Annotated in this window: 52 protein-coding genes (2 of these 52 cut by a window edge); 27 read left to right on the top strand and 25 right to left on the bottom strand. The window is 63.6% G+C overall.

The window, feature by feature from the left end:
• On the top strand, nt 1–658 hold the 3' portion of the coding sequence (mgrA, locus tag M3484_RS17885; RefSeq protein ID WP_249498609.1) for an L-glyceraldehyde 3-phosphate reductase. It extends 392 nt beyond the left edge of the window; only the last 658 of its 1050 coding nucleotides appear in the window; its start codon lies beyond the left edge, outside the window; it ends in the stop codon at nt 656–658.
• A gap of 234 nt (nt 659–892) precedes the next feature.
• A complete protein-coding gene (locus M3484_RS17880) occupies nt 893–2161 on the top strand; it encodes an SfnB family sulfur acquisition oxidoreductase (RefSeq protein ID WP_249498608.1) in 1269 nt (422 codons plus the stop codon).
• A 73-nt stretch (nt 2162–2234) separates the two neighbouring features.
• Here the strand turns inward: M3484_RS17880 and M3484_RS17875 are convergent, their stop codons facing one another.
• Together M3484_RS17875 and ssuD (M3484_RS17870) are read right to left on the bottom strand one after the other, a co-directional pair.
• On the bottom strand, nt 2235–3647 hold the full coding sequence (locus tag M3484_RS17875) for an FAD/NAD(P)-binding protein (protein WP_249498607.1): 1413 nt from the start codon (nt 3645–3647) through the stop codon (nt 2235–2237).
• A gap of 13 nt (nt 3648–3660) precedes the next feature.
• Nucleotides 3661–4836 (bottom strand): FMNH2-dependent alkanesulfonate monooxygenase, encoded by a 1176-nt coding sequence (gene ssuD / locus M3484_RS17870; protein ID WP_092902594.1) that lies wholly within the window; start codon nt 4834–4836, stop codon nt 3661–3663.
• A gap of 498 nt (nt 4837–5334) precedes the next feature.
• On the opposite strand from ssuD (M3484_RS17870), the gene M3484_RS17865 reads away from it, so the two are divergent.
• The 14 genes from M3484_RS17865 (at nt 5335) to M3484_RS17800 (ending at nt 19679) form a co-directional block, all read left to right on the top strand.
• Nucleotides 5335–6738, top strand: a complete 1404-nt coding sequence (locus M3484_RS17865; protein WP_249498606.1) for an LLM class flavin-dependent oxidoreductase — start codon at nt 5335–5337, stop codon at nt 6736–6738.
• On the top strand, nt 6735–7787 hold the full coding sequence (locus M3484_RS17860; RefSeq protein ID WP_249498605.1) for a methionine ABC transporter ATP-binding protein: 1053 nt from the start codon (nt 6735–6737) through the stop codon (nt 7785–7787). The genes M3484_RS17865 and M3484_RS17860 overlap by 4 nt, the downstream gene beginning before the upstream one ends.
• The gene (locus M3484_RS17855; protein ID WP_249498604.1) at nt 7777–8436 is read left to right on the top strand and encodes a methionine ABC transporter permease; all 660 of its coding nucleotides are present in this window, start codon (nt 7777–7779) and stop codon (nt 8434–8436) included. Before M3484_RS17860 ends, M3484_RS17855 begins: the two co-directional genes overlap by 11 nt.
• Nucleotides 8437–8462: 26 nt before the next feature.
• Entirely contained in the window at nt 8463–9275 is an 813-nt protein-coding gene (locus tag M3484_RS17850; RefSeq protein ID WP_249498603.1) for a MetQ/NlpA family ABC transporter substrate-binding protein, read from the top strand.
• A gap of 156 nt (nt 9276–9431) precedes the next feature.
• Nucleotides 9432–10598, top strand: coding sequence for an FMNH2-dependent alkanesulfonate monooxygenase (gene ssuD / locus M3484_RS17845; protein WP_502942479.1), 1167 nt, complete (start codon nt 9432–9434; stop codon nt 10596–10598).
• Complete coding sequence (locus tag M3484_RS17840; RefSeq protein WP_249498602.1) at nt 10595–11809, top strand: SfnB family sulfur acquisition oxidoreductase; 1215 nt, start codon at nt 10595–10597, stop codon at nt 11807–11809. Before ssuD (M3484_RS17845) ends, M3484_RS17840 begins: the two co-directional genes overlap by 4 nt.
• Before the next feature lie 227 nt (nt 11810–12036).
• Nucleotides 12037–12696 carry a carboxymuconolactone decarboxylase family protein gene (locus tag M3484_RS17835; protein WP_249498601.1) on the top strand — a complete coding sequence of 220 codons (660 nt, stop codon included), beginning with the start codon at nt 12037–12039 and terminating at the stop codon, nt 12694–12696.
• A complete protein-coding gene (locus M3484_RS17830) occupies nt 12689–13387 on the top strand; it encodes a carboxymuconolactone decarboxylase family protein (protein WP_249498600.1) in 699 nt (232 codons plus the stop codon). The genes M3484_RS17835 and M3484_RS17830 overlap by 8 nt, the downstream gene beginning before the upstream one ends.
• On the top strand, nt 13384–14058 hold the full coding sequence (locus tag M3484_RS17825) for a hypothetical protein (RefSeq protein ID WP_249498599.1): 675 nt from the start codon (nt 13384–13386) through the stop codon (nt 14056–14058). Before M3484_RS17830 ends, M3484_RS17825 begins: the two co-directional genes overlap by 4 nt.
• Before the next feature lie 42 nt (nt 14059–14100).
• On the top strand, nt 14101–15036 hold the full coding sequence (locus tag M3484_RS17820) for a serine O-acetyltransferase (RefSeq protein ID WP_249498598.1): 936 nt from the start codon (nt 14101–14103) through the stop codon (nt 15034–15036).
• Between the two features lie 303 nt (nt 15037–15339).
• Nucleotides 15340–15783 (top strand): rhodanese-like domain-containing protein, encoded by a 444-nt coding sequence (locus M3484_RS17815; protein WP_249498597.1) that lies wholly within the window; start codon nt 15340–15342, stop codon nt 15781–15783.
• Nucleotides 15784–15838: 55 nt separating this feature from the next.
• Nucleotides 15839–16795: a serine O-acetyltransferase EpsC gene (gene epsC / locus M3484_RS17810; RefSeq protein WP_249498596.1), complete on the top strand. Its 957-nt coding sequence runs from the start codon at nt 15839–15841 to the stop codon at nt 16793–16795.
• Between the two features lie 132 nt (nt 16796–16927).
• Entirely contained in the window at nt 16928–17857 is a 930-nt protein-coding gene (locus tag M3484_RS17805) for a family 2A encapsulin nanocompartment shell protein (RefSeq protein WP_249498595.1), read from the top strand.
• Nucleotides 17832–19679 (top strand): family 2A encapsulin nanocompartment cargo protein cysteine desulfurase, encoded by a 1848-nt coding sequence (locus tag M3484_RS17800; protein ID WP_249498594.1) that lies wholly within the window; start codon nt 17832–17834, stop codon nt 19677–19679. Before M3484_RS17805 ends, M3484_RS17800 begins: the two co-directional genes overlap by 26 nt.
• Before the next feature lie 30 nt (nt 19680–19709).
• Here M3484_RS17800 and M3484_RS17795 read toward each other — a convergent pair whose 3' ends face one another.
• The 9 genes from M3484_RS17795 to M3484_RS17755 all read right to left on the bottom strand — a co-directional run bounded on the left by M3484_RS17795 (nt 19710) and on the right by M3484_RS17755 (nt 30470).
• Nucleotides 19710–20282, bottom strand: a complete 573-nt coding sequence (locus tag M3484_RS17795; protein ID WP_249498593.1) for a cysteine hydrolase family protein — start codon at nt 20280–20282, stop codon at nt 19710–19712.
• Between the two features lies 1 nt (nt 20283).
• Complete coding sequence (locus M3484_RS17790) at nt 20284–21318, bottom strand: ABC transporter ATP-binding protein (protein ID WP_249498592.1); 1035 nt, start codon at nt 21316–21318, stop codon at nt 20284–20286.
• The gene (locus tag M3484_RS17785) at nt 21305–22084 is read right to left on the bottom strand and encodes an ABC transporter permease (RefSeq protein ID WP_092902625.1); all 780 of its coding nucleotides are present in this window, start codon (nt 22082–22084) and stop codon (nt 21305–21307) included. The genes M3484_RS17790 and M3484_RS17785 overlap by 14 nt, the downstream gene beginning before the upstream one ends.
• Nucleotides 22085–22088: 4 nt before the next feature.
• A complete protein-coding gene (locus M3484_RS17780; RefSeq protein ID WP_249498591.1) occupies nt 22089–22952 on the bottom strand; it encodes an ABC transporter permease in 864 nt (287 codons plus the stop codon).
• Between the two features lie 35 nt (nt 22953–22987).
• Nucleotides 22988–24058 carry an ABC transporter substrate-binding protein gene (locus M3484_RS17775; protein ID WP_249498590.1) on the bottom strand — a complete coding sequence of 357 codons (1071 nt, stop codon included), beginning with the start codon at nt 24056–24058 and terminating at the stop codon, nt 22988–22990.
• 101 nt (nt 24059–24159) lie between these two features.
• On the bottom strand, nt 24160–26388 hold the full coding sequence (locus M3484_RS17770) for an MGH1-like glycoside hydrolase domain-containing protein (RefSeq protein WP_249498589.1): 2229 nt from the start codon (nt 26386–26388) through the stop codon (nt 24160–24162).
• A gap of 7 nt (nt 26389–26395) precedes the next feature.
• Entirely contained in the window at nt 26396–28903 is a 2508-nt protein-coding gene (locus M3484_RS17765) for a hypothetical protein (RefSeq protein WP_249498588.1), read from the bottom strand.
• Nucleotides 28869–29855: a fatty acid desaturase gene (locus M3484_RS17760; RefSeq protein ID WP_249498587.1), complete on the bottom strand. Its 987-nt coding sequence runs from the start codon at nt 29853–29855 to the stop codon at nt 28869–28871. The genes M3484_RS17765 and M3484_RS17760 overlap by 35 nt, the downstream gene beginning before the upstream one ends.
• A gap of 15 nt (nt 29856–29870) precedes the next feature.
• Entirely contained in the window at nt 29871–30470 is a 600-nt protein-coding gene (locus M3484_RS17755; RefSeq protein WP_249498586.1) for a dimethylsulfonioproprionate lyase family protein, read from the bottom strand.
• A 156-nt stretch (nt 30471–30626) separates the two neighbouring features.
• Between M3484_RS17755 and M3484_RS17750 the strand changes: the two genes are divergently transcribed.
• Together M3484_RS17750 and M3484_RS17745 are read left to right on the top strand one after the other, a co-directional pair.
• Nucleotides 30627–30875 (top strand): type II toxin-antitoxin system Phd/YefM family antitoxin, encoded by a 249-nt coding sequence (locus M3484_RS17750; protein WP_249498585.1) that lies wholly within the window; start codon nt 30627–30629, stop codon nt 30873–30875.
• Nucleotides 30872–31258, top strand: coding sequence for a type II toxin-antitoxin system VapC family toxin (locus M3484_RS17745; protein ID WP_249498584.1), 387 nt, complete (start codon nt 30872–30874; stop codon nt 31256–31258). The genes M3484_RS17750 and M3484_RS17745 overlap by 4 nt, the downstream gene beginning before the upstream one ends.
• Nucleotides 31259–31264: 6 nt before the next feature.
• Here the strand turns inward: M3484_RS17745 and M3484_RS17740 are convergent, their stop codons facing one another.
• Together M3484_RS17740 and M3484_RS17735 are read right to left on the bottom strand one after the other, a co-directional pair.
• Complete coding sequence (locus tag M3484_RS17740; protein ID WP_249498583.1) at nt 31265–31576, bottom strand: hypothetical protein; 312 nt, start codon at nt 31574–31576, stop codon at nt 31265–31267.
• Nucleotides 31573–33855, bottom strand: coding sequence for an FdhF/YdeP family oxidoreductase (locus M3484_RS17735; protein WP_249498582.1), 2283 nt, complete (start codon nt 33853–33855; stop codon nt 31573–31575). Before M3484_RS17735 ends, M3484_RS17740 begins: the two co-directional genes overlap by 4 nt.
• A 330-nt stretch (nt 33856–34185) precedes the next feature.
• Here M3484_RS17735 and M3484_RS17730 point away from each other — a divergent pair, with 330 nt between their 5' ends.
• The 7 genes from M3484_RS17730 to M3484_RS17700 all read left to right on the top strand — a co-directional run bounded on the left by M3484_RS17730 (nt 34186) and on the right by M3484_RS17700 (nt 42870).
• A complete protein-coding gene (locus M3484_RS17730; protein ID WP_249498581.1) occupies nt 34186–36903 on the top strand; it encodes a winged helix-turn-helix domain-containing protein in 2718 nt (905 codons plus the stop codon).
• A gap of 104 nt (nt 36904–37007) precedes the next feature.
• Complete coding sequence (locus M3484_RS17725) at nt 37008–38105, top strand: histone deacetylase-like amidohydrolase (protein ID WP_249498580.1); 1098 nt, start codon at nt 37008–37010, stop codon at nt 38103–38105.
• Nucleotides 38106–38136: 31 nt separating this feature from the next.
• Nucleotides 38137–39465: an ABC transporter substrate-binding protein gene (locus M3484_RS17720; protein ID WP_249498579.1), complete on the top strand. Its 1329-nt coding sequence runs from the start codon at nt 38137–38139 to the stop codon at nt 39463–39465.
• A complete protein-coding gene (locus tag M3484_RS17715; protein ID WP_249498578.1) occupies nt 39462–40253 on the top strand; it encodes an ABC transporter ATP-binding protein in 792 nt (263 codons plus the stop codon). The genes M3484_RS17720 and M3484_RS17715 overlap by 4 nt, the downstream gene beginning before the upstream one ends.
• A complete protein-coding gene (locus M3484_RS17710) occupies nt 40250–40960 on the top strand; it encodes an ABC transporter ATP-binding protein (RefSeq protein WP_249498577.1) in 711 nt (236 codons plus the stop codon). The genes M3484_RS17715 and M3484_RS17710 overlap by 4 nt, the downstream gene beginning before the upstream one ends.
• 3 nt (nt 40961–40963) lie before the next feature.
• Nucleotides 40964–41842: a branched-chain amino acid ABC transporter permease gene (locus M3484_RS17705; RefSeq protein ID WP_249498576.1), complete on the top strand. Its 879-nt coding sequence runs from the start codon at nt 40964–40966 to the stop codon at nt 41840–41842.
• Nucleotides 41839–42870 (top strand): branched-chain amino acid ABC transporter permease, encoded by a 1032-nt coding sequence (locus M3484_RS17700; protein WP_249498575.1) that lies wholly within the window; start codon nt 41839–41841, stop codon nt 42868–42870. Before M3484_RS17705 ends, M3484_RS17700 begins: the two co-directional genes overlap by 4 nt.
• Before the next feature lie 144 nt (nt 42871–43014).
• Here M3484_RS17700 and M3484_RS17695 read toward each other — a convergent pair whose 3' ends face one another.
• The 6 genes from M3484_RS17695 to M3484_RS17670 all read right to left on the bottom strand — a co-directional run bounded on the left by M3484_RS17695 (nt 43015) and on the right by M3484_RS17670 (nt 48865).
• Entirely contained in the window at nt 43015–43974 is a 960-nt protein-coding gene (locus M3484_RS17695) for a sugar phosphate isomerase/epimerase family protein (RefSeq protein ID WP_249498574.1), read from the bottom strand.
• A gap of 2 nt (nt 43975–43976) precedes the next feature.
• Nucleotides 43977–44990: a Gfo/Idh/MocA family oxidoreductase gene (locus tag M3484_RS17690; RefSeq protein ID WP_249498573.1), complete on the bottom strand. Its 1014-nt coding sequence runs from the start codon at nt 44988–44990 to the stop codon at nt 43977–43979.
• Between the two features lie 11 nt (nt 44991–45001).
• Complete coding sequence (locus M3484_RS17685; protein ID WP_249498572.1) at nt 45002–45976, bottom strand: ABC transporter permease; 975 nt, start codon at nt 45974–45976, stop codon at nt 45002–45004.
• On the bottom strand, nt 45976–46749 hold the full coding sequence (locus M3484_RS17680) for an ATP-binding cassette domain-containing protein (RefSeq protein WP_249498571.1): 774 nt from the start codon (nt 46747–46749) through the stop codon (nt 45976–45978). Before M3484_RS17680 ends, M3484_RS17685 begins: the two co-directional genes overlap by 1 nt.
• 17 nt (nt 46750–46766) lie before the next feature.
• Nucleotides 46767–47735 (bottom strand): ABC transporter permease, encoded by a 969-nt coding sequence (locus M3484_RS17675; protein ID WP_249498570.1) that lies wholly within the window; start codon nt 47733–47735, stop codon nt 46767–46769.
• 86 nt (nt 47736–47821) lie between these two features.
• Nucleotides 47822–48865, bottom strand: coding sequence for a sugar ABC transporter substrate-binding protein (locus M3484_RS17670; RefSeq protein WP_249498569.1), 1044 nt, complete (start codon nt 48863–48865; stop codon nt 47822–47824).
• A gap of 144 nt (nt 48866–49009) precedes the next feature.
• Here M3484_RS17670 and M3484_RS17665 point away from each other — a divergent pair, with 144 nt between their 5' ends.
• The gene (locus tag M3484_RS17665) at nt 49010–50035 is read left to right on the top strand and encodes a LacI family DNA-binding transcriptional regulator (RefSeq protein WP_249498568.1); all 1026 of its coding nucleotides are present in this window, start codon (nt 49010–49012) and stop codon (nt 50033–50035) included.
• On the opposite strand, the gene M3484_RS17660 is transcribed toward M3484_RS17665, so the two are convergent.
• The 5 genes from M3484_RS17660 to cyoA are packed head-to-tail and all read right to left on the bottom strand — an operon-like array spanning nt 50030 to nt 55021.
• Nucleotides 50030–50752 (bottom strand): SURF1 family protein, encoded by a 723-nt coding sequence (locus tag M3484_RS17660; protein WP_249498567.1) that lies wholly within the window; start codon nt 50750–50752, stop codon nt 50030–50032. The two genes, M3484_RS17665 and M3484_RS17660, sit on opposite strands and share 6 nt — an antisense overlap.
• A complete protein-coding gene (gene cyoD / locus M3484_RS17655; RefSeq protein WP_249498566.1) occupies nt 50749–51132 on the bottom strand; it encodes a cytochrome o ubiquinol oxidase subunit IV in 384 nt (127 codons plus the stop codon). The genes M3484_RS17660 and cyoD overlap by 4 nt, the downstream gene beginning before the upstream one ends.
• Entirely contained in the window at nt 51132–51785 is a 654-nt protein-coding gene (cyoC, locus tag M3484_RS17650; RefSeq protein ID WP_092902668.1) for a cytochrome o ubiquinol oxidase subunit III, read from the bottom strand. Before cyoC ends, cyoD begins: the two co-directional genes overlap by 1 nt.
• 3 nt (nt 51786–51788) lie before the next feature.
• Entirely contained in the window at nt 51789–53807 is a 2019-nt protein-coding gene (cyoB, locus tag M3484_RS17645) for a cytochrome o ubiquinol oxidase subunit I (protein WP_249498565.1), read from the bottom strand.
• A 14-nt stretch (nt 53808–53821) separates the two neighbouring features.
• A complete protein-coding gene (cyoA, locus tag M3484_RS17640) occupies nt 53822–55021 on the bottom strand; it encodes a ubiquinol oxidase subunit II (protein WP_249498564.1) in 1200 nt (399 codons plus the stop codon).
• Nucleotides 55022–55264: 243 nt separating this feature from the next.
• Here cyoA and M3484_RS17635 point away from each other — a divergent pair, with 243 nt between their 5' ends.
• Entirely contained in the window at nt 55265–56578 is a 1314-nt protein-coding gene (locus M3484_RS17635) for an MFS transporter (protein ID WP_249498563.1), read from the top strand.
• A 312-nt stretch (nt 56579–56890) separates the two neighbouring features.
• Here the strand turns inward: M3484_RS17635 and M3484_RS17630 are convergent, their stop codons facing one another.
• Nucleotides 56891–57671: the 3' portion of an MFS transporter gene (locus tag M3484_RS17630; RefSeq protein WP_249498562.1), read on the bottom strand. Its footprint extends 734 nt past the window's final position; the window shows 781 of its 1515 coding nt (coding positions 735–1515); its start codon lies off the right edge, out of view; it ends in the stop codon at nt 56891–56893.

Below are 57671 nucleotides of genomic sequence, written 5' to 3'. Positions count from 1 at the left end.
CGTTGATTATGTCGACATCTTCTATTCGCACCGCTTTGACGCCAGAACGCCGCTGGAAGAGACGGCGGATGCGCTGGCGACGGCGGTGAAACAGGGCAAGGCGCTTTATGTCGGCGTCTCGTCCTATTCCGGTGCTAAAACCCGCGAGATGGCGGCGCTTCTGCGCGACCGCCAGGTGCCGCTTCTGATCAATCAGCCCTCTTACAACCTGTTCAACCGCTGGATTGAAAAGGATCTTCTCGACACTGTTGAAGAGACCGGGACCGGGATCATCGCCTTCACCGCCCTGGCGCAGGGGCTTTTGACCGGCAAATATCTGAACGGCATCCCGGAAGATGCGCGGGTGAACCGAGCGGGCGGCGGCTCACTGCGCCCCGAACATCTGAGCGACGAAAACCTCGCCCGCGCCCGCGCGTTGAATGAAATCGCGAAACGGCGTGGCCAGAGCCTTGCGCAGCTGGCGCTGGCCTGGGTCCTGCGCGATCCGCGTGTGACCTCGACCCTGATCGGGGCCTCGACGGCGGCACAGGTTGCGGAAAATGTCGCGGCGCTGGACAACCTGGATTTCAGCCCGGAAGAGCTGGCGGAAATCGACCTCCATGCGGTCGATGGCGGCGTCAATCTCTGGGATAAGCCATCCCATGACCAGGAGATCTGAGCCCGCGCGCGCAGACTGATTCACCATCGGACGCTGCGAGGGAAACAACTCTCTCGCAGCGGGCCGGAGCAAAGAAGAAACCGCGCGCGCAGGCGCGCGGAAGAGAACGGGCCTGGCTTGCCCGACACCCGGATTACGGGCAAGTTTCAACAGCAAATTATTGATATATCAATGTCTTGGCCATTTGCCCTTATCTGGCATCGGGTCCGGACCCTGCTGTGAAAAGGAACCGCCATGGGCTCTCTGACCGGGAACCAGATCGACTATACCCTGCATCCGCGTGTCAATTCCGATGACCCGGTGCCCGCCCGCCCGCGCCCGTCCGAGCCGGCATATGTGCTGAAAGACGAGGCCGATGCGATCCGTGTCGCGACAGAGCTGGCGGCAGAGCTTGCGAAGGATGCTGCGCTGCGCGACCGTGAGGGGCTTTTGCCGCTGCGCGAGCTGGATCTCTATTCGCAAAGTGGCATCTGGTCGATCATCGTGCCGAAGGAATATGGCGGACCAGGCCTGTCCTATGCCACGCTTGCGAAGGTGATCGCGATTGTCGCCTCGGGTGATCCGTCGGTGGCGCAGATCGCGCAGAACCATATCGCCATTCTCGGGCTGATCGATATTGACGCAACCGATGCCGAAAAACGCGAGATCTTTGGCTGGGCGTTGCAGGGGCTGCGCTTTGGAAATGCCTTCTCGGAATTCGGCGGCAAGACCGTGGTCGATTTCAAGACCCGCGTCACCTTCGAGGGCGATGAGGCCGTGGTGAATGGCGAGAAATTCTACACAACCGGCGCGCTCCTGTCGCATATCGTGCCAATTGTCTCGATCGGGGATGACGGCGCTTATCTCGTCTTTGCCGACCGCGAGACCGAAGGGCTGACCATCACCAATAACTGGTCAAGCTTTGGCCAGCGCACCACCGGATCCGGTTCGGTCCGGCTGGAGAATGTGCGGGTCCCGAAGGCGCGCGCGGTCAAACTCCAGGATGTTTCGGTGGTGCCGACCGTGCAGGGGCCGATCTCGCAGATCATCCAGGCTGCGATTGATGCCGGTATCGCGCGCAATGCGATTGACGAGACGATCCGTTTTGTGACGACCCAAAGCCGGCCCTGGATCGACAGCGGCAAAGAGACTGCGGGCGAGGATCCCTATACGATTCAGGCCATTGGCACGCTGAAGATCCACCTTCACGCCGCCGATGCGCTGCTTGAGATTGCCGGGCGCGCCATCGACCGGGGCCTTGCCGATCCGTCTGAGGCCAATGTGACCGACGCGACCATCAAGACCGCCGAGGCCAAGGTGCTGACCACCCAGGTCGCAATTGACGCGACCAACAAGCTGTTTGAATTGGGCGGCACCCGCTCGACACTGGCGCAGCATGCGCTGGACCGGCATTGGCGCAATGCCCGTACCCATACGCTGCATGATCCGGTGCGCTGGAAATTCTACCATGTCGGCAACTACTACCTGAATGGCGTCAACCCGCCGCGCCATCCCTGGAACTGACCCATAGTATACAAAGCGCCCCGGAATTCCGGGGCGCTTTCAGATCTCAGCTGCGTTCAGGCAGGGACCGTTTTCAGGCCGACACCGGCGCCTGTGCCAGTTTTGCCGCAAGCCTTTCGGCCCAGGCGGTAACCTCGGGGACCCCCATAAGTTCGCCCACAGCGGCGCGGGCCAGCGGCCCTGCGATCAGAAGATCGCTTTGCGGCTGGCCTTTTCCATCAATCGCCTCCCCCTCCGTTGTCGCTGAAAGGCCAAGCCCAAGCGGATCGGTCGCGATCAGCCCCTGACGCGCAAGATCGGCGTAAAGCGGGTTGGTTGCGGTGACCGCCCCATGTGCCGGTCCCGTGGCAAGGATCACCCGATCCGCTGTGAAGCGCAGCGTGCCGCCCCGGCGCAGCCGCAGGCTGATGCGCAGCCGCGCGCCGTCACGTTCGAGCCCGGTCACCCGGCCGGCCAGCGCGATCAGCTGGTTTGACTGCTCGGCCGCGAGCAGGCTTGCATGGGTCTGCGGCGCGATGCGGAAGCGGTGGATATCCCATAGCCCGCGCAGATGGCGCAGGAGCCGGCGGCGCTCGGGCAAGGGAAGCGCGGCCCATATCTGCGGGCCCTGGCTCCGCAGACGGTCAAAGACCGGATGCCAGGTCAGCCCGGCCCTGGCGGCAATCGCCAGTTCGGCCCGGATACGGCGCAAAAGCGCCAGTGCCGTGCCCGGCGGATCAAGGGTGAAATCTGCGCTGCTCTCGTCCTGGACCGGTCCATGCGGCTGCGAACGGCGCCCCGAGCGCGATAAAAGCCGGATCCGCCCTTTGTGGTTGCGCCGCATCAGGCTTGCAACAATATCCGCGCCGGTCAGGCCCGAGCCGATGATCAACAGCTCTTCCTCCGGGTCAATCCCGTCCAGCGCAGCGGGCAAATAGGGGTCGGCGATCAGCGCGGGCGTCCCGGCGATGGCTTCAAGCCCGCGCGGCAGGCCGGGGCCGGGATGGGTTGCCGCGAGCACCAGCTCATCGGCCCGGATCACGCGGCCGTCCTCAAGCCCGATCTGCCAGAGACCAGCGGTGCGCGTGGCGCTGACGGCCCGGCTTTGCAGATGCACGATCCGGCCGGCATCGAGGAAGGGTTGCAGATGCGCCAGCACATAGGCACCAAACACCGCGCGCGGTGTGAAAATCGCCCCGTCCGGGCGCAGCGCATCCGCCGCGAAGGCAGGCGCCGCCCCCGATTGCAGCCAATGCGCATAGTGATCCGGCTCAGATGTGTCGAGCGTCATCCGGGTATGCGGCACGTTCAGCCGATGATCGGGGTCTGGTGTGGAATAGGCGAGCCCCCTGCCCGGCTCTGGCCTCGGATCGATCAGACTGATGCGCAGGGGCTTGTCACCGCTCAGCCGGACGAGATGCCAGGCCAGCGCCGATCCGGAAAGCCCGGCCCCCACAATGGCAATATGCCGCCCGCCGGGGGGGATGATCGGGCGCTGTTCGGTCATATCGGGCCTCCTCTCAGCTGGCCGATGCACGCGTGCGGATGTCAAAGGCCCCGCCGGTCTGGGCGCTGCGTTCGGTCACGGCGCTCTTGCCCAGAAGCGGGAAAACCAGTTCGGCAAAGCGGATGGATTCCTCAAGATGGGGATAGCCAGAAAGCACAAATGTATCGACCCCAAGCGCCTGATATTCGCGCAACCGGTCGACAATCTGCTGCGGGTTGCCGACCAGCGCAGTGCCAGCCCCGCCCCGCACCAGGCCAACCCCGGCCCAGAGGTTCGGCCCCACCACCAGCCGGTCGCGCCGCCCGCCATGCAGCGCCTGCATCCGGGCCTGGCCGTGGCTGTCCATCTTCGCCATATTGGCCTGGGACGCGGCGATGTCGTCGTCCGAGAGATGCGAGATCAGCCGGTCAGCATCCGCCCAGGCTTCCTCTTCCGTCTCGCGCGCGATCACATGCAGGCGCACGCCAAACCGGACCTGACGCCCATGCTTTGCGGCCCGCGCCCGCACATCGGCGATCTTTTCCGCAACGGCTTCGGGTGGTTCGCCCCAGGTCAGATAGGCATCGACATGTTTCCCGGCGAGATCATGCGCCGCCGGCGAGGACCCTCCGAAATACAAAGGCGGATAGGGCCGCTGCACCGGAGGGTGAAAATTCCGGGCATTCTCGACGCTCAGATGCTTTCCCTTGAACGAGACCGGCGCATCGGTCGCAAGGATACGGCGCCAGACGGTCAGAAATTCATCCGCCGCCTCGTAACGCTCGTCATGTTTCAGAAAGACGCCATCCGCCGCGAGCTCGGTCGCGTCGCCGCCGGGCACCACATTGAGCAAAAGCCGGCCGCCAAGCGCCTGATCCAGCGTCGCCGCCTGCCGCGCCGAGGCCGTCGGCCCCATGATCGAGGTGCGCAAAGCGACCAGCAGTTTGATCTGCTTTGTCTCGGCAATCAGGCTTGCCGCGGTCACCCAGGGGTCCTGGCAGCTCGCGCCCGTAGGGATCAGCAGCCCGTCATAGCCCAGCCGGTCCGCCGTGATCGCGATCTGGCGGATATAGCCATTTTCGGGTGGGCGGCTGAAATCCGACGTGCCCAGATAGCGCGTATCGCCCGAGGTTGGCAGGAACCAGAAGATCTCAGGGCTGGCGGGAGGGTTGGCCTGACTGGGCGGGGTATCCTGGATCGGCTGGCTCATGTCGCGACTTCCTGGGCGATGTGGGGGCGGTGTGGGTATGGCCTGAGGGGGGCAACCCGTCAGATCTGAGGCTGATTTATAAGGGGGGCTGCGCCCCTCCGGCCATTCCAAAGGCCTTTTCTGCGCAGAAGGCAGCCCCTGTTGCCGCCCTCCGCCGGGGAAAACTATTCTCCTTCCGGGGAATGCCCTTCCCCTTTGCGGGGCAAAACCGGGGGCGAAGCCGCCTGGTGCCGCGAGAATCCGGCCCTGAGTCTCTGACACACCGTTTCAGCGCAACCTTTTGAAAAGCATAAAACATCGCAAAAATAGACCCTTGTGGCAAAGAAAATCCACGCTGCATAAGGCGGCCCTGCCAGGAGATCCTTCTCTTTGAGGGGCGGGCTTTGGAATCGCCTCGGGCCGCCCTGACGCGGTAATCACGGCACAACATGTCGTGTTTAACCGGCAGCCCGGCATCCCCCTGCCGAACCGACCGCCGATCAGATGAGAGACTGCAAGATGACCCGCCAGATCCGCTTCAACGCCTTTGACATGAACTGCGTCGGCCATCAGTCGCCGGGTCTCTGGGCGCATCCGACTGACCGGTCGGTGAAATACAAGGATCTCGACTACTGGCAGGATCTGGCCCGCACGCTGGAACGCGGCGTGTTCGACGGCATCTTCATTGCCGATGTGATCGGCTATTACGATGTCTATAAAGGGAATAATGAGGGCGCGATCCGGAATGGTGCCCAGATCCCTGTGAATGACCCGATCCAGCTCGCGGCGCCGATTGCGCTTGCGACCGAGCATCTGGGGATCGGGATCACGGCCTCCACCTCCTTCGAGCACCCCTATACTTTTGCTCGCCGTATCGCGACGGCAGATCACCACTCAAAGGGCCGTGTCGGCTGGAACATCGTGACCTCCTATCTGGAGAGCGGCGCGAAAAACATCGGCCAGGGCGGGCTGAAAAAGCATGACAACCGCTATGAGGTGGCCTCGGAATATCTCGAGGTGATCTACAAGCTGCTGGAAGGCAGCTGGGAGGAAGGTGCGGTCGTCAAAGACGCCGAAGGCCGCGTTTTCGCCGATCCGGCGAAGGTTCATGAGATCGGCCATAAGGGCAAATATTTCGAAGTGCCGGGCTACGGCCTGACCGAGCCTTCGCCGCAACGCACGCCGCTGATCTACCAGGCCGGGGCCTCGGGGCCGGGCAAGGCCTTCGCGGCGGCCCATGCGGAATGCGTCTTCGTGGGCGCGCCGTCAAAGGCGCTTCTGAAGGCCTATGTCGCCGACATTCGCGCCCGCGCGGCAGCAGAGGGGCGCGACCCGAAGCAGATCTATGTCTATACGCTGATCACCATCATCACCGACGAGACCGAGGAAAAGGCCCGCGCCAAATTCGAGGATTACAGCAAATACATCTCATATGAGGGCTCGCTGGTGTTCATGTCGGGCTGGAGCGGCGTCGATTTCGGCGCCTATCAGCCCGGCGAAGTGATCCGCAAGGTCGAGACCAATGCGATCCATTCCATGCTCGATTCCTTTGGCGGCAAGGACAAGGTCTGGACCGTGGATGAGCTGGCGAAATATGGCGGCATCGGTGGCCAGGGGCCGGTCTTTGTCGGCTCTCCGGCGCAGATCGCGGATATCCTGCAGGACTGGGTGGCCGAGACGGATGTCGATGGTTTCAACATTGCCTATGCGGTAACGCCCGGCTCGTTTGAAGATGTCGTGGATCTGGTGGTGCCCGAGCTGCAAAGGCGCGGCGCCTATCCGACCGAATACAGGCCCGGCACCCTGCGCGAAAAGCTGTTCGGCGCCGGCCCCTATCTGCCGGTCAACCACCCGGCCGAACGCTACCGCGATATCGAGGCGGTGAAACTGGCCGAGGCCGCAGCCCGCAGTGCTGCAGAATGATACGTCTTGAGGCAGTCACCAAGAGCTTTGCCTCAAAGCGCGGCGCGGCGCCTGCGCTGCACGGTATCGACCTGTCGGTCGGTCGGGGCGAGATTTACGGCATCATCGGGGCATCAGGCGCCGGGAAATCGACGCTGGTGCGGCTGATCAACCTGCTTGAACGCCCTTCCTCGGGCGAGGTGGTGATCGATGGCGCCCGGGTCACCGATGCGAAAGGAGGGGCGCTCCATGAGCTGCGCCGCTCGATCGGCATGGTGTTCCAGCATTTCAACCTGCTCAGCGGACGGACGGTGGCGAGGAATGTCGCTTATCCGCTGGAGCTGGCCGGGCGGCTGAGCCGGGCCGAGATCGCGGCAAAGGTCGCGGCGCTGCTGGAGCGGGTCGGCCTGACAGATCACGCGCAGAAATACCCGCGCGAGCTTTCGGGGGGCCAGAAACAGCGCGTCGGCATCGCCCGCGCGCTGGCGAATGACCCGAAGGTACTGCTCTGTGACGAGGCAACCAGCGCACTTGACCCGCAGACCACCGGCCAGGTGCTGGATCTGTTGCAGGAAATCAACCGCGAGCTTGGCGTCACCATCGTGATGATCACCCATGAGATGGAGGTGATCCGCCGCGCCTGTGATCGTGTGGCGGTGCTGGAAAAGGGCCGCGTGGTCGAAGAGGGCCCCGTCGCGGGTGTTTTCCTCCATCCTTCGCATCCCGTGACCCGCGCATTGGTGCGCGAGGCGGAAGGTGACAATGCCCTGCCCGCCACACAGGCGACGGGCCAGCTTTTGCGGCTGACCCTGACCGGGGCCACGGCGCATCAGCCGATCCTCGGGCGCATCGTCCGCGATTTCGGCAGCGATTTCGCCATTCTCGGCGGCCGTGTCGGCCATATCCGTGCGACGCCCTATGCGCAATTCTCGGTGGCTTTGTCGGGCGGCAACGGCGTGGCGGCGGTGGCGGCACTGCGCGCCTCGGGCGTCACGGTCGAGCTGATCGGCGGCGGCCCGACGGCCGCAGAACGTGGCGGGGAACGCGAAAGGCATCTCCATGTGGTTTGACCGGATCAACTGGGCCGATATCGGCACCGCACTCAGCCAGACACTGACCATGGTCAGCATCTCGCTCTTGCTGACGATACTGATCGGGCTGCCGCTGGGTATCCTTCTGTTCGTCACCGGCAAGGGCCAGCCTTTCGCCCGCCCCCTGGGCTATGGTGCGCTGTCTTTCATACTCAATATCATCCGCTCGGTGCCGTTCATCATCCTCCTGATCGTGCTGATGCCGGTCACGGTGCTGATCACCGGCACCTCGCTGGGCATTCGGGGCGTGATCTTTCCGCTGGTGGTCGGCACCTCGCCCTTCTTCGCACGCCTTGTGGAGACCGCGCTTCGTGAGGTGGATCGCGGCGTGATCGAGGCAAGCCTTGCGATGGGCGCCTCACCTGCCCAGACCATCTTTCGCGCCGTCCTCCCCGAAGCCCTGCCCGGCCTGATCGCCGCCGTAACCGTCACCGCAATTGTGCTTGTCGACTACACAGCGATGTCGGGCGCAATCGGTGGCGGTGGGCTTGGTGATCTGGCGATCCGCTACGGCTATCACCGCTTCCAGACCGAGATCATGCTGGTCTGCGTCGTGGTCCTCATCTTGCTGGTGCAATTGATCCAGGCCTCGGGGAACAGCCTCGTCACCCGTTTCACGCGCCGCTGAACCGCTTCATTCCAAAGGATAATTCCATGTCAAAACTGAAAACCCTGGCCTTTGCCGCCGCCGCTGCCTTCGGCCTTGCCGGCGCGGCTCAGGCGCAGGAAAAGCTGGTGATCGGCGCCACCGCCATTCCCCATGCCGAGATCCTCGAATTCGTGAAGCCCATCGTCGCGAAGGAGGGCATCGACCTCGATATCCGTGTCTTCACCGATTACATCCAGCCCAATGCGCAGCTGGTCTCGGGCGAGCTGGACGGCAATTATTACCAATACCGCCCCTTCCTCAACGAATGGAACCGCGAGCGCGGCGACAATCTGACGGTGATCGTGCCGGTCCATATCGAGCCTTACGTCGCCTATTCGACGAAGATCTCCTCGCTTGACGAGCTGAAAGACGGCGCGAAAGTCGCGATCCCGAATGATCCGGTGAATGGCGGGCGCGGGCTCTTGCTCCTGCAACAGCTGGGGCTGATCAAACTCGGGGAATTCAAGTCGCTGACCTCGCCAGATGACCCGCTGCCGGGGCTGAAGGACATCACCGAAAACCCGAAAAACCTCGACATCGTCGAGCTGGAATCCGCGCTTTTGCCGCGCGCGCTCAATGAGGTCGATCTGGGCGCACTGAACGGGAACTATGTTTTCGAAGCCGGTCTCGATATCGATAAGGCGCTGTTCATCGACAATGGCCAGGATGGTCATAACGTCTGGAGCGAATATCTCGTGACCCGCCCCGGTGACACCGAAGATCCGCGCATCAAAATCCTCGCCAAAGCGCTGAACAGCGACGAGACCCGCCAGTTCATCCTCGACCGCTACAAGGGCCAGATCTTCCCCGCCTTCTGATCTCTTCGCGTGTAAACCGACCCGAAAAGACGGGGCGCGTGACCTCCTCATCCCTGCGCGCCGTCCGTCTCCTGCCGGATTTATCCTCTGGCAGGAGACACCTTCTCAGGCCTCCCCTTCCGGAGCCCCCGCTCAATCACCCCGCCGGAGCCTCACATGACCAACCCGCAAAAGCCGCTGGATTTCCTGTGGTTCATCCCTTCCTCCGGCGATGGTGCCTATCTGGGCAGCGACCTGCGGGCGCGGCCCGGAGACCCGGATTACTTCCGCCAGATCGCGCGGGCGGCGGATCGCTTAGGCTATTCCGGCGTGCTGATCCCGACCTCGGTCGCCTGCGAGGAAAGCTTCATCCTTGCAGCCGATCTTGCCGCTCATACTGAACGGCTGAAATTCCTCGTCGCCGTGCGCCCTGGCACCGCCTCGCCCGCCTATTACGCGCGGCTCGCCTCAACGCTGGACCGGCTGTCGCGCGGGCGGCTTTTGCTCAACATTGTGGTCGGCGGCGCGCCGGCAGAGCTGGCAGGGGACGGCATCTTCCTGCCGCATGACGAACGCTACAGCCATGCGCGCGAGTTTTTCGACGTCTTCAACAGCCTGCTCGAAACCGGCGAGGCCCATCTCGACGGCAAACACATCAAGGCCCATCACGCGAAGCTGGGCCTGCCGCCCTTCCAGGAACCGCGCCCGCCTTTATATTTCGGCGGGTCGTCAGATGCGGCGCATGATTTCGCCGGTGATTATGTCGAGAAATACCTGACCTGGGGCGAGCCCCCGGCCCAGGTGGCCGGGAAAGTCAAAGCGGTGCGCGCGGCGGCGGCGGCAAAGGGACGCGAGGTCAGCTTCGGTATCCGACTGCATTTCATCGTGCGTGAAACCGATGAGGAGGCCTGGGCCGCGGCCGACCGCCTGATCTCGCATCTCTCGGATGAAACCATTGCGAGTGCCCAGGCCGTGCAGAAAAACCAGTCGGATTCTGTGGGTCAGGAACGGATGCGCCGCCTGCATGAGGGCCGACGCGACCGGCTTGAGGTCTCGCCGAACCTCTGGGCGGGTGTTGGTCTGGTGCGCTCGGGCGCAGGCACGGCGCTGGTCGGTTCGCCCGCCACGGTTGCCGCACGGCTGAGAGAGTATCAGGAAATCGGCATCGATACCGTGATCGCCTCGGGCTACCCGCATCTGGAAGAGGCCTATACGGTCGCGGAACTTCTGTTCCCGGAACTTGGCATCAGACCGGCAACCCCGCCGCTGCGCCCGTCTTTCGGCGCGCCCGCCGTCTTTGGCGGCGGTGGCCATGGCGGCAATGTGAAGGCAACCAAAGCATGACCCTTTCCGCCAGCTATCAGATCAACCCGCCCGCCGCCCATGTGATACGGGACGATGCCGAAGCGATCCGGATCGCGCATGAGGTCGCGGCCTTCCTGCGCCCCGGCGCGGCAGAGCGCGACGCGACCCGTCATGTGCCGGCAGAAGTGGTCGACCATTTCTCGAATTCCGGCCTCTGGGGCATCCAGGTGCCCAGGGCCTATGGCGGGGCCGAAGTCTCTTACGCGACGCTGGCAGAAGTTATCGCGATCATTTCGGCGGCCGACCCCTCGCTGGGGCAGATCCCGCAAAACCATTACTGCCTGCTCGAAGACCTTCGACTGCAAGGGACCGAAGAGCAGAAGCGGCATTACTTCGGCCTGGTGCTGCAAGGTCATCGTTTAGCCAATGCGCTCTCCGAGACCGGCGGCAAAAACGTGGCCGATCTGCAGACCCGCCTCACCCGCGATGGTGAAGGCTATGTGATCGAGGGTCGCAAGGGCTATTGCACCGGCTCGCTTTACGCCCATTACCTCGGTGTGCTGGCGCTGGATGATCAGGATCGCGCCCAGCTGGCCTTTGTTCCGCGCGAGACACCGGGCCTTGTGGTGGTCGATGACTGGGACAGTATCGGCCAGCGCACGACGTCCAGCGGCACGGTGCTGCTGGAACGGCTCCGGGCGCAGGATTTCAACCTGATCCCAAGTTACAAATCCTATGAGACCCCGACCCTTGCCGGCCCTTTCGCGCAGATCACCACTGCGGCGATTGATGCGGGCATTGCGCGCGCCGCGCTGGAGGACACCATCGCCTTTGTGCGCGAGCACGCCAGGCCCTGGATCGATGCCGGGGTCGGACGAGCCTCGGAAGACCCGCTGACCATCCTCAGGATTGGTGAGCTCGAGATCCGTCAATCTGCCGCCGAGGCATTGCTGGAACGCGCCGGAAGGGTGCTCGATGCCGCGAAACCGGCTCCGGATGAGGAGAATGTGGCCCTCGCCTCGGTCGCAGTGGCCAAAGCCAAGGTGCTGACCACCGAGGTCGCGATCGAGGCCACCAACCGGCTGTTCGAGCTGGGCGGCACCAGGTCGTCGCTGAGAAAACACGCCTTTGACCGTCACTGGCGCAATGCACGCGTCCATACGCTGCATGATCCGGTGCGCTGGAAATACCACCTCGTGGGCAACTGGGCGCTGAATGGCGTGAAACCGCCGCGCCACGACTGGAACTGAGACAGCAGAAAACGGCGGAATGGCAAAGGGGCGCGGGAAAAGGTGATTCTCCCGCGCCCCTGCCATTTGCGCGCGCCCCTCATGCCGCGGGGGCGAATTTCCCCCCCCAGGCCCGCCCTGGCCGCGCGCTTCTTCTCCGTCCGCCCGAAATAAACACGTCTTATTTTATCGTGTTTATGCGAAACTGTCTTCAGACCCGCCTGTTCCCGGATGCGAGAGGAAGAACTATGTCCCGCCACGAATCCTTGCTGCATCGGCCAACCCTTGCCGAACGTATGGCGGCGGTGCCGCCGGGCAGCCCGATCCTGCGCGCATTGCGCAACCGGCCAGAACTGCTGGCAGGGCTTGAAGCGGGGTATCAGGATCTCTTGCGTCAAAGCGGCGCCACGCGGACCGAGGCGCTGGCGATTGCCTCTTTCACCGCGCATCTGCATGGCGAAGAGGCGGTCAGCACCCATCTTCACGCGCTGCTTCAGGCGGCGGACAGCGACCTTGCGCTCCTGATTGCGGAAGAGGCGGAGAACGCGGCCCTGCCCGGGCCTTACGGCACCTGGCCCCCAGGCCCGCTTTCGGCCGAGGATCTGGATGGGCCGGCCTGGCGCGCCGATCCGCCGCTGCGGCTGCGTCTTGGGGCGCGCCTGTCGGCGGCGCTGGAACACGCGCATCTGGTGACGCTGCACCCGCGCGACATCACGTCGGCGGCAGATGAGGCGCTGGAACGGGCCGGCTGGCTTCCCGGCGAGACGCTGGATCTGAACCGGCTGATCGCCTGGATCGGGGCGCTGAGCCCGGTGGTCAGCGGCCTCAGGGCCTATGCTCATGCGCGCCATCTGCAGCGCACAATCACGACCGCCCATGACCGGCCGGCCGGGTTTGCCTATGGCTGACCCCCTGCTGCCCGAACCGGGACTGAGCGGCCAGGGAATGGCGGCCCCCGGGAAGCCAGAGGCCGGTATTTCAGACACCGGGACACTGGCCCCTGAGACGCCCGCCTCCCGACTGCCGGACCGTTTTACCAGCCGTCGCCTCGAATGGCGGCCCCGCAAAGCTGCGCAGACGGCAATCCCCACGCCCGTCTCTGTGCCAGCGGTCGAGACCGAGCCGGTTGCCTTTCTGCCTGCTGTACTGGCCGGGGATGCGGGCCCCGTCCTTGCTGCGTCAGCGGGGTTTCTTGCCCGCCGCCGTGGTGCCGGGCTTGCCCAAGGGGAGCGCGACCTCGCGGCCACCGCCGTCGCGCGCCGCATCGGCTGTTTCTTCACCGCCGCCGCCCATGCCCGTCGCGCCGCTGCGGGCCTGAGGCGCAAGCGCGAGGTCGATGTTCTGCTGGAAGAGGGGCTGCCAAGCCCGCTCGGGGGCCGCTCCGGCGGCGTGATCGCGGCAGCCTCGGCGCTGGCGGCGATCCCGGTCAGAGCCAGCCGCCAGGTCTTCTGGACACTGGAGGAGGAAAAGCTCGATGATCAGGAAATCACCGATCTGATCCTGGTTGCAGGCTTTGCGGCCTGGAATGCCCGCCTCGCACTGGCCGCCGGCGAGAGCCTTCGCCTTGATCCCGAAGACCGCCGGAGCGTCTCGCCATGAGTAAACCCTGGCGCCTGATCGCCCCGGCAGATCATGTCCTGGCCGATGCGGTGCAGCTTTTGCTGCGGGCGCGGCAGCTGCCTGTCCTGCGCGATGAATGCGGCCCGCTGCCGGCGCTCTTTGCGCCCGATGCGGATCCGGTGCCCCTGCATGATGGCGCTGCGTTGCTCGCCGCGCTGCCCGATATGCCCGGGACTGCCCTGCCAGTGCTCGGGGCCGTGCAATCCGCCCAGGCTCGGCTGGCGGCGATCGACCCTGCGGCCTTTCCGGCCGATCTGGACCTGACCATCTACGCCCTGCGCCAGGAATTGCGCGCACTCGAACCCCTCGCCCCGCAAACGGCGCCAGAAAGTGATGCCGGGCTGATCATGGCGCCGCTTTTGTGGCGGGTCGGGCTCTATGATTTCCATTTCGGGCTGTTCCTGCTCTCTGGCCTGCCGAGGTTGACGGCATTGCGCGCGCAGCAGCGGGTCAACCCGCAGATTGCGGGCCTCCTGAACGCGGGCGGCGCGCTGCGGGTCCTGCAGCGTCCCGGGCAGCTGACCGGGGCAACCGCCCCGCCGACCGACTGGTCCCGTGCGCTTGGCCCGGAAGGACGGGAGAAATCTCTTCTCCCAAAGGCGCAAAGAAGAAAAGATCCTTCCATTGGCAGCGGGGGGCACATTCGTTAGCCATCCGTCGCAGCGCGCGTGGTGCCAGTGACGGAGAGTTCGATGGACGGAGCCCCGGGGGAAACCATCGGTGATCAGGCGGCGGATGATGCCGCGCTGATCGCCGGCCTGACCGAACGCCTGCGCCTTTTGCGCATCGTCTCGCAGCAAAGACGGTATCACGGGCGCCCGACGCCGCGCCTGCCCTCGAAACGCGCCATCATCGAACTGCTGAATGACATCGTCGCGACCCTTTATCCGCGCCATTTCGGTCCGCAGGACCTCGCGCCCGAGGCCACGGATACCTTCATTGCGCAGATGCTGGCCTCAATCCGTCTGCGCCTCGCCGATCTTGTCATCACCGAGCTGATGCTGGCCCCCGATGCCGACGCGACAGCGTCACATGCCCGGGGCGAGTCGCTGTCCCGCGCCTTTCTTGAACGGCTGGTGATCATCCGCGATCTGCATGACACCGATATTCTGGCGGCCTGGCAGGGCGACCCTTCTGCGATGAGCCTTGACGAGGTCGCCTTTTGCTTTCCCGGCGTGGCCGCGATCCTGCATCACCGTATCGCGCATGAGCTGAGCCGCGCCGGCATTCGCATGATCGCCCGCATCATGGCCGAGCATTCGCATTCCGTGACCGGGATCGACATCCATCCCGGCGCAAAAATCGGACCGGCCTTTTTCATCGACCACGGCACCGGCGTGGTGATCGGCGAGACGGCGGTGATCGGGCGCAATGTGCGGCTTTATCAACAGGTGACTCTGGGCGCCAAGAGTTTCCAGGACGATGGCACCGGGGCGCTGGTCAAAGGCCAGCCGCGCCATCCGCAGATCGGGGACGATGTGGTGATCTATGCCGGGGCGACGATCCTTGGCCGGATCACGGTGGGCCAGGGCGCGGTAATCGGCGGTGGCGTCTGGCTTTTGGAAGATGTGGCACCTGGCGCGATGGTCACCCAGGCGCGCCCGATGCTGCGCTTCGCTCCGGGCTGAGCGCGCCCGACGGGCCCCAGCTGACGATTTTTGCCCCAGATTCGCGGCGATTTCCGGCGTTGACGCCTGCCGGCTCCAGGCTGGCGCAGATCGCCCATTCCCCAAAAGGCGCGCGCGGAAGAGAAATTTTATCTCTTCCGCAAGCGCTGCAATCGGCCCGTTCCAAGTTTAGCACCCCCGGGCAAAACGGGTCGAAAACCTGTTCCTGACGGGGGATTTCCAGCGCTATCCTGACTTTATTGCGGGCCCGGTCCGGTGGTTTGCGGAATCCGCAGCCAGGGCCAGAAAAGTGGGAGTGTGATGATGAACCTTCGTGCCGATACCAGCTTTTCCGCGGTTCCCGTGGCGCAGGATGGCTTTGCCGGGGTCATAGCGCCCGACACCGCCTGGGATCTTGTCTCGCGCGGCGAGGCGGTGATCCTTGATGTGCGCACAGTGGAAGAGCGCGCCTATGTCGGGCGGGTTCCCGGCTCGCTGCATGTCGCCTGGGCGACCGGAACCGCGATGAACCGCAACCCGCATTTCGTTCGCCAGGTGGCGGCGCTGGTGCCGGATAAAACGGCACGGCTCCTGCTGATCTGTCGCAGCGGCAAACGGTCGGCGCTGGCGGCCGAAGCATTGACCAAAGCCGGCTGGACCCAGGCCTTCAGCGTGGCCGAGGGTTTCGAGGGCGAGCTGAATGCTGCCGGCCAGCGCGGCACCGCCGACGGCTGGCGCTTTCACGGCCTGCCCTGGCACCAGGATTAAAACGCCGCCCTTCCGGCCCCCGGGCCACGCCATCCCTGGTTTTACGGAGACAGCAATGCCCATCCCTGCCCGCGGCCATGACGGTTTCGCGGAAGATATTTCGGCGACCGTCGCCGGCCTCGCCGAAGCCCGCCATGACTGGCGTGTCTCACATCTGCGCCTTGAAGAGGCAGGGCCGCGCGAATTGCCCTCACCCGAGCGTGTCGCGGCGATTGTCACCGACCTGCGGGCGGTTCTGTTCCCGATGCGGCTTGGTCCTGCCGATCTGCGCCAGGAGAACGAGAATGAGTTCATTGCAACCACGCTGACCCGCGCCGCGCAGGAGCTGACCCACGAAACCGCGCGCGAACTTGACTGGGCGCACCGCTATCTTGGCCCCGGGGCAGCGCCTGCGCCCGATGCTGCCCCGGTCATTGTCGCCGCATTCATCCAGAGCCTGGCCGGGATCCGCCGGATCCTCGACACCGATGTCGTCGCCGCCTTCCGCGCCGATCCGGCCGCACGTGGCGTCGATGAGGTGCTTTTGTGCTATCCGGGTCTGCGCGCTCTGATCAACCATCGGCTCGCGCATCGGCTGTTTACCCTTGGCCTGCCGCTGATTGCGCGGCTGATCGCCGAGATGGCCCATGGCGAGACCGGCATCGACATTCATCCCGGCGCCCGTATCGGTGAGAGCTTTTTCATCGACCACGGCACCGGCACCGTGATCGGCGCCACCGCCATTATCGGCGACCGGGTGCAGCTGTTTCAGGGCGTGACGCTGGGCGCCAAAAGCTTCCCGACCGACATCCAGGGCAATGTGGTCAAGGGCCTGCCCCGCCATCCGATCATCGAAGATGATGTGGTGATCTATTCCGGCGCCACGGTGCTGGGCCGCGTGACCATTGGTCAGGGATCAGTCCTTGGCGGCAATGTCTGGGTCACCGGCGATGTCCCCCCCAGAAGCATGGTGTCGCAGGCCAGATCGCAATCGCAGGGACAGCCAGAGAATGGACATGTCAAAATTGCCTGACACTTCCCCCATATTTGGCAAATTATGCTAAGAAAACTGATTGATTTGGAACAATATTCCACCAAGAATTAACAAAACAGAACATAGTTTCAGACCGCCTCTTCCCTCAACCTTCCTCAAGCGGAGCGCCTTATGGCCGATCTCTCCCCGCAATCCGCGCTTGGCGACAATGCCGCCCGCCAGCTTGCCAATGCCACTAAAACCGTTCCTATCCTTTCGACGATCAGCCCGCGCTGGCTTGTCCACCTCTTGCAATGGCTGCCGGTCGAGGCCGGGATCTACCGGCTGAACACGGTGAAAAACCCGCAGGATGTGCATGTCGCCTGTACCGCGCGCGAAGATGAATCTGAACTCCCCCAGACCTTTGTCGATTACGATGAGACCCCGCGCGAATATTTCCTGAACGGCGTTTCAACCATCGTCGACGTTCACACCCGTATCTCGGATCTCTATTCCAGTCCGTTCGACCAGGTCAAAGAGCAGCTGCGTCTCGCCATCGAGACCATCAAGGAAACCCAGGAAGGCCAGCTGATCAACAACCCGGATTACGGGTTGCTGGCCAATGTCCATCCCGATCAGGTCAACTACCCGCTGACCGGCGCGCCGACACCGGATGATCTGGACCTGCTGATCGCGAAAGTCTGGAAAGAGCCCGCGTTTTTCCTGACCCATCCCGATGCCATCGCCGCCTTTGGCCGCGAATGCACCCGGCGCGGTGTACCGCCGCCCACGGTCTCGCTCTTCGGGTCGCAATTCCTGACCTGGCGCGGCATTCCGATCATCCCGTCCGACAAGGTGCCGGTGGTCGATGGCAAGACCAAGATCCTGCTGATCCGGGTTGGCGACAAGCGTCAGGGCGTGGTCGGCCTTTACCAGCCGGGGCTGGCGGGCGAACAGGCGCCGGGCTTGTCGGTGCGTTTCATGGGGATCAACCGCTCGGCGATCGCGTCTTACCTGATCAGCCTTTATTGCAGCCTCGTTGTACAATCGCCGGATGCCCTGGCCGTGCTGGATGATGTGGAGATCGGCAAGTTCCATGACTATCCCGACACCTACAAGTAACCCGCTTCCCGCGCCGGATGCGGTGCCCCAGGGGCTGCCCGATGTGGCGTCCCTGACGAGCCTCGCCTCGCAATTCTTCGCAGCGCTTCCGGGCGCTGCGGGGAACAGCGCTGGTCACCTGCCGTCAAACCCGGTGCCGGCCAATCCGCAGCCCGCGGGCTTTTCGCCCGGGCCGCTGGCGAATGGCCCCGCTTTGCCCGGGACCTTTGCGCCCGGGGCAAACGCCGTGCCAGCCAACCCGCAGGACGGGGCGGCGGTGCTGGCCTCGACACCCTCGCTGGCACCCAAAGCGGCGGCGACCAATGGCCTGCCCGATCACGCCGCCATTGTGCCGCCAGCATTGAATGGCCGGTTCGGCGGCCATTCGCTGGGTGTACCGCAGGTTTCTCCGCGTACAGCATCCGCAACAGACAGCGCATCGCCCTTCTACTTTCTCGCCGATGCGACGCCTTACGCGCCGCAGTCCAAAGCGCCGGACGTCCCGCGCGAGGATCTGGTTTCCGCCCGCAGCTTTGGCCTCCCCGGCGCGGAGGATCTGCGCGCACTGCTCGCAGACCACCGGGCGCCCGCGCGCCCGGCCCCGGCAAGCCAGCCGCAGCGCGGGGCCTTTGATGTCCATGCCGTGCGCCGCGATTTCCCGATCCTGCAGGAGCGGGTGAACGGGCGGCAACTCGTCTGGTTCGACAATGCCGCGACCACGCAGAAACCGCGCCAGGTGATCGAACGGGTCTCGTATTTCTACGAGCACGAGAATTCGAACATCCACCGCGCCGCGCATGAGCTCGCCGCCCGCGCCACCGATGCCTATGAAAAGGCCCGGGAATCCGTGCGGCGATTCATCAATGCGCCATCAGTCAATGAGGTGATCTTTACCCGGGGCACCACCGAGGCGATCAATCTGATCGCCAAGTCATGGGGCGCGCGAAATATCGGCGAGGGCGATGAGATCATCGTTTCGAACCTGGAACATCACGCCAATATCGTGCCCTGGCAGCAGCTCGCCTGGGCGGTCGGCGCGAAAATCAGGGTGATCCCGGTGGACGATGACGGCCAGGTGATCCTGTCCGAGTATCAGCGTCTCCTCGGGCCGAAGGTGAAGCTTGTCGCGGTCACACAGGTCTCGAACGCGCTAGGCACTGTGGTGCCGGTGAAAGAGATCGTCGATCTGGCGCATCGCAACGGATCAAAGGCGCTGGTCGATGGCGCGCAGTCGATCAGCCATATGCGGGTTGATGTCCAGGATATCGGCGCGGATTTCTTTGTCTTTTCGGGGCATAAGATTTTCGGCCCGACCGGCATCGGCGCGGTCTGGGCCAGGGCCGAGATCCTTGACGACATGCCGCCCTGGCAGGGCGGCGGCAATATGATTGAGGATGTCACCTTCGAGCGCACCCGCTTTCAGCCCGCCCCGAACAAGTTCGAGGCCGGGACCGGCAATATCGCCGATGCGGTCGGCCTTGGTGCCGCGCTGGAATATGTCGAGGGCTGGGGGATCGAGAATATCGGCCGCTATGAGCATGAGCTGCTCGATTACGCCACCCAACTGCTGCGGCCCATCAAAGGTGTGCGGCTGGTCGGCACGGCGCGCGACAAGGCCTCGGTTCTGTCCTTCACGCTGGAAGGTTATACCACGCATGAGGTCGGCGTGGCGCTGAATGAGGAAGGTATCTCGGTGCGCACCGGCCATCACTGCGCTCAGCCGATCCTGCGGCGCTTTGGGCTGGAGACAACGGTGCGCCCCTCATTGGCCTTCTACAATACGCGCGATGAGGTCGACCGCTTCATCGCTGTGGTGCAGCGCCTGTCGAAAGCGCCGCATTGAAACAGACCCGCCCCGAAGGCACGGGGCGGGTTACCTGTTGCTGAGGATCTGCTCAGTGGTCGCGAGCCGGATCTGATCTTCGCAACGCGGGTAGATCAGGCGCAGGGCCGCCTCATGCGCCTCGCGCGCGGAACTGCCGACGGCATCAATGGCGATGGTCACGTCAAAGCCAAGATCCATCGCATCCATCACTGCTGCCAGCACACAGACATCCGTTTCCACCCCGGAAAACACGATATGCCGCACGCCATCGGCAAAGAGCCTCTCGGCCACGCCAGCCACTTTGAACGGCGAATAGATCAGCTTGTCGATCACCAGAGATTTCGCCGCAAAGGGCTGCAATTCCGCCACCAGATCCAGCAGCGCGCGGTCGATCCTTTCGCCGGTCAGCATATCCCAGCGTTGGTAATAGCGCGCCCAGGTGCCGGTTGCCGCCTCGGCCGTCTCGGGCACCACGAAGCGCGCAAAGGCGTTCTGGCCGCGAAACCCCTCGCAGAGCCGCAACACATTCGGCAGCACCTCGCGCAGCATCGGCGTGTGCCAGACGGTTTCCTCATCAAACAGCCGCTGCATGTCGATGACCATATGAAGCATATCGCGCATCTCAGCCCTCCACCGGGATTGTATGCGCGGCGGGCCAGCTGAGCGTGACTTCCGCGCCATTGGGCAGGATCACCCCGTCGCTGTTTTGAGCAAAGACCTTCAGCCGCTGCCCGCCCGGCCCTTCCATCAGATAGGTCAGGTTCGCGCCGGCATAGATCGCGTTCAGCACTTTCGCGCGCAGCTGGTTTTCATATGCGGCATCAAGGCTGATTTTTTCGGGCCTGACCGCCAGTGTCACGTCGCGGCCCTCGGCCAGGCCCGGCGCGGTGATGCGGTGTCCGGCGACCGTGATCGCGCCGCCCTCGACACGGCCGGTGAAGAAATTGGCATCGCCAAGGAATTCGGCGGCAAAGCGGGTGGCCGGCCGTTCATAGATCGCCGCCGGCGCGCCCATCTGCACGATGCGCCCACGGTCGAGGATCGCCACCTGATCCGACAGCGTCAGCGCCTCTTCCTGATCATGGGTGACAAAGATCGTCGTCACGCCGATCTCGCGTTGCAGGCTCAGAAGCTCGACCTGCATCTCCTGTCTGAGCCGCCTGTCCAGCGCAGAAAGCGGCTCGTCAAGCAAAAGCACCTTCGGCCCGGTCACAATCGCCCGGGCCATCGCGACACGCTGCTGCTGACCACCGGAAAGCTGTTTCGGCAGGCGCTCGGCAAAGCCCGGCAGGCGCACCATCTCCAGCGCCTCATCAACGCGGCGCTTTGCCTCGGCGCCTTTGACCCCGCGCCGGCCAAGGCCAAAGGCGACGTTGTCCCTGACGCTCATATGCGGGAACAGCGCGTAGGACTGAAAGACCATGCCGATATTGCGGGCCCAGACCGGGATGCGGGTCACGTCTTCGCCGCCGATGGTCACCTGACCCGCCTCGGGCGTGATAAAGCCCGCGATGATCCTGAGAAGCGTCGTCTTCCCCGAGCCGGACGGACCGAGAAGGCTGGTGAAGCTCCCCGATGGGAAATCGACCGTGATATCGGTCAGAACGGGGCTGCCGCCATAGGATTTGGCGATGCCCGTCAGCTTAACGTCGGACATCTTTCGCTCCGAACTTCGAGAAGATGAAATAGATCAGCACCAGCGCCATCGATGCGAGCAACAGCACCGTCGAGATGATGTTGATATCGGGGGTGAAGCCTTTGCGGATCGCGGAATAGATTTTCACGGGCAGCGTCGTATAGCCGGGCGTGGCCAGGAAATACGAGATCACGAACTGATCGAGCGAGACCGCGAAGGCAAACAGCGCCGCGCCGATGATCGAGGGCGTCAACAGCGGCAGGGTCACCCGGAAAAAGGCGAAAAGCGGCGTCGCCCCAAGGCTCATCGCGGCTTCCTCAAGGTCCTGGCGAATGGTTTGCAGGCCGGTGGAGACCACAAGCACCACGTAAGGAATGGCCAGTGCGACATGGCCGATCAGCATGGCGTGGAAGCCGCGCCCGATGCCGCTCCAGTAAAACATCACCAGCATCGCGGTGCCGGTGATCAGCCAGGGGATCGCGATGGGCGGAAGCAGCATGACGCGCAGGAAATTCCGCCCCGGAAATTCGCGCCGATGCAGCGCTACGGCGGCGGCGGTGCCGACCGGGGTGGCGATCAGCGTTACGATCACGGCGACGATAACCGAATTCTTGCCGGCCTCGATCAGCTCCTGATTCTGCCACAGCTCATGCCACCAGCGGGTCGAGAACTCGAAGGGCAGCTGGTAATAGGGCGAGGCGTTGAAGCCCATCGCGATCATCACGCCAATGGGCAGGTAGAGAAAAAAGATCAGAAGGCAGAGATACAGGCGACCAAAGGCTTTCATCCGCTCACAACTCCGCATTGCGGCGCAGTACGCCGGAGAACGTCGCGAAGATCGCCAGAACCACCGCAAGCAGCATGAAGGAAAGCGCGGCCCCCTGCGGCCAGTTGAAGCCTTGGGTAAAACTGTCCTCGATCACGGTGCCAAGCGTCACCCCCTGCGGCCCGCCAAGGATGCGCGGCTCCATAAACGCGCCGACGACCGGCACGAAGATCAGCACCGATCCGGCGATCAGCCCGGGTGCAGCCATCGGAATCAGGATGCGCCCAAGGATCGTCCACCAGCGGGCGCCAAGGCTTTCTGCCGCCTCGACAATCGCATCATCAATGGTCGAGATCGCGATATAGCAGGTCAGGACCATATAGGGCAGATAGCCATGTACCAGGCCCAGCACGATTGCCGGGCGGGAATAGAGAAAGCCGACCGATGCGGCCTCGGGCAGGATGAACTGCACCACGGCGTCAAGGAACCCGCCCTCCCGGATCACCATGGTCCAGGAGAAGATCCGCACCAGCCCATTGGTCCAGAACGGCAGAAGGATCAGGATCAGGAAGATCCATTGCGACCGCCCAAGGCCCGACCGCGCCAGCGCCAGCGCGGCCAGAAATCCGGTCACTGCACAGATCAGCGTGGTCGCGAAAGCGATCTGGAAGGTCCAGGAGGCCACCTGCCACATATAGGGCTGGGTGAAGAATATTTTATACTGATCAAGCGTGTAGCCGATTTCCTTATTGCCAATGGGTGTGGCTGTCATGAAGGAAAACAGGAACATCGCGCCCAAGGGCAGGAATATCGCAATCAACAGCCAGCCATAGGCCGGCAACAAAAGCGCCGTGGTCGCAACCCAGGGCGGCAGGCGCCTCCCGCCCATTTTCAGGGCGGGGGCTGCTGAGATGGGGCCTGCGCTCATTTCGCGGCGTAATAGGCTTTCATTTCCTGCCAGAGCGCGTTGAACCCATCGCGCCGCGCATCCGGCAGGGCAGACATGATCGACATCGTGTCGATGTATTCCGCTTTGTGGACCTGTTTCATCAGGTCATCCTCGGGCAGCTTTGCCATCGCATCGACATTGGCCGAAGCCGGCGCGCCCACCTCGGTCGCCCAGCGGAAATAGAAATCCGGGTCGATCATGTAATTGATGAACGCATGGGCCGCATCGACATCCGGAGCGGTCGAGGGCACTGCGAGCCCGTCGAGCCAGCCGATCGCACCCTCTTTCGGCACCACGAAATGCACCGGCAGACCGCCATTGCGGAACGAGCGCACCACGCCGCCCGACCAGGCGACCGACAGATCGAACTCATTCGCAGCGAAAGCCTTGTTCCACTGGTCTTCCGAGGTCCAGAGATTGTGCAGGTTCGGACGCACCGATTGCAGGAAGCCTTTCACCGCCTCCAGGTCTTTCGGGTCATTCATGTCCTGACCGGTGGCCAGCGCACCAAGGCCCACAGCGGTCACCGCATCATCGAACAGTGCGACCTTGCCCGCCCAGGCCGGGTCTGCCAGCGCGGCGTAGCTGTCGGGATCGGTCTTGCCATCCCGGACGCCCAGCCCGTTCATCCCCCAGACCCAGGCGCAGCCGAAGGTCTCGCCCTCATATTGCATATTGTCATGGTCTTTGAGCTTTGGCGCGAGGCCCGCCGCATTCGGGATCTTTGCGAAATCGACCGGCTGGATCAGCCCCTGCCCCGCCGCCTGCGCGATCCGGGCCGAGTTGATCAGCACCACATCATAGGCGCCGGGATTGGTCGCCAGTTTGGTGATCATCTCGGCTTCGGAATTGAAATAGTCGTGCACGACCTCGATACCGGTCGCGGCCTTAAAGGCCTCAAGGGCCCATTTCTCGTCGGTGCCGTAGCCCTGCCAGTTCAACACGGTGATCTTCGTCGCCGCCAGCGCGCGGCGCGGCCCGAGCAGCGTCGTTGCCAGCACCGTGCCGCCCATCAGTTGCACCATTGCGCGTCTGCTGAGTTTCATTTCCCGTCTCCCTCCCTGAAGGCCATGCGGGCGCGAATGGCGCCGGGCCTCTGATCTTCCTGCGATCTTGTCCCGCAAGGGACAGCGCAACACCGTCACTGTCAAGCACCATGCCGGGTGTTGCGAAACCAGATCGAAAGCCGGGCCGGTCTGGCCGTCGACAACCGCAGCTGCAGGGGGCCATCGCCGGGATCCTGCAGCTGTGGCGCGCCATCCAGCTCAATCGCCAGCACATCTGACATCCGGATCTGCGGCAGGCTCAGACTGCCCGCCACGCAGGCGGGGATTTCACAGCTGAAACAGCCCTCGCCAAAACGGATATGCCTGAGCGGACCCGCGATATCGCTGACCAGCCGCGCCTGGCCCGTCGGGTCTGACAGCGTCAGCACCCCCCCTTCCCGGCTCACCACCACCGGCCCGAGCGGGCTTTCCAGCGGGCCCATGCGGCAATCGGGCCCGTTTTGCAGGCTCCACCCCGTCCAGGGTGAGAATCCGCAGATCTCTTCGACCGCCATCAGTGGCAGCAGCCCCGCCCAGATGTAAAACCCATCGGCATCGCCCTGGTCGAGCACTTCGCCGGTTTCGGGGTTGTAATTCTCGCCCGCGATCCGCGCCTCGTCCCAGTTCTTGCGGAAAAGTGCCAGGCTTTCCGCTGCGAGACGCGCGGCGCGCGTGGTCTCGCCGGCGCGGTGCAGGCCCAGCCAGACAAGGTAATTCACATTGGGCCAGATCCGTCCGCGCCAATAGACATTGTCCTGATAGGCCGGATCGTCGCGGGTGGCATTGGGCAGGGGCCAGGGGCTGCGGAAGGTCTCCGCATCCTCCATATGCCGCATCAGTGCCGCCTGCTGGCCGGCATCCGCCGCGCCGCATAAAAGCGGGTAAAAGCTGGTTGGAGACAGCGATTTCACAAATGCCCCGCCGCGCTGGCGGTTGGCAAAGATCTGGCGGCTTTCGTCCCAGAGCTGTTCGCGGATCAGCCGGCGATGCGTCCCGGCCATTTCGCGCATCTCGGTCGCGGTGGCGGTATCGCCCAGCTCTGCCGCGATCAGCGAAAGCATCTCGGCATCCAGCGCAACCACGCAATTCAGCCCCAGATCCCAGGTCGAGAGGCTGCGCCTCTCTGCCTGCCAGACGGCCTCATCATGGGTGGCGCTGTTATCCATCCCCGTCTCATTCCGGGCGCCGAAATGGGTGCCCTGATAGAGCGCCGCGCCGACATCCGACGATCCGCAAGAGATCAGGCCGCGCGAATCCGGGTCGCGTTCCCGCCGCCACCAGCGATGGTTTCTCAGCAAAATCTCATATTGCGTCGACAGAAGCGAACGCTCGCCCAGGCGCAGGAACAGGGACCAGGCCACCAGCGCGCCAAGCGGCGGCTGGCTGCGATCCACCCAGGCGTCATTCGACGTCACGATACAGGCGATATTCCCCTGCGGCGTAGCGCCTCCATGCGCCACTGCCATATTCTGCCGTGCGAGATCGGGGTCCAGCACGCCCGCCAGCAGCGCGGCATAGCATTGGTCATTATACCAGACCGCATAGCGCCCGAGATTCCAGATCCGCGTCACTTTGGTATAGGGGCGATGATTTTCCGTGTCCCAGACCGTGTTCCAGCCGGTGATGTCGCGAATGGCCTCCAGCGCACCGGCGGCAGCCCCCTCATGCAGTGATCCGGGCACAGGTGCGGGTGCGGCCAGTGCCGCTTTCGCCCCCGCCACAGCCAGGGCTTCGCTGTCGGCCACCGCCGCCGCCCAGGCGCCGTCTCGCATCATGTCGAGATTGAAACGCAATGCCAGCAAAGGGGCGGCCTCCGCCCGGCTCTCCAGGCTGAAATAGCCGTTTTCTTCCAGATCCTCACGCAAAGCGCCCAGATCCGGGTGGCCGGATACGACGATCGCCGGATCGCGGCTGATAATCGCGGCCCAGCGATGGCCCATGCGGATCAGCACCGCCCCCGCCGCCTTGTCGAACCGCGCTTCCGCCCCATCGGCGGATATCGCCAGCACCACCCAGAACCTCGCCCCCCATTCGCCGGTCTCGCGCGCTTCCCAGGCACCACGGATCGCAAAAGGATCAACGGCTCCCGCCTGAAACCCTATCCTTGTGCCGGAGAATTCGGTCTCGAGCCCCGCGAAGCCGCCATCCGCCCGATGCGCCCCCAGCCGCACCACATCCGCCCGTAGCTCGATCAGCGAGGTCTTGCGCGCCCTTGTCGAATAAAGGACCGGCGTCACCCTGAGCCCCAGCGGCTGAAAGATCATCTCGGCGGGCCGCTCGCCCCAGGTGAACCAGAGCCGCGAAAGCGGCAGGGTCGTGGTCATCGACATCGGGGCCTCACGAAACGGGCGTCAGCAGCACAGGCGGTGCGGTCAGCCCGGACGGATCAGGCCAGAGCGCGCCCTGCCAGGGGGTGCCGGCATAAAAGCGGTTCGCGGCGGTATTGGCAATCTCAAGCCTGAGGTGATGCTCGCCCGCATCCAGCATGCCGAGAGCAAGCCGGCAGGGCGGGTGCCAGATCCGGCCGATATGGCGCTGGTCAAGAAAGACCTGCGCCGCGCAGGCGAGACCTGGCAGTTCCAGCAGCGGCGCGGCAGGCTTTGCCAGGGTGAAGCGGGTCTCATAGATACCGATGCCCGAAAAATCCGCGTCGCCCTGTTCCTGCCAGCCCCGGCAGACGCTGATCTGACGCGCCTCGCCCCTGGTTTGCAGGGTCCAGTCGCTGTCGAGCATATGGCGATGCCAGCGCGGCACAGGCTCGGTCAGTGTCCTGGCCTGACCTGCGGGCAAACCAGCCTCGCGCAGCCGCAGACAGCGCAATTCCTGCGGTTCGAGGTAAAGATCAAGCCCGGCGAGTGCCTCCGGCGCATCAGTATGGCAAAACCCGCCGCCGAGGCTGATCTGCGCCCTGAGCGGCGCGGCACTGTCGTTGAACAGAACCAGCCGCCAGGCGCCTGTCGCATCGCGCCCGGCCAGATGGGAAACCAGATCACGGTCCAGACCGGGGTCAGACGTGACCACCGGCCCTTCGTCAGCGAGGAAGCTGTGCAGCCCGGCCAGATCCGGCGCGCCGCACCAGACCGGCAGTGGCAGCGCATCGATGCGGGCCTGGCTTGCCGGATCGGCAAAGCCCGTAACCGCCGGCAACACAAGGGCCGCGAGGCGGCTGCCATAAAGCTCCGGCCCGTTGGCGCCCTGTGTGATGCGCTGAAGACCCGCCTCATCAAGGATCAGCGGTGGCTGACCAAGCTGCCAGAGCGCCTCTGCCCAGGCGCCGAACAGCCGGGCATGATCATGGCGCGGCCCTTCGGTCAGGGCAGTTTCGTAAGGGTAGAAAAGCGCGACCTGGGCCTGCGGCACCGCGCCTGCCAGAAAGCCCGCGAGTGCGGTGATCTCGTCATTCAGCGCCCGCATCACCCCCCACCAGGGTTGCAGGTTATAGCCCGGGGCAAAATCAAATCGCATATTGGCCAGTGGCTCAGACCGCCCGTCACCCGCATCGGCATAAAGCGCATGCAGGATCACCTGGCCCGCACCCAGGAGATGCAGCCGGATCATCTGCGCGCGCAGGGCGGCGGGCGTGATCTCCCACTGACCGGCGGCACGGGTCTCGCTGCGTTCCGCGGTCAGATAAAGCTCGGTCAGGCAGCCGCGCCTGCCTGAGGCGCGGGCGATACTGTCCCCCAGCACCGGCGCCAGTTGCGGGCCGAGGTTGTTGACATCAACCGCCGTGATATCGCGCCAGGCGTCCAGCCCGAAGAAATCCGCCGCCAGCGCCACACGCGGATCAATCGAGGAAAACCCGCCATTCAGCGCGAAAGAGGCAACATGCGGCAAGATCTCATGCCCGGTCAGCGCGAGGCCGTTGCGGTCACAAAAGGCGCGGACCGGCGCGAAAAACGCCTCGCCGATCAGCCGCGTATAAAGACGCCAGATATGGCTGCGCGCGGCAGAGGTCCCGGGCCCGGTGTCAAAAAGCAGCGCGGCCAGTTGCGGACCGACAGACCCCCGCGCCGCAATGCCGGCTGCAAGGTCTTCGGACCACAGGAAGCTGTTCAGCAGGTTCCCCTCCGTCTCGGTCCAGCGGTAAAGAACCGGCGCGGGCTGGTCGAAAAACAGCTGATCCACCACGCCGGGGATCAGCCCTGCCAGAACGGTCGCAAAGGGCTCCAGCCCGCGCTCGACAAAGCGCCGGCCGGCCTCGGGCAGCAGGTAATTGATCACCCGCGAGCTGGCGATGCGGGTCGCGGCAAAAAGGATCCAGCGCGCGCCTTCGGGAAGGTGGTCGATCTGCGCCGTGACGCCGGTCTCGCTTGTCGAGGTGAGCCGCGCCACCCCCTCCTCGATACGACCATCGGGGTGGAGGATCACCGCCGCGACCAGATCCCAGTCGGTGCAGACCGGGCGGCCACCCTCATGGATCCAGTCGCGCACCGCCGGGCCGAGGCTTGCGCCAAGCGTCGCTTGTATCCCGGAAATATGCGCCTCGGCCTGGCGGCTGACGGCCCAGAAAACATGACGTTCGCGCAGGTGATCCGCGCCGTCGACCACACGCCCCCCCGCCTGACCGCTGGTCCAGGCATAGTCATCATAAAGCCCGGCCTTCAGCCCGAGCCTGCCCATGATTTCCACCGCCTCGCGATAGGCCGCGAGAAATCCGTCCGACAGGTAGAGCGGCAGAGGCATTGAAGGCCGCGCCTGGATATAGATACGGCTGAACCCGGCATCACGGAACTCTGTCAGCTGGGAAAGCATGGCCTCCCGCCCGGGCAGGCCGGACCAGAACCAATAGGCGGCGGGGCGGCCCGGTTCAGGCGTCTCGGTCATCTCTGGCTGGTTCTGCACTGCCTGTCTCCTCGCGCCGCCAGGCGGGATGCGGAGTATCTTCCTTCATCCGCCAGGCATAGGCGCGCAATATGCTGTAATAACTGGGGAAAACATAGCCGCCATTCAGCCGCTGCCACTCATCCCGTGCGGCGTTATAGGCCCCGGGCAGCCGATACCACGGCACGCGCGGCAGTTTGTGATGCACGAAATGCAGGTTATTGAACAAAAACAGCGGCGCGAGGAGCGAGCGTTCGACGATGATCGTCCGCCCATTCGGGTCTTCGGCCCATTGATGTTCGCAATAGCTGCGGATCGCGATCAGCCCGAGCCCGATCCAGCCCGGCCCCAGGAGATAGAGCCAGACCGGAATGCCCATTCCGAACTGAACAAGCGGCAGAACCACCGCCAGCCCCGCCAGATGATGCGCCCAGGCATTGCGGGTCCTGGCGTCACCCGCCAGAATCCGGCGCGCCTCTGCCAGGGTGAAACCGAAGACCGCAACCCATGGGCCAAGCACCACCCGCCCGAGCAGCGTATTGTTGACCCGCAGCACCAGCCGCAACAATCCCGGCATCCGCGTCCAGGTGAAAAGCGCGACATAGTAACTTTCGGGATCGTCATAGGGGTCGGTCAGCCGCTCGTCATTATGATGCTGAAGATGGGTCAGCTTATAGCTGCGATAGGCGTAGAAAATGCCGATCGGCAGCCAGACCAGGGCCTCATTCAACCCTGCGTTCCGGGTCGGATGGCCGTGCAGCACCTCATGCGCCAGCGAGGAATGCAGTGCCACCGCAACGCCCATCACGATCAGCGCAAGCCAGGGCTGGGCCGGCCAGAGCCAGAACCCGGCCAGCAGCCAGCCGCCGTAACACAGCACGACCAGCCCCCAGGTCGGCGTCTCGAACCTGGGAGGCAGCAGCATCTCACGCGGCAACACCGGCAGGCGCTGCGGCTCATTGGCCCCGCTCATGGCAGCCGCACCGTGTCAGACACGCCTGAGCGCCCAGATCGCCAGCAAAGGTGCCTCGCCAGACCGCATCGCGTGCCGGACCGAGGGCTGGTTATAGAAGGTGCCGCCGGTTCCGGGCGTGAACCAGCCAGAGGTTTCGCGCCAGAAATCGCCCTCGGACAGCGCCAGATAGACCTCTTCCGGCGCATGGTTGTGATCGGGGTAGCGCACATGTGGCGCCAGCAGCGAAAGGCCCAGCCAGACATCGCGCCGCTCTTCATGCCCGCCCGGGCCGAGCAGCGTGATTTCGGCATAGCTCCCGGATGCAAGGCCATTGCGCTCTTCGCCTGTCCATTCGAGATACGGCTCGGCCGCCTCCAGCGCCGCGCAAAGCGGGGCGAGTTGCGGGGTTTGCGCGGCATGGGCAAGTGCAGCCCCGAGATGCGTGCAGGCGGGTTGCCTTCCGGGGCTGCGCGGGGTTTGCGGATCGACCCGCTTCACGCCGTCGCGGATACCCGCGAGCGCCGCTTTTGCCTCGGGGGTCGCAGCCAGCTCCGCCATCAGTGCCAGCGTCACCTCGATGAAATTCTGAACTTCGGGGGGGCGGTTGTACAATGTCACAGTTGCGCCTTTCATCGGCTGGCCTCAGCGCAGAGTGCGGCTGCTCTGTCACGCGAAATGATAGGAGGGCAAAAGGCCTGCGGCAATGGTTCTGTGAGGCTGGCGCGCATGGCTTGTCATGATGTGAGAATCAGACTAAGTTTAACAGACTAAGTCAGACCGGGTGCTGTGATGAAAACCGTCAATATGCATGAAGCCAAGACACATCTCTCGCGCCTCGTCGAAGAGGCGGTGCAGGGGGAGCCTTTTATCATCGCCCGCGCCGGCAAGCCGCTGGTCAAAGTGGTGATGATCGAGACGGATGTGCCACGCCGCACCGGCTTTCTCGCCGGGCAGATCGACGTGCCCGATGATTTCGATCACCGCGATGCCGATCTGATCCGTGGCCTCTTTGAGGATGACACGGGGTCTCAGCTGTGAATCTGCTGCTCGATACCCATTACCTGTTATGGGTGGCGGCGCGACCGGATCTGATCCCGGCCCGGGCGCTGGCACTGATCGAGGATCCGGCGAACCGGCTCTGGTTCAGCGTCGCCAGCCTGTGGGAGGTGGCGATCAAGCGCGGCCTCGATCGCCCGGATTTCCGCACCGATCCGGGGGTACTCTGGGCCGGCCTGCTGTCAGCGGGCTATGAGGAACTGACCGTCGAAGGGCGTCATATCCTCGCGCTTGCGACCCTGCCGCCATTGCATCGTGACCCGTTCGACCGGCTGCTGGTCGCCCAGGCAGCGGCAGAGGGGATGCGCCTATTGTCTCAGGATCGCTATGTGCTCGCCTATGGCGGGCCGGTGCTGGAAATTTAAGCGGCGTCAGATCGCAAGGGCGGCCTCGGCATGGGCCAGCAGATCTTCTGCGGCCTCACCGGGCGCATAATGCACCCGCTGGCTGCAGTCGCGGCGCAGGATCGTCACCAGCCGCGTCTCAATCTCCATCGCCACCAGCTCGCGCAGGACGAGTGCATGTTCGACCCCGAAAATCCGCGCGAAACTGCGGCTGTCGGAACAGATCCCCATATGTGCCGTGACCAGCAACATCGCCGCCATCATCGACGGCCCCCGTGCAGCAACCGCCTCGCTGAGCGCGATGAAGCGCTCTTCCCGGGGATCGGAACCGGTGCTCATTGCGGGTGCAGCGTCACTAGGATCGACTTGGAAACCGGCGTGAAACTGCCCTCGCCCCAGGCGTCATGCGGCACCAGAAGGTTCAGTTCGGGGTAATAACCGGCGATGCAGCCCTGTGGGATGTCATAGGGCACAAGGCGGAACCCACTGGCCCTCCGGATCGCACCATCCGCCGCCTCGCTCGTCAGATCGACCAGATCACCCGCGCCATGGCCCAGCCGGGCAAGGTCTTCGCGATTGATAAAGATCACCCGCCGTTCGCCATAAACCCCGCGATACCGGTCATCCATGCCGTAAATGGTGGTGTTGTACTGGTCATGCGAGCGGAATGTCTGAAGGACAAGCCGCCCCGGCCCCGCCTGTTGCCATTCGGTCTGATCGGGCAGCCGGTCGGGGACGAAATTCGCGCGCCCGGTGGCGGTGTTGAACTCGCGCTCCGATGCCGGGTTCCTCAGCCAGAAGCCGCGTTTTTGCCGAACCGCAGTATTGTAATCGCCAAAGGCAGGCAACACGCGGGCGATCAGGTCGCGGATCCGGTCATTGTCATCGGCAAGGCCCGCCCAGTCGACATGTTCCGATCCCACCGTCGCCGCTGCGATCCCCGCGACAATCGCCACTTCGGATTTCAGCTCTTTCGAGGCAGGCATGTTGATCCCGCCCGAGCCATGTACCATGCTCATCGAATCCTCGACAGTGACGATCTGACGGATACCTTTGGAATTCTTGTCAATTTCTGTGCGCCCGAGGCAGGGAAGGATGTAAGACACCCGCCCCGGAAGCAGATGCGAATGGTTCAGCTTGGTCGCAACATGCACGGTCAGATCCAGGCTTTGCAGGATCTTCGCCACCAGATCACTGTCAGGCGTGGCGCGCGCAAAATTTCCGCCAAGCCCGATGAAAGCCTTTGCCCGGCCTGAAATCATGGCACCAATGGCTTCGACCACGTTATGTCCGCGATTGCGCGGCATTTTCACGCCGATCTCCCGCTCCAGCGCGTCGATCAGCGCTTTCGGGGCTTTCTCATTGATCCCGACCGTCCGGTCGCCCTGGACGTTGGAATGGCCGCGCACCGGGCAAAGCCCCGTGCCGGGCCGCCCGATATTGCCGCGCAGGAACATCAGGCTGGCAATCTCGCGGATCGTCGCGACCGAATGGCGGTGCTGCGTGACCCCCATCGCCCAGGTGCAGATCACCTTATCTGCGGCCAGGTAGACCCCGGCCGCGCGGGTGATTTCCTCCAGCGTCAGGCCGGACTGTTCGAAAATCTGATCCCAGGCGGTGGCATCGACCTCGGCTTTCCAGGCGTCAAATCCGTGGCAATGCTCCCGGATAAAGGCGTGATCAATCACCGAAGGGCGGCCATCGGCCAGCGCCTGGTCTTCGGCGGCAAAAACCAGTTTGGCGATGCCTCTGACCGCCGCCATATCGCCGCCAAGCCGTGGCTGATAGTAATCGGTCGAGGTCGGCTCTGATCCGCCAAAGATCATTTCCAGCTTGTTCTGCGGATCGGCGAAACGCTGAAGTCCCTTTTCTTTCAGCGGGTTGAACACCACCACTTTCGCGCCGCGCGCGGTTGCCTTCCTCAGATCGGCCAGCATGCGCGGGTGATTGGTGCCTGGGTTTTGCCCGATCACGAAAATCGCATCCGCCACTTCGAAATCCTCCAGCAGCACCGTGCCCTTGCCGATCCCGATCGCTTCGGTCAGCGCAACCCCCGAGGCCTCATGACACATATTGGAACAGTCGGGGAAGTTGTTGGTGCCATAAAGCCGGACGAAAAGCTGATAGAGGAACGCCGCCTCATTCGAGGCCCGCCCCGAGGTGTAGAATTCCGCCCGGTCGGGGTCATCCAGAGCATTCAGCGCGGCGCCGATGGCGGTGAAGGCCTCCTCCCAGCTGGTCTGGCGATAACGGTCGCTGGCCGTATCATAGACCATCGGATGGGTGAGCCTGCCCTGATGTTCAAGATCGAAATCCGACCAGCCGCGCAGTTCGGTGAGGGTATGGGAGGCAAAGAAATCGGGCGTGACACGTTTTTGGGTCGCCTCCCAGGCCACCGCCTTGACGCCGTTTTCGCAAAATTCGAACGAAGAGCCATGTTCCGGGTCGCCCCAGGCGCAGCCTGGGCAGTCAAATCCGTCGGGCTGGTTCGCCCTGAGCATGGTCCGTGCGCCGGCCAGGGGGTTGCCGGTCGCAAGCAACCGCTTGCCACAGCTTTTCAGCGCGCCCCAGCCGCCAGCCGCTGCCGAAGACTTGCCGATAAACTCGTTCTTGCCCATGACGGCCCCTTTTTCGCGCGCAAAGCCCCCTCGCCCGTCGCGGGACGGTGGAGAATGAGGCCGGATTTCTGGCTGACAGCTGCCGGAGGCCGCCTGTCCTCGGCGGTCAGAGACCGGCGGGCGAGGCAAAAGCGCAAGGGTTGCCCCGGTGAAATAGCGCAGGGGGCAGGAATTCCAAGTGTCAGATGCGCCTTTTCAGGCAGTCATACGACATTTGCTTATTTTCCCATCAGGAATGTGTCTTTCTTGCCAGTGGTTGTGGCGCCACGTTCGGGCGCCGCCCCCGGGCCGAGGTTGACAAATGCCGGCATTCCCGCCGGACTGCGGCACATGGCGACCGTTATAGACACCAAGATTCACCCCCCGCTCTTACGGTCGACGCTTTTGCGCCGCGAGGCGACCCTTGCGCTGATGGATCAGGCGCTGGCGCATCCGCTGACGGTCCTGCGCGCGCCGGCAGGGTTTGGAAAAACGACATTGGTGGCACAATGGGGCGCCGGGCTTGAGGAGACGGGTTTCGCCTGGCTTTCGCTGGATCCGATGGCCGACAGCGGCAGATCGTTCATCCTGCATCTGATCCGTGCGGTCGGGCGCGCCTTGCCCACGCCTGACATAGCTCTGCAAAACCTGATCACCTCGGAATCCCTTTCGGCAACCGGCGCGCTTGCGGCACTGGTCGCAGCGGTTCTGGCAGCCGGGCGCCCCCTGGTCCTCGTGCTTGATGACCTTCACCGCCTGACCTCTGCAGAAGCGCTCGCCTTCCTGCAATCGCTGATCGACCACGCGCCGTCCCGTCTCCATATCGTGCTGATCTCGCGCAGCGATCCGCCTTTGCATCTGGCGCATCTGCGGGCGCGCGGGCAGCTGGTCCGTATCCCCGACAGCGCGCTGCGCTTCTCGCGGGCAGAGACGGCGGATTTCCTGCATGAAAGCCTCGGGCTTACGATGGAACCCGCAGAGCTGACGACGCTCCATACCCGGACCGAGGGCTGGATCGCGGCGCTGCAACTCGCCGGTCTCGCGATGAATGAGGAAGGCGACCGGCCCGGCTTTCTTGCACGGTTTTCCGGCGCAGGCGGTGATATTGCCGCCTTTCTGGGCCAGGAGGTTCTGTCGCGGCTGCCCGCCGATATGATGGATTTCCTCAGCCGCAGCGCAGTGCTGGAATGGTTCGATGCCGATCTGGCAGCGCGGGTCACCGGGCATAAGGATGCTGCGGCGATGATCCGGCGCATCGACCAGGCGAACCTGTTCCTTGTGGCGCTGACGCCCTCGCGCACGACCTTCCGCTACCATCACCTCTTTGCCGATCTGTTGCGCAGCCTGCCCCGCACCGCCGAACTGGCCCCCGCGCTGAACCGCGCTGCCGCCGATTGTCTTTCCGCACGCGGGCTGGAAATCGACGCGGTGCATTATGCCCTGGCGGCGGGTGATACGCTGCGCGCGGCCGAGCTGGTCGAGACCTGCTGCATGGCGGCAGTCAAGCTCGGCCAGATCACCCGGCTGCGCGCCTGGCTTGAACGGCTGCCGCCGGGCGTGAATGACAGCCGGCCGCGTTTGCTGCTGGCCCAGGCCTGGGTCTATTTCCATTCCAGCGCGCCGCGCCGGGCGCTGACCTGCGTGCGCGCCGCCCGCGATCTCCTGCGCCAGATGCAGTCTGACGCAGCTTTGCCGCGCGAGACACATGCCGCGCTCTGGGCCGAGATGCAGGTGCTGGGGGTAGGCGCGCTTTCGGCCGGGGAACGCTCTGCCCGGGCGCGGCGGATGGCGCTGGCCCTGTTGCCCACGCTGCCGCATCAGGAACATTTCCTGCGCGGCACGCTGAACAATGTGCTCGGGTTTTGCGAATATTCGCTGGGCAGCCTTGGCCCCGCGCGCCTTGCCTGCAGCCGGGGCCGCGCGGCGCATGAACAGGCAGGATCGGTCTTTGGCATGGCCTATTCCGAGCTGATCCTCGGGCTGATCGAGAAATCCGCCGGCAATCTGCAAATCGCCCGTCAGCATTTCGCCTCTGGCGCCGATATGGCGCGCGAGGCGCTTGGCGCGGGATCTTATGCCGAGGCAATGGCCGCGGTCTTCCAGGCCGAGCTTGCCTATGAAAGCGATAATCTCGACGCCGCCGCGCGACACCTGGCCGACCATCGCGGTGAGATGGAGGCTTTTGGTCTTGTGGTCCATGAGATGACGGTGCGCCTGTCAGCCGCGCGGCTGTCGGCGGCGCGGGGCGAGACGGCAGCCGCCATCGCGATCCTCTCCGAGGCCGAGGTTTCCGGCGCCCGCAACCATTACCGCCGGCTGGTCGCTTCAGCGCTGAACGACCATGTCCGGCTCTTGCTGGCCGGTGGCAATGCGGCGCTGGCGCGGGGCGTGCTGATGGCGCGCGGCGTCAGCGAAGACAGCAGTGAGAGCCCCGGCGCGCCTTCGACCGCGCATGAGATGGAACAGATCGCGCTTTCACGGGTGCTGATCGCCGAAGGCACTGCCGCCGCCGCGCATGAGCGTCTGACCCGCATCGTCGGGCGGCTGCGCTATTCGGGGCGGCTCAGACGGCTGGTGCAGGTTCAGGCGGTGAACGCCATCGCCGCGCTGAACGCCGGCGAGCGCATGGCCGCGCTGAATGCGATTTCCGAAGCTGTCGAGACCGCGTTTCGTCAGGGCGCGCTGCGCAGCCTGCTGGATGAGGGCGCAGCCCTTGCGCGGGTGATCGACTGGGCAAGGCCGCGCATCCCGTCCTGGTCGCGTGACGTGGCGCTTTCCGCCTTTGTCACGGGCCTCCATTCCCGGCTGGCTCCCTCAGCCACTGCTGCCGGGCCACAGACCCAGGCCGCGCCACCGCTCTTGTCGCCAAAAGAGGCCGAGGTCGCGGCGGCCTTGCAGGCCGGGGCTTCGAACCGCGAGATTTCCGAACAGCTTGCGATTTCGATGGATACGGTGAAATGGCATCTGAAGAATATTTTCTCCAAGCTTGGTGTCTCCAGCCGCATTCAGGCGGTGCTGGCCTTGTCGGCCAGGGGAGACCGCCCGCACCCCCACCCGAAAGGGTGGTGAAGATTTTTCGCCACCCCCACCCCTAAGGGAGGCGCGTCCCCTTTAACCCTCGCCTAGCCTCCTCCCCGCAAGACCTGAGAATCTCTGGGCGGGAGAAACGCGCGATGACCACCGGCCTCGTGTCGCATGAGCTGTATCACTGGCATAATACCCAGAACTGGAACCTGGTTTTCCCGCCGGGCCTGACGGTGCAGCCGGGCGAACATGTCGAAAACCACGAGACCAAGCGGCGGATCCGCAATCTGCTCGAGGTCTCCGGCCTGCTGGATTACCTCGCGCCGATCAGACCGCGCCCCGCGACCGAGGATGAGATCGCGCGTTTTCACACCCGCGAGCATATCGCGAAGATCAGGGCGATCAGCGAGGCGGGCTGGGGCGATGCCTCATACCTCACGCCGCTTGGCGCCGGGAGTTTCGACATCGCGCTGCTGGCGGCGGGCGGCACAATTGCCGCGATGGATGCGGTGCTGACCGGCCAGGTGCAGAATGCCTATGCCCTGGTGCGCCCGCCGGGACATCATGCCGAGCGCAATATCGGCATGGGGTTCTGCCTTTTCGGCAATGTGCCGGTGGCGATCATGCATGCCCAGGCGACGCATGGCCTGGGCCGTGTCGCGACAGTGGACTGGGATGTCCATCACGGCAACGGCACCCAGGACGCGTTTTATGACAGCGGCGATGTGCTGACGATCTCGCTGCATCAGGACCGGCTTTACCCGACCCATTCCGGCCTGCATTCCGAGCGCGGCACCGGCAAAGGCGAGGGCTACAATCTCAATATCCCGCTGCCGCCGGGCTGCGGCAATGGCGCCTATATCGAGGCGTTCCGCCGTGTCGTCCTGCCCGCGCTCGAGCGTTACAGGCCCGATCTGATCGTGGTGCCCTCAGGCTTCGACGCCTGCGCGGTCGACCCGATGGGGCGGATGATGGTGACCTCGGAAGGCTATCGCCAGATGACCGCCATGCTGATGGAAGCCGCCGACCGGCTGTGCGGCGGGCGTCTCATGATGTCGCATGAGGGCGGATATTCGGCGATGTATGCCCCCTATTGCGGCCTTGCCGTGCTGGAAGAAATGAGCGGGATCCGCACCCATGTCAGCGACCCCTGGGCCGAACATGCGGGCTGGGGCCAGCAGGAATTGCAGCCACATCAGGCCGCGATGATTGCCGATGCGGCGGCACTGCTCGACTCGATCAGATAAAAAACACATATAAAACAACAGGGAAATGGTCATGAAAACGCTGAAACTGGCAGCCCCAAATGTGATCCCCGGGCGGCGGACTTTCCTCAAGGGCGTCGCCGGCTTCGGCGGTGCGGCGGGCGCGATGCTTGCGGGTATGAATGACGGCGCCCGCGCGCAGGGCAGCGCCATCCCGGTCGGCCAGGCGGCCCCCCTTACCGATTTCGCCGCCGCTGACGGGGTCGAGTTTCGCAACGGTCTGATCATGGCCTGTGACGAGATCAACGCGCTTGGCGGCATTCTCGGCCGCCCGCTGGAGCCTCAGTTCGAGGATACCAAGCAGATGGGCGATGCCACCAACGTCCAGGCCGTGCAGCGTCTGATCGACCGCCACGGCGTCCATGCGGTGATCAACGGCTATAATGTCGGCTCCGGCTCGGCGATCCCCGATGTCATCGCCGACAGCGGCATCATCTATGTCCATTATGACGCGACCTTGGGTCATACGAGTCTCATTGAATCCGACCCCGAGCGCTATTTCGGCTCCTTCCAGGGCTGTGCGGCGGAATACTGGTACGGGCCGGGCTTCCTCGATTTCCTGAAATCGCTGGAGGCGAATAAGGAATTCACCCGGCCGAACAATAAGATGGCGGTGATCCTTTCGGCGGGCGTCTATGCCGCGAATATCGCCAATGGCGTCAAAGAACGTGCCGCGGAATATGGCTGGGAAATTTCCATGTTCGAGACGGTTTCCGTGCCGATCTCGGAATGGGGTCCGACACTGGCGAAACTGCGTGAAGATCCGCCGGCAGTGATCTGCATCACCCATTTCTTCCCCGCCGATCTGGCGCAGTTCATGGTGCAATTCGCGCCCAACCCCACGAATTCGCTGATCTATATGCAATATGGCCCGATGGTCCCCGCCTTCCGCGAGATTGCCGGCAAGGCATCGGAAGGGGTGATCTATGCAACCCTGGTGGGCGATCTTCAGGATGAGATCGGGCTGGATTTCGAGAAGCGTTTCAAAGAGCGGTTCGGCGAGGCTGCGGGCCATAATTCCGGGGCGCAGCCCTATGATGGCGCCTATCTCTGGGCCGTGGGCGCGGCGCTGGCGGGGGGCAGCGGCGAGCCGGATAATGCTGACCAGAACCGCCTGGTCGCCGACCGGATGCGAAACCTCATCTATCGCGGCGTCTGTGGCACCACGCGGATGAACCCGACAAACAACGCCGCGCGCGCCTTCCCGACCGAGGTCAACGACCCCTCGCTCGGCATGCCGCATCAGTTCCTGCAGATTCAGGATGCGGCCGTGGGCGGTAAGCTGATCGCGCCCTGGCCCTATGCGACCGGCCCCTATGTGAAACCGTCCTGGCTGAAATGACGGAGCCCGCGACGATCCTCGCCTGCGAGGGGGTGACCAAACAATATGGCGCGCTGAAAGCCGTCAACGCGCTGGACTTCACGGTCCGGCGCGGCGAGGTGCTGGGGATCGGCGGGCCGAATGGTGCGGGAAAGACCACGCTTTTCGACGTACTCTCCGGCCTCTCGCCCGCGACCGCCGGGCGGGTGCTGCTGGCTGGCAAAGAGATCACCGCTGACGCCCCCGACCGCATCTGTCATCAGGGCCTTGCACGAACCTTCCAGCTGAATGCGGCCTTTGATTCCATGTCATTGCGCGACAATGTGCGGCTGGCGGCGCAATTCGGGCGCCGCGCGCGGGCGATGCCCGGGCTGCGGCTTTCACGCGCGACGCAGGAGGCCGCCGATCTGGCGCTGGACTTCGTGGGGCTGACCCCGCGCGGGGCAACACTCGCGGGCCAGGCGCCGGTGATCGACCGCAAGCTACTGATGATCGCCTCGGCTTTGGCGACCGATCCGAAGATCCTGCTGATGGATGAACCGGTCGGCGGCCTGACCCATGCCGAGACCGATGTGATCATGGATTGCGTCCGGAGGCTGAAGGCGCGCGGCGTGACAATCATCCTGATCGAGCATGTGATGCGCTTTCTCGTAGGCCTGTCCGAACGCGTGATGATCCTCCATCACGGTGAGAAGATTTTCGAAGGCCCGCCCGGCGGACTGGTCGAAGATGCCACTGTGGTTGATGTCTATCTCGGGGCCGGCGCCTCTGAACGCTTGCGCGGTCATCTCAACGGGGGCGCAGCATGAGCCTGTTGGAAATCAGCGGCCTTGAGGTCGCTTATGGTGTGCAGCGGGTGATAAGCGGCATTTCGCTGACGGTCAAAGAGGGCGAATTCGCGGCGCTGGTCGGCCCGAACGGGCATGGGAAAACCACGGTTCTGCGCGCGATTTCAGGCCTTGCCCGCGCACGCGCCGGTGAGATCCGCCTTGACGGCCAGTCGCTGACCCGCGCACGGCCCGACCGCATCGTCGCGGCGGGCGTCATCCATGTGCCGCAGGGCGATCTCTTGTTTCCGGGCATGTCGGTGCTCGATAATCTCAGGATGGGGGCCTACCTCCCCGAGGCTGCGCGCGATGAGGCACGCCGTCTTGATGAGGTCTTTACGCTGCTGCCGAAACTCCGCGACCGGCAGACCCAGATCGCCTCGACCCTTTCAGGTGGCGAGCGGCGCATGGTCGGGATCGGGCGCGGGCTGATGGCGGGCGGGCGGATCCTGATGCTCGATGAACCCTCTCTCGGGCTCGCCCCCATCGTGATCGACCAGATCTATGAACTGGTGCAGGCGCTGGCGAAATCGGGGCGCACTATTCTGGTGGTCGAGGAAAACGCCATGCGCATCGCGGATATGGCCGACCGGATGCATCTTCTCGACAATGGCGCCATCGCCTGGTCGGGAACGGGACAGGAGTTCCTGTCCTCTCCGGAAATTTTCGCCACATATCTGGGGGGCTGAGCCATGGATATCGCAACCCAGATCCTGATTTCCGGGCTGACCCTGGGCGCGGTCTATGCCGTTTCAACGATCGGCCTTGCGCTGATTTACGGCGCGCTGAACATGCTGAACATGGCGCAAGGCGGTCTGCTGGCGCTTGGCGGCTATATCGCCATGTGGGGGATGCAGGCGATGGGCTGGCCCGCACCGCTGGCCGCACTGGCCGCAATGGCGGCGGGAGCGGTGGCGGGCGGTCTGATCTTTGTCGCGGCTGCGCGGCCGATCCTTGGTGGCGAAGGCTTCGAGACCCGCATTTTCATCGCCACCATCGGCATCGGGCTGATGCTGGAAAGCGTGATCCTCAAGACCTTTGGCCCACAACCCCAGGCGCAGAGCCTTAAGCTTGAAGGCGGCATCATGATCGGCAAGGTCAACCTGCCCTGGCAAAATGTGCTGATCTTTGTCACGGCGCTGTTGATGCTGGTGCTGGTGGCGGGACTGCTGAACCGCTCGCGCCTCGGGCGGGCGATCCGGGCGACCTCGATGAACCGCGACGCGGCGCAGCTGATGGGCGTGCCGATCCGCCGGATCTACCTGACGATCCTGATGCTCTCGGGCGCGCTGGCGGCGCTGTCGGGGATCATGATCTCGTCAATGTCGGGGCTGTTGCCGAATATGGGGGCGGACCCGATGCTGAAAGCCTTCATCATCTGTGTCGTGGCGGGGTTGGGGAATGTGCCGGGCGCCGCGCTGACCGCCTTTGCCATCGGTATGCTTGAGGCGGTCATCCAATACATCTTCGGCGTACAATATGCCTTCGCGATCCTGCTTTGTCTTGTGATCGCAGTGCTGATCTGGAGACCCCAGGGCGTCTTTGGCCAGAAAGAAGTGGTGCGGCTATGATCCGGTCTCCTGTCAGACGCGATGTCGTGATTGCGCTGGTGCTGTTTCTTCTGATGCTGGCGGTGCCATTGCTGACCGGCACCCGCTATGTGCTGACGCAGCTGACGGTTTTCTTCATCTGGGCGGTGGTGGCGAGCCAGTGGAACCTGGTTCTCGGCGTCGCGGGGATCTTTTCACTGGCGCAGATGGCATTGTTCGCGGTGGGTGCCTATGCGACCGCGATGCTGGCCTATTATATCGGGCTGATGCTGCCCGCCGCGATGCTGCTGGCCGCCCTGGTGACGGTAGGTGTCTCGCTGGTGATCGGCTTTGCCTGCCTGAGGCTGAAAGGCCCCTATGTGGCGCTGCTGACGCTGGCGATTGGCCAGGTCATGTATCTTCTGGTCGTGAATGACACCGCCTGTTTCACCACGCCCGCCTCGGGCTGTCTGCCTTTGTTCGGCGGCGCGCGCGGCTTTTCGCGGTTCGGAGATCTGGGCTTTCGCGATCTTCTCGGCTCGAAATGGTATGTCGGGCATTACTATACCGGGCTGGTGCTGCTGCTTGCCGCGCAGCTTTTCTGCATCGCGATCATCCATGGCCCGCTGGGACTGGCCTTCCGGGGCCTGCGCGACAATCCCGGCCTTGCGCTGGCACGCGGCGTGGCGCGGATGCGCTATCAGCTCTGGGTCTTTGGCCTTTCCGCCTTTTTCACCGGCCTTGCCGGCGCCTTTCATGCCGCGCATTTCGGCGTGGTCGGGCCGACCGCCTTCGCATTCGCGATGCTTCTCTTCATCCTTGCGATGATCGTGGTCGGCGGGCTTGGCACCACATGGGGGCCTCTGATCGGGGCCGCGCTTCTGATGTGGGCCGATGAGGGGCTGCGCGAAGTGTCGGACTGGCGCGAGATCGGCATCGGGCTTGTACTGGCGGGCTGCGTGATCCTTTTTCCCAAAGGGCTTGCCGGAATCCGGTTCAGGTTCGGCCAGAGGCGCGGTCAGAGGCCGGATGCACCACCTGCGCCCCCGCCTCATACCAGGCCGGTCTGACCGTCCGGCGCCAGGATAATCACCGCCCCCCATCGGCGGGCAATCCGGTGCGGGCAGCGGGGGCCGGTAAGGCACAGGCCCCCGCCATGGGTCGGGCAAAGGGAGCAGCCCGGCCGGGGAAAGAAGCGCCCGGATCCCGGGCGGTCAGATCGCCTGAGGCCGGAAATCCGCATCGCGCGCAGGCATCACATTGCGCAAAAGCGTGATGGATTTCTCGAGACCTTCGCGCGAATTCAGCAGCACATCCTCATGCTCGATTGAGAGCCAGCCATCATACCCCGCCATGTTCAGCCGATAGCAGAACTGCCGCCACCATTCCTCGCCATGGCCGAAGCCGAGCGTGATGTAAGACCAGCTGCGGGCCGGAATATCCATCAGACTGCCGTTTTCCAGCAGGCTGGTGGTGGCCTGTTTCGGCGCGTTGACGAAGGTATCCTTGGCATGGACATGAAAGATCGCCTCGCCAAGCGCCCCGGCTGCGGCCAGCGGGTCGGCCCCCATCCAGAACAGATGGCTCGGGTCGAGATTGGCACCGATCACCGGCCCGACCGCATCCCGCAGCTTCAGAAGCGAGGGCACGTTATAGACGCATTGATTGCCATGCATCTCGAGCGCGATCTGTGACACGCCCGAGGCCGTCGCCAGATCAGACATCTCGCTCCAGAACGGGATCAGCTTTTCCTGCCATTGCCATTCGAGGATCTTTTGCGTCTCGGGCGGCCAGCTTGCCACGACCCAGTTCGGCATCAGATCCCCCTCGCGCCCGGCCGGCAGACCCGACATGGTCACGATCTTCGTGATCCCCATATCGCCCGCGATGCGGATGGTGTCTTTCAGACATTCCGCCTGTTCGGGCTGGGTCGGATGCAGCGGATTGCCGTTTGCGTTGAGGCAGATCAGCTCCAGCCCGCGATCCGCGAAAGCCTTCAGAAAGGCCTTGCGCGCGCCGGCATCGCTTTTCATCAGCGCGAGGTAGAAATGCGGCGCGGTGGACCAGCCGCCGGTATTGACCTCAAGCCCCGCGACGCCGAGACGGGCAGCCGTCTCCAGCACGCCTTCAAAGCTGTCTCCGCCGAGGCTGTCTGTTACAAAACCAAGCTTCATGGTCAGTCTGTCCTTTTGCGGTAGAAATCCGGCTGCGCGATCATTTCAACGACAACCCGCCGCCCCTCTTTCAGCGAGGTCACCCCGGCCTCGGCAATCACCGATGCGGCGTAACCATCCCAGGCATTGGCCCCATCCGCCGGAAAGACCCCGCTGCGGACAAAGTCGATGAAAGCGCGGTTCTGGCGGCGATAGGCCTCGGCAAAGCGCGGGCGCCAGTCGGCGGCATAGGTGGTGACCTGTTGCAGGCCGCGGTCGATACGCGAATGCAGCGGGGCGGAAAGCGAAACCGCACCGGTTTCCCCGACCAGCTCGCCGCGCACGTCATAGCCATAGGCGGCGTTGTTATTCACCTCGATGGTGACGACCTGGCCCCGGTCCGTTTCCAGCACCATCACCACGGGGCCGACCCTGCCATTGGCGAGTTGCGGCGAGAAGGCCGTCACGGCGACAAAATCCGTTCCCAGTACGAAACGGGTCACGTCAAATTCATGCGGTGCGGAATTGGTGATCGCCATATCGGCAGTGAAATCGGTGGCCGGGTTTGCGACATTGCGGTGGAAGTTATGCATCATCACCGCGCGCCCGATCAGCCCGTCCCGCAGCGCACTCCGCATCTCCTGGTAAGACTGGTCAAAGCGGCGCATGAAACCAAGCTGCACCCGCTGCACACCCCCGGCGATCTCAGTCTCCATCACCTGCAGGCATTCGGCGGAGAAGGGCGAGAGCGGTTTTTCGCAAAGCACCGGCTTTCCCGCCTCAAGGCAGGCTTTGGTCAGCGGCGCATGGGTGAAATCGGGGCTGGCGATCAGCACGGCGTCGATATCGGCACGCGCAATCAGCGCGTCCGCATCGGTGCCGGCCCCGGCGCCATAAGCGCGGGCGAGCGTCTCTGCACGATCTGCCGAGGCATCGACCACAAGGCGCAGTTCTGCCCCCGGCAGGTCTTCGGCGAAGATCTTCGCGTGATCGGCCCCCATAATCCCGGCGCCGATAATTCCAATTCTGACAGTCATTTATGTCATTCCTACCGTTTCACAGCCCATTGCCGCAGCACCCGATCGCCAAGCGCCGCCGCGACCACGATCACCCCCAGCGTGAGGATGAACCATTGCGGCCTGACCCCCATCACCACCAGATAGGACTGGATCGACGAGAGCACGAAAGCCCCCGTAAGCGCGCCCGGCAGCGACACCCGCCCGCCCGCCAGCAGACAGCCGCCCAGAACGCATGAGGCAATCGCCTGCAACTCCATCAGCCGCCCCATCGAGCCATCGGCAAAGCCCAGCTTGCCGGCTTCGAGCCCTCCCGCAAGGCCCGCGAGCAGGCCGCAGATCACGAAGGCCGAGAATTTGATACGGTCGACGCGGACGCCGCGCGAATGGGCGCTTGCGGCCGAGCCGCCGACCGCCAGCAGACGATTGCCGAAAGGCGTGGCGCACAGAAGGATCATCAGGGCGACGAGGCTTACCCCCAGCCAGATCAGTCCGGTGTTGAAGCCGAGAATATCGCCGCCGCCAAAGAGCCAGTAGGTAAAGCCCCCGCGCGCCGCATAGGGGATCGAGAAGGAAAATCCGTCGGTCAGTGCAATCGCGATGCCGCGAAATATCATCAGCGATCCGAGCGTGATGATCAGCGAAGGTGTGCCGGTTTTCGTGATCAGCCAGCCGTTGAAAGCCCCGATCAGCCCGCCCACCGTCACCGCCGCCAGCATCGCAATCGCCGGGTCGATCCTGAGCGCCAGCCAGAGGTAGACCAGCGCGCCCATTCCGAAGGTCGATCCGACCGAGATGTCGATCTCGCCGGTGCCGATCACCAGCGCCACGCCCAGGGTCATCAGACCGAGCGTCGCCGTGACCTGCAAAATCGTCGCGAAATTATAGAGATTGGCCCAGCGACCATCGGAACTGGTGGCGAAGAACACCACCAGAAGGCCCGCGATCAGGAAGATGCCGATCTCGGAATGGCGCCGCACCAGGCGTTTGAACCCTTGCGCCGCCATCAGACGGTCTCCCGCTTTTCGACCTTGCGGCCACCCTGGCGGATGACCTCCTCCAGCTCGTCGGCGGTCATGGCACTGGTGGCGGCGTCTTCGATCTTTTCGCCGTTTTCCATAATGATGATCCGGTCGGCGAGCTTGTGGACCTGGAAGATGTCATGGGTGATATAGATCACCAGCAGCCCCTGTTCCTTAAGCGCCAGGGCGAGTTCATTGACATGTTCGCGCTCGCGCACGGAAAGATGGTTCGTGGGCTCATCCATGATGACAACGCGGTTCCTGAACGCAACCGCGCGGCCGATTTTCACCGACTGGCGTTCACCGCCGGAAAGCCGCTCGACCTCGTCATCGGCCGAGACATTGTCGCGCAATCCGAATTCACGGATCACCTTTGTCGACATCTCGCGCATCTTTTTGAAATCGAGGATCGGGATGCCAAAGATCCGGCGCACCGGTTCGCGGCCAAGGTAGAAATTGCGCGCGATTGAGAGGTTGTCGCACAGGCCCACCGATTGCTGGATCGTCTCGATCCCCTGATCGATGGCGAGTTTGGGGTGGAATTTTTCAACCCGCTCGCCATTGAACCAGACCTCGCCCGAGGTGGGTTTATGGATGCCGCAAAGCACGCGGATCAGGGTGGTCTTGCCGGCACCATTGTCACCGACAAGGCCGATCAGCTCGCCCGCATTGAAGTCGACCGAGATATTTTTCAGCGCGTGAAAGGCCCCGAAGTAAAGCTGCAGATTTTTGACCTGGATCAGGGGAGTGCCGGACATGGGAGGATCCTTTCGGGTCAGACAGAATGCCCTGCCCGGCGGGCAAGGGACTGGTTGAAGATGACGGCGACGATCAGGACCACACCGACAAAGGTGATGAACCAGGAAGACGGCGCGCCAAGTGCGATCAGCTCATAGCGAAAGCTCGTGATGATGAAGGCGCCAAGCACCGCGCCCAGCAGCGAGCCACGGCCCCCCGTCAACAGGCAGCCGCCGATCACGGCTGCCGCAATCGCCTCCAGCTCCATCAGATCGCCAAGGGTCACATGGGTCTGCGGCTTGTCTGCGAGCGTCACGATCCCTGCGAAGCCGGCAAGCAGCGCGCAAAGGGTGAAGGTCGCGATCTTGACGTGATCCGATCTGACGCCGCGCGATTCCGCAGAATCCTGCGCGCCGCCGGTTGCCAGCAGGCGGTTGCCGAACCGCGTGCCCCAGAGCATCACATTCAGCATAATGCAAAGCCCGATCATCCAGAAAATCGCCGCCTCAAGCCCAAAGAGCTCGCCGCCGAACAGCCGGGTCAGCGGGTTGTTGCGCGCCGCTTCCGAGAAATTGTTCACCGAGCCGCCGGTCCAGACATAGATCAGCCCGCGCGCGGCAAAGAGGCCGCCCAGGGTCACGATCATCGAAGGCAGTTTCCCCTTCACCACCAGAAGGCCCTGGGCCGCCCCCACCAGCGCCGCGATCAGCAGCGCCAGCAGAATGGCGCCTCCGACGCCATATTGCGGCTCAAAGGTGATGAAGGCGACGCCCGTAAGCCCGTAGACCGACCCGACAGAGAGGTCGATTTCCTTTGTGATGATCACCAGTGCCTGGCCCATCGCAACAAGACCCAGAATGGCCGAGAAATGCGCCACATTTGCCAGCGTCTGGCTGCGCCACCAGCCGGAGAAGTCAATGAGGCTGAAGACGGCAAGCATCAGTACGACGCCGATCACGGCGCCGAAACTCTGGCTTCGGACGAGAGCTTGCAGGGGGGTTCGCATGAGGATCTTCCTCTGGCAGGCGGGCATATGCGACGCGTTGGCAGGACTGGCCGGGAGGTGTCCCCCGGCCGGCAGAATACGCAGGCTTACCAGGTGTTTTGCTGATTATAGGCCTCTTCGCCAAAGACGCTGCGGACCAGATCAGACCATTTGTCTGCGTTTTCTTTGGTGATGATGATCGGGCCGGTCAGAATGTCCTGCTGCGGCGCATAGCCATGTTTTACATTCCAGTAGAGCCATTCCAGCGGTGCATAACCCTGCAGCCAGAAGCCCTGGCTGTTTGTGGCGAGCACATGGCCCTGACGGACGCCCTCAATCGAAACCGGGCCTTCATCGACGGTCAGAACGGTCACGCCCTCCATATCGACATCGGGCGAAAGCCCCATTTCATTGGCGACACCCCAGGCCCAGGGTGCCGACCAGCCGGCCACGGTGAAGATGTAATTGGTGTCGGTATTGGCCGAGAGATAGGATTGCAGCGTGTTGCGCGCGGTCGCGGGTTCGGCGCCGATGAACAGCTCGTCGAATTTCGCGCCCGCAGCCTCCATCACTTCACGCATCCCGGCGCAACGCTTTTTCAGCCCCTCATGGGCGCTGTCATGGCTGGCGCAGACGACCCGGGTCGGGGCCGGCACCACACCCGCCTCGACCTGGGAGAGAGCATATTCGCCCAGCTTCCTGCCGGTCAGCAGCTCGTCGCCGCCGACATAGGTGACGTAAGGAATGCGCTCACTCTCGGGGCGGCCATCGGCGATGTTGAAGGCGACGACCGGAATGCCGGAGTCGATGGCGCGCCGCAGCGGGCCTTCGAACGCATCCGGGCTGACCACCGGCACCGCGATCCCGTCAGGGCGGGTGGCAATCGCCTGTTCCAGCAGACGAACATGTTCCTGGATCGAGTAATTGTTGGTCGAGATATATTCGGCTTCGACATCGGGGTATTTCTTGCCGAATTCCTCCATCGCCATGGTCAGCCAGTTCATATTCGGATCGTTGGACCCGATATGCGAGACCACGACGAAGCGCAGTTTTTCGCCATCTTGCGCCATGGCGGCGTCTGGAAGGGTCGCTGTGAGGGCGGTGGTCGCAAGCGCGGTCGCGGCCAGAATCCAGCCTTTGAACGTCATCATCTTTTCTCCTCCTCCAAGGGTGCAATGAATATTGCAATCATGGCAAAGTTGCGAAAGATGATTGAACGGCTGTTTCTGATGTAAATCACATCATTTGTCGCGGCAGCCGTTTTCGGGTGTATCCGGGCGGCGGAGGGGAAAGAGATGGCGGAAAATTCCCGCATGCAGGGCTGGAAAGGCCCGACGGTAAAAGAGGTTGCGCGGCTTTCCGGGCTTGGTCCCGCAACGGTAGACCGCGTGCTGAACAACCGGCCTGGGGTGAGGGAAAAGACCCGCAACCGGGTTGTGGCAGCGCTGGACAAGCTCAGCCAGGAAAACCAGGGACGCGAAGAGGCGCTGGATCTGAGGCTGTTTTGCGAATCCGGAACAAGCTTCAACGCCGCGATGGATGCGGCCGCCGATGCGGTGAACCGCTCGCTTCCCGGTGTGCGGATCAGCGGCTTTTATCTGACCACCCGCGAGGCCGATCCGGCGCTGTTCGCCCGCCAGATCGAACAGGGCGGCTGCGACAGTGACGGGGTGATAGTGGTCGCCCGCGAACATCCGGCGATCAATGCGGCGCTGCGCAAACTGGGCGGCCAGGGCGTGCCGGTGGTCTGCCTGACCAGCGATCTGCCCAGTTCTCGCCGCGCCGCCTATGTGGGCAATGACCAATATGCCGCTGGCAGCGTGGCGGCTTTTCTGATCGGAAGCCGCCTCTCGCAAAGCCGCGCCAGTATCCTCATCGTTTCAAGCGTGCCGTTTCGCTGTCAGAAAGAACGCGTGATGGGGTTTCGTCGCGTGTTGCGCAGCGAATTCCCGCATCTGCGCGTGCAGGAACAGGTGATCGCCAATGACGACCCCGAGACCACGCATCAGCAGCTGATCAGCCATTTCCACGATCATGGCGTGCCACTGGCGATCTATAATGTCGCCGGCGCCAATCGCGGCATCGCCTGGGCGCTGGAGGCGCTTGGCCGCGACCGTGATCCGGTTTTTGTCGGTCATGAGCTGACGCCGCATTCCCGCGACCTGCTCGGCAGCGGCGTGATGGATTTCGTGATCTCGCATGATTTCACCGCCGAGCTTTCCCAGGCCGCGCTCTGGATCCGCGATGCGGCGCGCGGCGTCACTGTGCAGCCGGCGGCCTCACAGATCCTGCTGCACACGAAGTATAATTGTGCGCTATAGCGCCGCTTTGCGCTCTGGTCGCCACAGCATGAGCAGGCCAAACGCCCAAATCCCCGCCAGCGCGAACCAGGTCGCGGCATAGCCGAGATGGCTGTTTCGGAACTGTACCACCGTCAGCCCCGGCACCGGCAGCGTGCCCGGCGCCACCGCCTCGCCCGGCTGCCCCAGATCGAGGAACCAGGGCGCCACCTGCGGCAGCCCCAAAGAGGCCGCAATGGCCCCGACATCGCGCGAGAACCAACGCCCCGCCGCCGGATCGTTTGACCGCAGGAAAGCGCCATCAGGCTGGCTCAGCCGCAAAAGCCCGGTGAGGCGCTGTTCGCCCCGGGGTGGGGCGGGCAGCATCTCGCGGTCGGCTTCGGGAATAAAGCCGCGATTGATCAGGATGAACTGGCCGTCATAGCTGATGAAAGGGCTCATGACCCAAAAGCCGCGCCCCTGCACCGTAAGCGCCTGTACCAGGGTCGAGGGCACTTCGAGATACTGGCCCGTCAGCACGAGACGCATATATTCCGGCGCCCCGATCGCCGCGAAATCCGCGGCCCTGGGCGGCGGCACCGGCTTTGCCGTCAGCCGTGCTTCGGTCCGGGCGATCAGATCGGTCTTCCAGGCCAGGCGCTGGACCTGCCAGACGCCCAGCCCGATCAGCCCGGCAAAGACCAGCGCAGCCAGTACCAGCGCGACGATACCCGCCGCGCCGCTGCGCCGGACCGTCACGACCCGAAACCCTGCAAGGCCTCGTGGTTCATCTGCGGCATCATATTGGTGTTCATATGATACATGACCCAGATCGAGCCCGCGAGCATGATCACCACCACAATCAGCGTGAAGATGGTGGACATCATGGTCCAGCCTTCCTCGTGCTTTGTGGTCATATGCAGGAAATAGATCATATGGACGATGATCTGGACCACCGCGAAGCCCACGATCAGCGCGATGGTCGCAAGCCGGCTCTCAAAGCCACCGGTCATGACCACCGCAAAGGGGATCGCAGTCAGGATGACCGACAGGATAAAGCCCTTGATATAGCTGGCATGGCTGCCATGCCCGTGATCCTGGCCATCGCCCTGGCCATGCGTGTCGTGATGCGCACCCATCAGATCATCCCCAGCAGATAGACAAAGGTGAAAACGCCGATCCAGATGACGTCAAGGAAGTGCCAGAACATCGACAGGCAGCTCATCCGACGGATATTCGGCCCGGTGATGCCTTTGACCGACAGCTGCACCATCATGGTCACCAGCCAGATTGACCCGAAGGTGACGTGCAGCCCATGGGTGCCGACCAGCGCAAAGAAAGACGACAGGAAGGCAGAGCGGCCGGGACCGGCGCCCTCATGGAGCAGGTGGTAAAACTCGTAAATCTCGATCCCGAGGAAGGCGAGGCCGAAAAGCAGCGTGACAAAAAGCCAGCCCAGCATCCGCCCCTTCTGCCCGGCATACATCGCAAGCATCGCAAAGCCGAAGGTGATCGACGAAAAGAGAAGCATCGCCGTGTTGATCGCGACAAGGTTCAGATCAAACAGCGCCTTCGGCCCCGGGCCAGCGGCATAAGAGGTGCCAAGCACCCCATAAACCGCGAAAAGCACCGCGAACATCAGACAGTCGGACATCAGATAGACCCAGAATCCGAGGGGGGTCGATGCCCCCTCTTCCGGGTGATGCTCGGACTGGTCCCAGTATTTCGCGACCGCCTCAGGGTTGTTCTGCGCATAAATCGCGGCGGGGTTGGCGGGTGAAAAGACGCTCATCGCTCAGCCCCCCGCCGCTGCTTGCAGCTGTTTGGTGCGCGCGGCCTCTTTCGCCTCGATCTCAGAGACCGGGATATAGAAGTCGCGGTTGTAGTTGAAGGTATGCCAGATCGCGACCGCGATCAGGCCTGCGAAAGACAGCACCGCGAGCCACCAGATATACCAGATCATCGCCATGCCGAAGACGGTCGCAATCGCAGACAGGATCACCCCCATGCCGGTATTTTTCGGCATGTGAATTGCGTGATACTTGCCGGTCGGGCGCGCCGCGCCTTCGCGCTTCATATCCCACCAGGTGTCAAGACCATGGCTTATCGGCGTATAGGCGAAGTTGTAATCCGGGGGCGGCGAAGAGGTCGCCCATTCCAGCGTCCGCCCGTCCCAGGGATCGCCGGTCTCGTCGCGCATCGCAGGGTCGTTGCGCTTCCAGATCGAGACGCCCATCTGCACGAACATCGCCGCGATCCCGATGGCAATCAGCACCGCGCCAAAGGCCGCAACGCCGAACCAGATCTGATAGCCTGGATCATCGAACACGCGCAGACGGCGGGTGACACCCATCAGCCCCAGCACATAAAGCGGCATGAAGGCCATCCAGAAGCCCACAACCCAGAACCAGAACGAGACCTTGCCCCAGAAGACGTTCAGCTTGTAGCCAAAGGCCTTGGGCCACCAGAAGTTGATCGCGGCAAACAGACCGAACAGCACGCCGCCGATGATCACATTGTGGAAATGCGCCACCAGGAAAAGCGAGTTGTGCAGCACGAAATCCGCCGGCGGCACGGCAAGCAGCACGCCGGTCATGCCGCCCACCGTGAAGGTCAGCATGAAGGCGATGGTCCACATCATCGGAAGCTCGTAACGGATGCGGCCCTTATACATGGTGAAGAGCCAGTTGAAGAGCTTGGCGCCGGTCGGGATCGAGATGATCATCGTGGTGATCCCGAAGAAGGAGTTGACGCTCGCCCCGGACCCCATCGTGAAGAAGTGGTGCAGCCAGACAAGGTAGGACAGGATCGTGATACAGATCGTGGCATAGACCATCGAGCTGTAGCCGAAGAGCCGCTTTCCGGAGAAGGTCGAGGTGACTTCCGAGAACACGCCGAACAGCGGCAGGATCAGGATATAGACCTCGGGATGGCCCCAGATCCAGATCAGGTTGACATACATCATCGCATTGCCGCCCGCTTCATTGGTGAAGAAGGCAGTGCCGAGATAGCGGTCCAGCGTCAAAAGGATCAGCGTCATGGTCAGGATCGGGAAAGAGGCCACGATCAGGATATTGGCGCAAAGCGAGGTCCAGGTGAAAATCGGCATCCGCATCAGCGTCATGCCGGGCGCGCGCATTTTCAGGATCGTGATCAGAAGGTTGATACCCGAAAGCGTGGTCCCCACGCCCGCGACCTGCAGACCCCAGATGTAATAATCAACGCCGACATAGGGGCTTGATTGCAACCCCGACAGTGGCGGGAATGCAAGCCAGCCGGTCTGTGCAAATTCCCCGATGAACAGGGATGCCATGGTGATCACCGCGCCGCCCACCGTCATCCAGAACGAGAAATTGTTCAGGAAGGGGAAGGATACGTCCCTCGCCCCGATCTGCAGCGGCACAAGGTAGTTCATCAGCCCGGTGATGAAGGGCATCGCCACGAAGAAGATCATGATCACGCCATGGGCGGTGAAGACCTGATCATAATGGTGCGAGTTCAGATAGCCTTCGGACCCGCCAAAGGCCCAGACCTGTTGCAGCCGCATCATCAGTGCATCGGCAAAGCCGCGCACGAACATGATCAGCGCGAGAATGATATACATGATGCCGATCTTTTTGTGATCGACGCTCGTGAACCACTCTTTCCAGAGATAGCCCCAGAGCCTGAACTTTGTCAGCGCGGCCAGCATGACCAGGCCACCCAGAACGACACCGGCAAAGGTGACCCAGATGATCGGGTCTTTCGGAATGGCCTCCCAGTTCAGGCGACCCAGAAGAAAGGTTGTGGGCTGAGCGCCCGGCGCATCTGCCATTTCTCAGCGTCCTTTCAGAAATCTTCGCCCGCAGCCGATTCCGGCGCGATCTGGCTGAACTGGGTGTTGGCCCGGCCGAAAAGGCCTGACGGCGGGGTCAGACCGGCACCGCGCATCGGGCCGGGCGCGGTCACTTCGCGCGGCGCGATAACGACGCGCTGGCTCAGCATCCTGGCTTCTTCATCCGGGCCGCAGAAACCCTGGATCATGTTCGCATTGCCGCCGAGTACCGGGATCACGAGGCTGCGGCCATCGGCGCTGGCATATCGCGGCATCAGATTCAGGATGCCGGCACGCCCCGCACCGCCTGCCGCGTCGATTTGCATCATCTCGGCGACGCAGATCTTGCCCTCTTCGACACAGATATTGACGACACGCGCGAACAGCACCGGATCGACCCCGGCATAGCCACGCGGCGGCTCGTTCTGGCTTGGGGCCGCAAGCTGCAGATAGGTGTCGCGGTCAAGCATTCCGCCCGCCGCCTTCGTTTCTGCGACAAACCCGTCAAACCCGGCCTGATCGGTCACCGTGGTCACGAAATGCATCCCCGAGAACCCGGCGCCGGAATAATGCGAGGCGATCCCTTTGTAATCGCCCTGCTCGTTCAGCACGCCATGGAGCTTGGTCTCCATCCCCGGCATCGCATAGATCATCCCGGCCATGGCGGGGATGTAGAAGGCATTCATCACCGTGGAAGAGGTCAGGCTGAACTCGACCGGCGTATCTTCGGGCACCACAAGGCGGTTCACCGTGGCGATCCCCTGGTCGGGATAGATGAACAGCCATTTCCAGTCGAGCGCGACCACTTCGACCTTCAGGGTCTCGTGTTCCTCGGTGACGGGGGTGTTCACATCTACGCGATCAAGCGGCCGATACGGGTCCAGAAGGTGGGTCCCCACCCAGGTCAGCGCGCCCAGACAGATGATAAGCAAAAGCGGCACAGCCCAGATCACCAGTTCGAGTTTGGTCGAATGATCCCAGTCGGGCTGATAGTCTGCCTCTTTGTTTTTGCTGCGATATTTCCATGCGAAAAACAGCGTGAGCAACATCACCGGCACGATGATGATAAGCATCAGAAGCGTTGTCTGCACCAGCAGATCGCGCTGCCGTGCGGCGACGTCACCTGCCGGGGCCAGCACTTCTGCCTTGCATCCCGCCAGCGCCAGAACCGCGACCATCAGAAGAATCGCCGGGGATTTTATAAATGATTTCATATGACTGCCTTCATCTGCCGAAGTGGTCACGCTGGGCGGGCCTGACTGCCAGGCCCCCTCGCCCCTATCGCCTAACGTCATGCGGCGGCGCAGAACATGCGGCGTTTTGCCATATGCCGGATATATCGTATTCAGGGGCAAGTGAGTACAGGCGCCCCACCGCGACCCCTGCAAAAGGGGGCCGGGGCAGATCCGGCGCTTCCGATCCTGCCCAATTCCTGAACCAGCCGGGACCCCATTCAGATGTCGAACCCTTCCGCCACTGGCCGCAGCGATAAAAGCAACGAGGCGATCCATTCGGTGTCGCCCTCTGACATCGCTGTCGGCGTCATCATCGGCCGCGCTTCAGAGTTTTTTGATTTCTTCGTCTTTGCCATCGCCGCAGTGATCGTTTTCCCGAAACTGGTGTTTTCCTTCACCGATCCGCTTTCGGGCACGCTGATGTCCTTTGGTCTGCTGGCGCTGGCCTTTGTCGCGCGGCCCATCGGCTCGCTTTTGTTCATGTGGCTCGACCGGCAGATCGGGCGGGTGGCAAAGCTGACCATCGCGCTTTTCATGATGGGAACGGCCACGGTGGCGATGGGGCTTCTGCCCTCTTATGAGACGGTCGGGATCTGGGCGGTGGTCATTCTGGCCGCGCTGCGGATCTGTCAGGGTCTGGCGCTGGCCGGGGCCTGGGACGGAATGCCTTCGCTGCTGGCGATGAACGCGCCGGAACATCAGCGCGGGCTTTACGCGATGGTGCCGCAGCTGGGCGCACCGATCGGGCTGATCGTGGCGACATTGCTGTTCGCCTATCTGCTCCACAGCCTCAGCCTGCAGGATTTCATGGAATTTGGCTGGCGCTATCCGTTCTTTGTGGCCTTCGCGGTCAATGTGGTGGCGCTGTTCGCGCGGCTGCGCATCGTCGCCTCGCATGAATTCCAGGAACTCTATACTTCGCGCGAATTGCAGCCGACCCCGGTCGGGCAGACGCTGCGCGAAGATGGCAGCACCGTGATCCTCGGCATTTTCGTGCCGCTGGCCACATTCGCGATGTTCCATATGGTGACGGTGTTCCCGCTGTCCTGGATCAACCTTTACACCGATGAAACCATTGGAGAATATCTGCTGCTTGATGCCGGGGCGGCCGCGAACGGGATCCTTGCGGTGATCCTTTCGGGCTGGCTTGCCGATACATTCGGGCGCCGCCGGCTTTTGCAGGCGACCGCCATTCTGATCGGGCTTTTCGCCATCGCGGCGCCGGTGCTTTTGTCGGGCGGGCGTACCGGTGAGGTGGTCTATCTGCTGCTCGGCTGGACCATTCTGGGGCTGAGCTTCGGGCAAAGCTCGGGCGCGGTCGGCGCGCTGTTCGGGGCGAAGAACCGCTATACCGGTTCGGCCATCGTCTCGGATCTGGCATGGATGTTTGGCGCCGGTTTCGCGCCCATCACGGCGCTCTTCCTTGCCTCCTGGCTTGGATTGCCCGCCGCCGGTCTTTACCTGCTGTCCGGGGCGGTCTGTTCGATCATCGCGATCTGGATCGCCGGCCGGCTGGAATTCCGCGCCGCCGGCTGAGCCAGGCCCGTTTCAGGCGCTGCGCCGCATATGGGTTGCAGTGCCTGAGATCTGATCACAGGCACAAGGCAGTACCACGACAGAGCATGTCTTATCCTGCGGAGCCATTCAGTCTGTGGGCAGGGTTTCTGCCCGTAAGGGTGTCATTGCCGCCCGAACCAGTACATGTCGCCAGATGGGGCTTCCACCGCATGGGGAAGAGCACCAGAGAACACGGCAGCTGATAACCGCAGCCCCTCCCCTGAGATGACGATCCGACGCAACTGCGGCGGAGGGCCGACGCGGCGGCAGGCGCCGCGCCGGGCCTGTCGGTCAGGCATGCGGGCGGATCTCTTCGCCCTTTTCTGCTGCAGCCTGGTCGCGGGTCTTGTGGCGGATTACCAGCCCCGCAAGGATCAGGGCAAGAATGGCCGCGAGGGTGACCCCGGTGAAGGCCTGTTCAAAGGCCGCGCGAGCCAGGGTGACCACCTGATCGGCCTCACGCTCCGGCAGGCTGGCCGCGAGGATCAGCGCCTCGTCGAGACTGTCGCGCGCCTCGTTTGCGATGGAGATGCCTTCGGGCAGAACGAGGCCGCGGGTGTAAAGTGCCGACATCAGGCTGCCCAGCAGCGCCACACCAAGGGCGCCGCCCAGCTCATAGGACACTTCCTCGACCGAGGCCGCCATGCCCGCCCGCTCTTCCGGTGCCGAAAGCATAATTGCAACCGACGCGCCGGTCATCGCCGCGCCGATGCCGAAGCCCATCACCGTCAGGGCCGCAAGCCAGGCCCAGGCCGGCCCCTGATGCAGCGCCAGATAGGCCGCCAGCGCGAAGCCCGACAAGAGAAGCGACCCCCAGAGCACCTTTGACGCGCCCAGACGCGGCAGCGCCAGCCCGGTCAGCGGCCCGGACAGGAACGAGGCCAGCGGGATCGGCAGGATCAGCAGCCCGGCCTCCAGCGGCGAGAGCCCGTCGACCAGCTGCAGACGCTGGCTGAACACCAGTTCGAACCCGATCAGCGCCGCCGAAGCGGTCAGCGCCGTCACCACACCGGCCGAAAACCGGGCATTGCGGAACAGGCTGAAATCGATCAGCGGTCGGCTCGCGCGCAGC

The sequence above is a fragment of the Pseudomonas sp. GX19020 genome (assembly GCF_023371075.1).
GTDB lineage: Bacteria > Pseudomonadota > Alphaproteobacteria > Rhodobacterales > Rhodobacteraceae > Pseudogemmobacter.
Note: the sequence above shows the minus strand (reverse complement) of the source record. Positions and strands in the feature narration are given on the sequence as shown.

Coding starts and splice junctions, on each gene's coding strand:
- M3484_RS17880 (WP_249498608.1), top strand. CDS start 893: ATGGGCTCTCTGACCGGGAACCAGATCGACTATACCCTGCATCCGCGT.
- M3484_RS17875 (WP_249498607.1), bottom strand. CDS start 3,647: ATGACCGAACAGCGCCCGATCATCCCCCCCGGCGGGCGGCATATTGCC.
- ssuD (WP_092902594.1), bottom strand. CDS start 4,836: ATGAGCCAGCCGATCCAGGATACCCCGCCCAGTCAGGCCAACCCTCCC.
- M3484_RS17865 (WP_249498606.1), top strand. CDS start 5,335: ATGACCCGCCAGATCCGCTTCAACGCCTTTGACATGAACTGCGTCGGC.
- M3484_RS17860 (WP_249498605.1), top strand. CDS start 6,735: ATGATACGTCTTGAGGCAGTCACCAAGAGCTTTGCCTCAAAGCGCGGC.
- M3484_RS17855 (WP_249498604.1), top strand. CDS start 7,777: ATGTGGTTTGACCGGATCAACTGGGCCGATATCGGCACCGCACTCAGC.
- M3484_RS17850 (WP_249498603.1), top strand. CDS start 8,463: ATGTCAAAACTGAAAACCCTGGCCTTTGCCGCCGCCGCTGCCTTCGGC.
- ssuD (WP_502942479.1), top strand. CDS start 9,432: ATGACCAACCCGCAAAAGCCGCTGGATTTCCTGTGGTTCATCCCTTCC.
- M3484_RS17840 (WP_249498602.1), top strand. CDS start 10,595: ATGACCCTTTCCGCCAGCTATCAGATCAACCCGCCCGCCGCCCATGTG.
- M3484_RS17835 (WP_249498601.1), top strand. CDS start 12,037: ATGTCCCGCCACGAATCCTTGCTGCATCGGCCAACCCTTGCCGAACGT.
- M3484_RS17830 (WP_249498600.1), top strand. CDS start 12,689: ATGGCTGACCCCCTGCTGCCCGAACCGGGACTGAGCGGCCAGGGAATG.
- M3484_RS17825 (WP_249498599.1), top strand. CDS start 13,384: ATGAGTAAACCCTGGCGCCTGATCGCCCCGGCAGATCATGTCCTGGCC.
- M3484_RS17820 (WP_249498598.1), top strand. CDS start 14,101: ATGGACGGAGCCCCGGGGGAAACCATCGGTGATCAGGCGGCGGATGAT.
- M3484_RS17815 (WP_249498597.1), top strand. CDS start 15,340: ATGAACCTTCGTGCCGATACCAGCTTTTCCGCGGTTCCCGTGGCGCAG.
- epsC (WP_249498596.1), top strand. CDS start 15,839: ATGCCCATCCCTGCCCGCGGCCATGACGGTTTCGCGGAAGATATTTCG.
- M3484_RS17805 (WP_249498595.1), top strand. CDS start 16,928: ATGGCCGATCTCTCCCCGCAATCCGCGCTTGGCGACAATGCCGCCCGC.
- M3484_RS17800 (WP_249498594.1), top strand. CDS start 17,832: ATGACTATCCCGACACCTACAAGTAACCCGCTTCCCGCGCCGGATGCG.
- M3484_RS17795 (WP_249498593.1), bottom strand. CDS start 20,282: ATGCGCGATATGCTTCATATGGTCATCGACATGCAGCGGCTGTTTGAT.
- M3484_RS17790 (WP_249498592.1), bottom strand. CDS start 21,318: ATGTCCGACGTTAAGCTGACGGGCATCGCCAAATCCTATGGCGGCAGC.
- M3484_RS17785 (WP_092902625.1), bottom strand. CDS start 22,084: ATGAAAGCCTTTGGTCGCCTGTATCTCTGCCTTCTGATCTTTTTTCTC.
- M3484_RS17780 (WP_249498591.1), bottom strand. CDS start 22,952: ATGGGCGGGAGGCGCCTGCCGCCCTGGGTTGCGACCACGGCGCTTTTG.
- M3484_RS17775 (WP_249498590.1), bottom strand. CDS start 24,058: ATGAAACTCAGCAGACGCGCAATGGTGCAACTGATGGGCGGCACGGTG.
- M3484_RS17770 (WP_249498589.1), bottom strand. CDS start 26,388: ATGTCGATGACCACGACCCTGCCGCTTTCGCGGCTCTGGTTCACCTGG.
- M3484_RS17760 (WP_249498587.1), bottom strand. CDS start 29,855: ATGAGCGGGGCCAATGAGCCGCAGCGCCTGCCGGTGTTGCCGCGTGAG.
- M3484_RS17755 (WP_249498586.1), bottom strand. CDS start 30,470: ATGAAAGGCGCAACTGTGACATTGTACAACCGCCCCCCCGAAGTTCAG.
- M3484_RS17750 (WP_249498585.1), top strand. CDS start 30,627: ATGAAAACCGTCAATATGCATGAAGCCAAGACACATCTCTCGCGCCTC.
- M3484_RS17740 (WP_249498583.1), bottom strand. CDS start 31,576: ATGAGCACCGGTTCCGATCCCCGGGAAGAGCGCTTCATCGCGCTCAGC.
- M3484_RS17735 (WP_249498582.1), bottom strand. CDS start 33,855: ATGGGCAAGAACGAGTTTATCGGCAAGTCTTCGGCAGCGGCTGGCGGC.
- M3484_RS17730 (WP_249498581.1), top strand. CDS start 34,186: ATGGCGACCGTTATAGACACCAAGATTCACCCCCCGCTCTTACGGTCG.
- M3484_RS17725 (WP_249498580.1), top strand. CDS start 37,008: ATGACCACCGGCCTCGTGTCGCATGAGCTGTATCACTGGCATAATACC.
- M3484_RS17720 (WP_249498579.1), top strand. CDS start 38,137: ATGAAAACGCTGAAACTGGCAGCCCCAAATGTGATCCCCGGGCGGCGG.
- M3484_RS17715 (WP_249498578.1), top strand. CDS start 39,462: ATGACGGAGCCCGCGACGATCCTCGCCTGCGAGGGGGTGACCAAACAA.
- M3484_RS17710 (WP_249498577.1), top strand. CDS start 40,250: ATGAGCCTGTTGGAAATCAGCGGCCTTGAGGTCGCTTATGGTGTGCAG.
- M3484_RS17705 (WP_249498576.1), top strand. CDS start 40,964: ATGGATATCGCAACCCAGATCCTGATTTCCGGGCTGACCCTGGGCGCG.
- M3484_RS17700 (WP_249498575.1), top strand. CDS start 41,839: ATGATCCGGTCTCCTGTCAGACGCGATGTCGTGATTGCGCTGGTGCTG.
- M3484_RS17695 (WP_249498574.1), bottom strand. CDS start 43,974: ATGAAGCTTGGTTTTGTAACAGACAGCCTCGGCGGAGACAGCTTTGAA.
- M3484_RS17690 (WP_249498573.1), bottom strand. CDS start 44,990: ATGACTGTCAGAATTGGAATTATCGGCGCCGGGATTATGGGGGCCGAT.
- M3484_RS17685 (WP_249498572.1), bottom strand. CDS start 45,976: ATGGCGGCGCAAGGGTTCAAACGCCTGGTGCGGCGCCATTCCGAGATC.
- M3484_RS17680 (WP_249498571.1), bottom strand. CDS start 46,749: ATGTCCGGCACTCCCCTGATCCAGGTCAAAAATCTGCAGCTTTACTTC.
- M3484_RS17675 (WP_249498570.1), bottom strand. CDS start 47,735: ATGCGAACCCCCCTGCAAGCTCTCGTCCGAAGCCAGAGTTTCGGCGCC.
- M3484_RS17670 (WP_249498569.1), bottom strand. CDS start 48,865: ATGATGACGTTCAAAGGCTGGATTCTGGCCGCGACCGCGCTTGCGACC.
- M3484_RS17665 (WP_249498568.1), top strand. CDS start 49,010: ATGGCGGAAAATTCCCGCATGCAGGGCTGGAAAGGCCCGACGGTAAAA.
- cyoD (WP_249498566.1), bottom strand. CDS start 51,132: ATGGGTGCGCATCACGACACGCATGGCCAGGGCGATGGCCAGGATCAC.
- cyoC (WP_092902668.1), bottom strand. CDS start 51,785: ATGAGCGTCTTTTCACCCGCCAACCCCGCCGCGATTTATGCGCAGAAC.
- cyoB (WP_249498565.1), bottom strand. CDS start 53,807: ATGGCAGATGCGCCGGGCGCTCAGCCCACAACCTTTCTTCTGGGTCGC.
- cyoA (WP_249498564.1), bottom strand. CDS start 55,021: ATGAAATCATTTATAAAATCCCCGGCGATTCTTCTGATGGTCGCGGTT.
- M3484_RS17635 (WP_249498563.1), top strand. CDS start 55,265: ATGTCGAACCCTTCCGCCACTGGCCGCAGCGATAAAAGCAACGAGGCG.